This window comes from Streptomyces sp. CB01249 (assembly GCF_001905735.1).
Classification (GTDB): Bacteria; Actinomycetota; Actinomycetes; order Streptomycetales; family Streptomycetaceae; genus Streptomyces.
Genome location: NZ_LISW01000003.1, coordinates 120,012 through 175,842, shown reverse-complemented (window position 1 = coordinate 175,842; position 55,831 = coordinate 120,012). Strand labels below are relative to the sequence as shown.

The 55,831-nt window shown below is 72.0% G+C and carries 53 protein-coding genes (2 of these 53 only partly in view); 24 read left to right on the top strand and 29 right to left on the bottom strand.

Annotation, left to right across the window (positions count from 1 at the left end):
• Together AMK18_RS16490 and AMK18_RS16485 are read right to left on the bottom strand one after the other, a co-directional pair.
• Nucleotides 1-1,127: the 5' portion of an arginine deiminase gene (locus AMK18_RS16490; protein ID WP_073863368.1), read on the bottom strand. Its footprint begins 136 nt before the window's first position; only the first 1,127 of its 1,263 coding nucleotides appear in the window; it begins with the start codon at nt 1,125-1,127; its stop codon lies off the left edge, out of view.
• Nucleotides 1,128-1,165: 38 nt separating this feature from the next.
• A complete protein-coding gene (locus AMK18_RS16485; protein WP_073863367.1) occupies nt 1,166-2,602 on the bottom strand; it encodes a basic amino acid/polyamine antiporter in 1,437 nt (478 codons plus the stop codon).
• 197 nt (nt 2,603-2,799) lie between these two features.
• Here AMK18_RS16485 and AMK18_RS16480 point away from each other — a divergent pair, with 197 nt between their 5' ends.
• Both AMK18_RS16480 and AMK18_RS16475 read left to right on the top strand, forming a co-directional pair.
• Nucleotides 2,800-3,591 carry a MerR family transcriptional regulator gene (locus tag AMK18_RS16480; protein ID WP_073863366.1) on the top strand — a complete coding sequence of 264 codons (792 nt, stop codon included), beginning with the start codon at nt 2,800-2,802 and terminating at the stop codon, nt 3,589-3,591.
• 15 nt (nt 3,592-3,606) lie between these two features.
• The gene (locus AMK18_RS16475) at nt 3,607-4,833 is read left to right on the top strand and encodes a glycosyltransferase (RefSeq protein ID WP_073863365.1); all 1,227 of its coding nucleotides are present in this window, start codon (nt 3,607-3,609) and stop codon (nt 4,831-4,833) included.
• Here the strand turns inward: AMK18_RS16475 and AMK18_RS16470 are convergent.
• The gene (locus tag AMK18_RS16470; RefSeq protein WP_073863364.1) at nt 4,811-5,176 is read right to left on the bottom strand and encodes a VOC family protein; all 366 of its coding nucleotides are present in this window, start codon (nt 5,174-5,176) and stop codon (nt 4,811-4,813) included. The genes AMK18_RS16475 and AMK18_RS16470 overlap by 23 nt on opposite strands.
• A 231-nt stretch (nt 5,177-5,407) precedes the next feature.
• On the opposite strand from AMK18_RS16470, the gene AMK18_RS16465 reads away from it, so the two are divergent.
• Nucleotides 5,408-6,235: a ScbA/BarX family gamma-butyrolactone biosynthesis protein gene (locus AMK18_RS16465; RefSeq protein WP_073863363.1), complete on the top strand. Its 828-nt coding sequence runs from the start codon at nt 5,408-5,410 to the stop codon at nt 6,233-6,235.
• A gap of 7 nt (nt 6,236-6,242) precedes the next feature.
• Here the strand turns inward: AMK18_RS16465 and AMK18_RS16460 are convergent, their stop codons facing one another.
• The gene (locus AMK18_RS16460; RefSeq protein WP_073863362.1) at nt 6,243-7,115 is read right to left on the bottom strand and encodes a PhzF family phenazine biosynthesis protein; all 873 of its coding nucleotides are present in this window, start codon (nt 7,113-7,115) and stop codon (nt 6,243-6,245) included.
• A gap of 98 nt (nt 7,116-7,213) precedes the next feature.
• A complete protein-coding gene (locus AMK18_RS16455) occupies nt 7,214-7,996 on the bottom strand; it encodes an SDR family oxidoreductase (RefSeq protein WP_073863735.1) in 783 nt (260 codons plus the stop codon).
• Nucleotides 7,997-8,236: 240 nt separating this feature from the next.
• Here AMK18_RS16455 and AMK18_RS16450 point away from each other — a divergent pair, with 240 nt between their 5' ends.
• Nucleotides 8,237-9,865 (top strand): alkaline phosphatase D family protein, encoded by a 1,629-nt coding sequence (locus tag AMK18_RS16450; RefSeq protein ID WP_073863361.1) that lies wholly within the window; start codon nt 8,237-8,239, stop codon nt 9,863-9,865.
• Here AMK18_RS16450 and AMK18_RS16445 read toward each other — a convergent pair.
• Nucleotides 9,862-10,860: a Gfo/Idh/MocA family protein gene (locus tag AMK18_RS16445; protein ID WP_198957019.1), complete on the bottom strand. Its 999-nt coding sequence runs from the start codon at nt 10,858-10,860 to the stop codon at nt 9,862-9,864. The genes AMK18_RS16450 and AMK18_RS16445 overlap by 4 nt on opposite strands.
• A 78-nt stretch (nt 10,861-10,938) precedes the next feature.
• Between AMK18_RS16445 and AMK18_RS16440 the strand changes: the two genes are divergently transcribed.
• Both AMK18_RS16440 and AMK18_RS16435 read left to right on the top strand, forming a co-directional pair.
• Nucleotides 10,939-12,237, top strand: coding sequence for a multidrug effflux MFS transporter (locus AMK18_RS16440; protein WP_073863359.1), 1,299 nt, complete (start codon nt 10,939-10,941; stop codon nt 12,235-12,237).
• Nucleotides 12,238-12,267: 30 nt separating this feature from the next.
• A complete protein-coding gene (locus tag AMK18_RS16435; protein ID WP_073863358.1) occupies nt 12,268-13,266 on the top strand; it encodes a small ribosomal subunit Rsm22 family protein in 999 nt (332 codons plus the stop codon).
• Here AMK18_RS16435 and ddaH read toward each other — a convergent pair.
• On the bottom strand, nt 13,263-14,078 hold the full coding sequence (gene ddaH / locus AMK18_RS16430; protein ID WP_073863357.1) for a dimethylargininase: 816 nt from the start codon (nt 14,076-14,078) through the stop codon (nt 13,263-13,265). The two genes, AMK18_RS16435 and ddaH, sit on opposite strands and share 4 nt — an antisense overlap.
• Before the next feature lie 304 nt (nt 14,079-14,382).
• On the opposite strand from ddaH, the gene AMK18_RS16425 reads away from it, so the two are divergent.
• Nucleotides 14,383-15,129: a bifunctional DNA primase/polymerase gene (locus AMK18_RS16425; protein ID WP_018103458.1), complete on the top strand. Its 747-nt coding sequence runs from the start codon at nt 14,383-14,385 to the stop codon at nt 15,127-15,129.
• 28 nt (nt 15,130-15,157) lie between these two features.
• Here the strand turns inward: AMK18_RS16425 and AMK18_RS16420 are convergent, their stop codons facing one another.
• From AMK18_RS16420 to AMK18_RS16390, 7 genes are all read right to left on the bottom strand, one after another.
• Nucleotides 15,158-16,060 carry a hypothetical protein gene (locus AMK18_RS16420; protein ID WP_079199316.1) on the bottom strand — a complete coding sequence of 301 codons (903 nt, stop codon included), beginning with the start codon at nt 16,058-16,060 and terminating at the stop codon, nt 15,158-15,160.
• Nucleotides 16,011-16,979 (bottom strand): iron uptake transporter permease EfeU, encoded by a 969-nt coding sequence (gene efeU, locus AMK18_RS16415; protein ID WP_018103460.1) that lies wholly within the window; start codon nt 16,977-16,979, stop codon nt 16,011-16,013. The genes AMK18_RS16420 and efeU overlap by 50 nt, the downstream gene beginning before the upstream one ends.
• 30 nt (nt 16,980-17,009) lie before the next feature.
• Nucleotides 17,010-18,275, bottom strand: a complete 1,266-nt coding sequence (gene efeB / locus AMK18_RS16410) for an iron uptake transporter deferrochelatase/peroxidase subunit (RefSeq protein ID WP_073863356.1) — start codon at nt 18,273-18,275, stop codon at nt 17,010-17,012.
• A 23-nt stretch (nt 18,276-18,298) separates the two neighbouring features.
• Complete coding sequence (gene efeO, locus AMK18_RS16405; RefSeq protein WP_018103462.1) at nt 18,299-19,435, bottom strand: iron uptake system protein EfeO; 1,137 nt, start codon at nt 19,433-19,435, stop codon at nt 18,299-18,301.
• A 190-nt stretch (nt 19,436-19,625) separates the two neighbouring features.
• Nucleotides 19,626-20,465 carry a heme ABC transporter ATP-binding protein gene (locus AMK18_RS16400; protein ID WP_073863355.1) on the bottom strand — a complete coding sequence of 280 codons (840 nt, stop codon included), beginning with the start codon at nt 20,463-20,465 and terminating at the stop codon, nt 19,626-19,628.
• Nucleotides 20,462-21,559 (bottom strand): FecCD family ABC transporter permease, encoded by a 1,098-nt coding sequence (locus AMK18_RS16395; RefSeq protein ID WP_073863354.1) that lies wholly within the window; start codon nt 21,557-21,559, stop codon nt 20,462-20,464. The genes AMK18_RS16400 and AMK18_RS16395 overlap by 4 nt, the downstream gene beginning before the upstream one ends.
• Nucleotides 21,556-22,623, bottom strand: coding sequence for a heme/hemin ABC transporter substrate-binding protein (locus AMK18_RS16390; RefSeq protein WP_073863353.1), 1,068 nt, complete (start codon nt 22,621-22,623; stop codon nt 21,556-21,558). The genes AMK18_RS16395 and AMK18_RS16390 overlap by 4 nt, the downstream gene beginning before the upstream one ends.
• A gap of 146 nt (nt 22,624-22,769) precedes the next feature.
• On the opposite strand from AMK18_RS16390, the gene AMK18_RS16385 reads away from it, so the two are divergent.
• The 3 genes from AMK18_RS16385 to AMK18_RS16375 all read left to right on the top strand — a co-directional run bounded on the left by AMK18_RS16385 (nt 22,770) and on the right by AMK18_RS16375 (nt 26,543).
• Nucleotides 22,770-24,182 (top strand): HtaA domain-containing protein, encoded by a 1,413-nt coding sequence (locus AMK18_RS16385; RefSeq protein ID WP_073863352.1) that lies wholly within the window; start codon nt 22,770-22,772, stop codon nt 24,180-24,182.
• Nucleotides 24,183-24,249: 67 nt separating this feature from the next.
• Nucleotides 24,250-25,797 (top strand): HtaA domain-containing protein, encoded by a 1,548-nt coding sequence (locus AMK18_RS16380; RefSeq protein WP_073863351.1) that lies wholly within the window; start codon nt 24,250-24,252, stop codon nt 25,795-25,797.
• A 74-nt stretch (nt 25,798-25,871) separates the two neighbouring features.
• Nucleotides 25,872-26,543, top strand: coding sequence for a PhzF family phenazine biosynthesis protein (locus AMK18_RS16375; RefSeq protein WP_073863350.1), 672 nt, complete (start codon nt 25,872-25,874; stop codon nt 26,541-26,543).
• A gap of 7 nt (nt 26,544-26,550) precedes the next feature.
• Here AMK18_RS16375 and AMK18_RS16370 read toward each other — a convergent pair whose 3' ends face one another.
• Together AMK18_RS16370 and map are read right to left on the bottom strand one after the other, a co-directional pair.
• A complete protein-coding gene (locus AMK18_RS16370; RefSeq protein WP_073863349.1) occupies nt 26,551-27,213 on the bottom strand; it encodes a biliverdin-producing heme oxygenase in 663 nt (220 codons plus the stop codon).
• Nucleotides 27,214-27,429: 216 nt separating this feature from the next.
• Nucleotides 27,430-28,287, bottom strand: a complete 858-nt coding sequence (gene map, locus AMK18_RS16365; protein WP_026171571.1) for a type I methionyl aminopeptidase — start codon at nt 28,285-28,287, stop codon at nt 27,430-27,432.
• 58 nt (nt 28,288-28,345) lie between these two features.
• Between map and AMK18_RS16360 the strand changes: the two genes are divergently transcribed.
• Nucleotides 28,346-28,582, top strand: coding sequence for a hypothetical protein (locus AMK18_RS16360; protein WP_026171572.1), 237 nt, complete (start codon nt 28,346-28,348; stop codon nt 28,580-28,582).
• Nucleotides 28,583-28,627: 45 nt separating this feature from the next.
• On the opposite strand, the gene AMK18_RS16355 is transcribed toward AMK18_RS16360, so the two are convergent.
• Both AMK18_RS16355 and AMK18_RS16350 read right to left on the bottom strand, forming a co-directional pair.
• The gene (locus AMK18_RS16355) at nt 28,628-29,938 is read right to left on the bottom strand and encodes an MFS transporter (RefSeq protein ID WP_018103472.1); all 1,311 of its coding nucleotides are present in this window, start codon (nt 29,936-29,938) and stop codon (nt 28,628-28,630) included.
• Between the two features lie 88 nt (nt 29,939-30,026).
• Nucleotides 30,027-30,632, bottom strand: a complete 606-nt coding sequence (locus AMK18_RS16350; RefSeq protein WP_073863348.1) for a hypothetical protein — start codon at nt 30,630-30,632, stop codon at nt 30,027-30,029.
• A 120-nt stretch (nt 30,633-30,752) separates the two neighbouring features.
• Between AMK18_RS16350 and npdG the strand changes: the two genes are divergently transcribed.
• Together npdG and AMK18_RS16340 are read left to right on the top strand one after the other, a co-directional pair.
• Nucleotides 30,753-31,463, top strand: a complete 711-nt coding sequence (npdG, locus tag AMK18_RS16345) for an NADPH-dependent F420 reductase (RefSeq protein WP_018103474.1) — start codon at nt 30,753-30,755, stop codon at nt 31,461-31,463.
• Between the two features lie 73 nt (nt 31,464-31,536).
• Nucleotides 31,537-31,719 carry a hypothetical protein gene (locus AMK18_RS16340; protein ID WP_073863347.1) on the top strand — a complete coding sequence of 61 codons (183 nt, stop codon included), beginning with the start codon at nt 31,537-31,539 and terminating at the stop codon, nt 31,717-31,719.
• 15 nt (nt 31,720-31,734) lie between these two features.
• Here the strand turns inward: AMK18_RS16340 and AMK18_RS16335 are convergent, their stop codons facing one another.
• From AMK18_RS16335 to AMK18_RS16315, 5 genes are all read right to left on the bottom strand, one after another.
• Nucleotides 31,735-32,319, bottom strand: a complete 585-nt coding sequence (locus AMK18_RS16335; RefSeq protein WP_073863346.1) for a GNAT family N-acetyltransferase — start codon at nt 32,317-32,319, stop codon at nt 31,735-31,737.
• A gap of 58 nt (nt 32,320-32,377) precedes the next feature.
• Nucleotides 32,378-33,166, bottom strand: a complete 789-nt coding sequence (locus AMK18_RS16330; RefSeq protein ID WP_073863345.1) for a site-2 protease family protein — start codon at nt 33,164-33,166, stop codon at nt 32,378-32,380.
• Between the two features lie 63 nt (nt 33,167-33,229).
• On the bottom strand, nt 33,230-34,099 hold the full coding sequence (locus AMK18_RS16325) for a JmjC domain-containing protein (protein WP_338014065.1): 870 nt from the start codon (nt 34,097-34,099) through the stop codon (nt 33,230-33,232).
• Nucleotides 34,100-34,144: 45 nt separating this feature from the next.
• The gene (locus tag AMK18_RS16320; RefSeq protein WP_241836579.1) at nt 34,145-34,597 is read right to left on the bottom strand and encodes a hypothetical protein; all 453 of its coding nucleotides are present in this window, start codon (nt 34,595-34,597) and stop codon (nt 34,145-34,147) included.
• Between the two features lie 144 nt (nt 34,598-34,741).
• Nucleotides 34,742-34,984 (bottom strand): DUF397 domain-containing protein, encoded by a 243-nt coding sequence (locus AMK18_RS16315; RefSeq protein WP_073863343.1) that lies wholly within the window; start codon nt 34,982-34,984, stop codon nt 34,742-34,744.
• Nucleotides 34,985-35,331: 347 nt separating this feature from the next.
• On the opposite strand from AMK18_RS16315, the gene AMK18_RS16310 reads away from it, so the two are divergent.
• From AMK18_RS16310 to AMK18_RS16290, 5 genes are all read left to right on the top strand, one after another.
• Nucleotides 35,332-35,733, top strand: a complete 402-nt coding sequence (locus AMK18_RS16310; protein ID WP_073863342.1) for a hypothetical protein — start codon at nt 35,332-35,334, stop codon at nt 35,731-35,733.
• On the top strand, nt 35,711-36,235 hold the full coding sequence (locus AMK18_RS16305) for a DUF6879 family protein (RefSeq protein ID WP_073863341.1): 525 nt from the start codon (nt 35,711-35,713) through the stop codon (nt 36,233-36,235). The genes AMK18_RS16310 and AMK18_RS16305 overlap by 23 nt, the downstream gene beginning before the upstream one ends.
• A gap of 7 nt (nt 36,236-36,242) precedes the next feature.
• Complete coding sequence (locus AMK18_RS16300) at nt 36,243-37,115, top strand: helix-turn-helix domain-containing protein (protein WP_073863340.1); 873 nt, start codon at nt 36,243-36,245, stop codon at nt 37,113-37,115.
• 95 nt (nt 37,116-37,210) lie between these two features.
• A complete protein-coding gene (locus AMK18_RS16295; RefSeq protein ID WP_018103478.1) occupies nt 37,211-37,597 on the top strand; it encodes a hypothetical protein in 387 nt (128 codons plus the stop codon).
• A 116-nt stretch (nt 37,598-37,713) separates the two neighbouring features.
• Nucleotides 37,714-41,046, top strand: coding sequence for a BTAD domain-containing putative transcriptional regulator (locus AMK18_RS16290; RefSeq protein ID WP_073863339.1), 3,333 nt, complete (start codon nt 37,714-37,716; stop codon nt 41,044-41,046).
• A gap of 2 nt (nt 41,047-41,048) precedes the next feature.
• On the opposite strand, the gene AMK18_RS16285 is transcribed toward AMK18_RS16290, so the two are convergent.
• From AMK18_RS16285 to panB, 3 genes are all read right to left on the bottom strand, one after another.
• Entirely contained in the window at nt 41,049-41,906 is an 858-nt protein-coding gene (locus AMK18_RS16285) for an ABC transporter permease (protein ID WP_073863338.1), read from the bottom strand.
• Complete coding sequence (locus tag AMK18_RS16280; protein WP_073863337.1) at nt 41,903-42,913, bottom strand: ATP-binding cassette domain-containing protein; 1,011 nt, start codon at nt 42,911-42,913, stop codon at nt 41,903-41,905. The genes AMK18_RS16285 and AMK18_RS16280 overlap by 4 nt, the downstream gene beginning before the upstream one ends.
• A gap of 155 nt (nt 42,914-43,068) precedes the next feature.
• Nucleotides 43,069-43,953 carry a 3-methyl-2-oxobutanoate hydroxymethyltransferase gene (panB, locus tag AMK18_RS16275; RefSeq protein ID WP_018103482.1) on the bottom strand — a complete coding sequence of 295 codons (885 nt, stop codon included), beginning with the start codon at nt 43,951-43,953 and terminating at the stop codon, nt 43,069-43,071.
• Nucleotides 43,954-44,133: 180 nt separating this feature from the next.
• Here panB and AMK18_RS16270 point away from each other — a divergent pair, with 180 nt between their 5' ends.
• The 4 genes from AMK18_RS16270 to AMK18_RS16255 all read left to right on the top strand — a co-directional run bounded on the left by AMK18_RS16270 (nt 44,134) and on the right by AMK18_RS16255 (nt 49,368).
• Nucleotides 44,134-45,738 (top strand): MFS transporter, encoded by a 1,605-nt coding sequence (locus AMK18_RS16270; protein ID WP_073863336.1) that lies wholly within the window; start codon nt 44,134-44,136, stop codon nt 45,736-45,738.
• Nucleotides 45,739-46,037: 299 nt separating this feature from the next.
• Nucleotides 46,038-46,700 (top strand): TetR/AcrR family transcriptional regulator, encoded by a 663-nt coding sequence (locus AMK18_RS16265; RefSeq protein WP_073863335.1) that lies wholly within the window; start codon nt 46,038-46,040, stop codon nt 46,698-46,700.
• Nucleotides 46,701-46,866: 166 nt separating this feature from the next.
• Nucleotides 46,867-47,895: an endonuclease/exonuclease/phosphatase family protein gene (locus AMK18_RS16260; RefSeq protein WP_018103485.1), complete on the top strand. Its 1,029-nt coding sequence runs from the start codon at nt 46,867-46,869 to the stop codon at nt 47,893-47,895.
• A gap of 252 nt (nt 47,896-48,147) precedes the next feature.
• On the top strand, nt 48,148-49,368 hold the full coding sequence (locus AMK18_RS16255) for an MFS transporter (RefSeq protein ID WP_073863334.1): 1,221 nt from the start codon (nt 48,148-48,150) through the stop codon (nt 49,366-49,368).
• 92 nt (nt 49,369-49,460) lie between these two features.
• On the opposite strand, the gene AMK18_RS16250 is transcribed toward AMK18_RS16255, so the two are convergent.
• The 3 genes from AMK18_RS16250 to AMK18_RS16240 form a co-directional block, all read right to left on the bottom strand.
• Nucleotides 49,461-51,215, bottom strand: coding sequence for an NAD+ synthase (locus tag AMK18_RS16250; RefSeq protein ID WP_026171574.1), 1,755 nt, complete (start codon nt 51,213-51,215; stop codon nt 49,461-49,463).
• 72 nt (nt 51,216-51,287) lie between these two features.
• Nucleotides 51,288-51,722, bottom strand: a complete 435-nt coding sequence (locus AMK18_RS16245; protein ID WP_026171575.1) for a CBS domain-containing protein — start codon at nt 51,720-51,722, stop codon at nt 51,288-51,290.
• Between the two features lie 156 nt (nt 51,723-51,878).
• A complete protein-coding gene (locus AMK18_RS16240; protein WP_026171576.1) occupies nt 51,879-52,565 on the bottom strand; it encodes a DUF3105 domain-containing protein in 687 nt (228 codons plus the stop codon).
• 226 nt (nt 52,566-52,791) lie between these two features.
• On the opposite strand from AMK18_RS16240, the gene glnA reads away from it, so the two are divergent.
• On the top strand, nt 52,792-54,153 hold the full coding sequence (gene glnA / locus AMK18_RS16235; RefSeq protein WP_018103490.1) for a type I glutamate--ammonia ligase: 1,362 nt from the start codon (nt 52,792-52,794) through the stop codon (nt 54,151-54,153).
• Nucleotides 54,154-54,296: 143 nt separating this feature from the next.
• Nucleotides 54,297-55,831: the 5' portion of a hypothetical protein gene (locus AMK18_RS16230; protein ID WP_073863333.1), read on the top strand. Its footprint extends 322 nt past the window's final position; only the first 1,535 of its 1,857 coding nucleotides appear in the window; its start codon is at nt 54,297-54,299; its stop codon lies beyond the right edge, outside the window.

Below are 55,831 nucleotides of genomic sequence, written 5' to 3'. Positions count from 1 at the left end.
CGGTCGTAGGTGAAGACGACGCCCGGCTCGACCGCGACCGCGTTGTTCCCGCTGTCCCACTGCTGGCGCTCGGAGGCGTACACATCGCCGCCCGTCTCGATGACCCGCAGCCCCGGCAGCCCGAGCGCCCCGGCGACCACCTCGGTGAACGGCCGGGACCCCTCGTCCACGATGTCCACGGGCACCGGGCCGCCGCTGCCCGGGCGCAGCGAGAAGCTGTGGATGGCGTCCACGATGCGCGGGTAGAGCGTCACGACGTCCCGGTCCGCGAAGGTGAACACGGTGTCCAGATGCATCGCCGCCCGCAGCTTCGGCATGCCCGCGACCACGACGTGCTCGGCCGCGCCCTGCTCGAAGAGGGCGGCGGCGACCTGCGTGACGGCCTGGCGCGAGGTGCGCTCGCTCATGCCCATGAGGACGACGCCGTTGCCGACGGGCATGATGTCGCCGCCCTCGAATGTGGCCTGGCCCCAGTCCCGTTCCGGGTCGCCCCACCACACCGTGGCGTCCGTGAAGTCCGGGTGGAAGCGGTAGACGGCCTTCATCAGCAGGGTCTCGTCGTGCCGGGCGGGCCAGTACAGCGGGTTGAGCGTCACCCCGCCGTACAGCCAGCACGTCGTGTCCCGGGTGTACAGCGTGTTGGGCAGCGGCGGCATCACGTACTCGCGCACCCCGGCCGACTCGCGGGCCAGGGCGACGTACGGCGGGCGGTAGTCGTCGGGGAGGTCCGTGGTGGCGAGGCCGCCGATCAGGAACTCGGCGAGCGTGCGCGGGTCCAGGGTCTCCAGGAACGCCCGGGTGGAGTCGATCAGCCCCAGGCCCGCCTCGTTGGCGGTGATCTTGCGGTCGAGCAGCCAGTCCCGCGCGCCCGGCACGGCCATCGTCTGCGCCAGGAGGTCGTGGAGCTCCACCACCTCGACCCCGCGCGCGGTGAGCGCGGCCACGAAACCGGCGTGGTCCCGCTGGGCGTTCTCCACCCACATCACGTCGTCGAAGAGCAGATCGGCGGCGTTGGTCGGGGTGAGCCTGCGGTGCGCGAGGCCCGGCGCGCACACCAGGACCTTGCGGAGCCGGCCGACCTCGGAGTGGACTCCGAGCGGGATGCGGGAGGTGCTGTCACCGGTCATGTGCGGTCCTTCGCGTACGGGTCGGGGTGCGGTACGGCTCAGAGGCTGATCCAGCCGGCCGCCAGGGCGATCACGCCCATGACCGCACCGGCCACCGAGACGGCGCAGATCAGCAGCTCGCGGGGGGAGAAGGGGCGCCGGCCCTGCTCGCGGCGGGCCATGACGAACAGGATCGTGGCGGGGGCGTAGACGATGAAGGAGAGCAGGACGAACCGGAGCCCGGCCGCGTACAGCAGGAACGCCGTGTAGACGGTGGCGAGCACGGCGACGACGAGGTCGCGCCCGGTCGTCCGCCCCTGGGCCAGCGGGTCCGTGGTGAGCGCGATCTTCAGCGCGAACGCGGCGGCCAGCAGGAACGGGATGAGCGTCAGCGCACTCGTCATGTCCAGCGCGAAGTTGAACGCGTCGTCCGAGAGCAGCGTGACGACCAGCACCACCTGGACCAGCACGGTCGTCATGACCAGGGCCGGGACCGGCACGTCGTCGGCGGTGGCGCGGCGCAGGAAGCGCGGCATGTCGTGGTCCTGCGCGGCCACGTACAGCACCTCGGCGGCCATCAGCGTCCAGGCCAGATAGGCGCCGAGGACGGAGACGATCAGGCCGACGCTGACGAAGACCGTGCCCCAGGTGCCGACGGCGTGCTCCAGGACGCCGGCCATCGAGGGCTGGCGCAGCCCGGCGATCTCGCTCATCGGCATGATGCCGTACGAGACGATGGTGACCGAGGCGAAGACGGCGAAGACGCTGAGGAAGCCGAGGACCGTGGCCCGCCCGACGTCCTTGCGGCGCTTGGCGTGCCGGGAGTAGACGCTCGCGCCCTCGACGCCGAGGAAGACGAAGACGGTGGCGAGCATGGTGCCCCGCACCTGGTCGAACAGCGAGCCCGCGTAGTCGGCACCGCCCCAGTTGTCGGCGAACACACCGGTGTCCAGGTAGAACAGCGCCAGCACGACGAAGACCAGGATCGGGACGACCTTGGCGACCGTGACGATGCGGTTGATCGCCGCGGCCTCCTTGACGCCCCGGCGGATCAGCAGGAAGAAGCCCCACAGCCCGACCGAGGACAGCGCCGCGGCGAGCACGGTGTCCCCGTCGCCGAGCGCCGGCCAGAGCGTGCCGATGGTCGACATGATCAGCACCCAGTACGTCACATTGCCGACGCAGGCGCTCGCCCAGTAGCCGAACGCCGAGAAGAACCCGAGGTATTCGCCGAACCCGGCCTTCGCGTACGCGTACACCCCGGCGTCCAGGTCCGGGCGGCGCACCGCGAGGGACTGGAAGGCGAAGGCCAGCATCAGCATGCCCGTGCCCGCGATGGTCCAGGCGATCAGCGCCCCCGCGACCCCGGTCTCCTCCGCGAAGCGGCGGGGCAGCGAGAACACGCCCGCGCCGACCATGGAGCCGACGACCAGCGCGGACAGCGTCATCAGCGAGAGCTTGGCCGTGTGCGGCTGCTCCTCGGTGACTGCGGACATGGTCGGGCCCTTCCTGGTGCGGGGGCTGCGGTCGCAGAGGGCGGGCGGGGCCCGGCAAGGCGCCCCCATGAGGGTGAAATGTACCTTTCGTTACGGTGTTGGGTCCCGCTGCCGGGCCGGTGTCCCCGGATCGGGGCGCGGCTTGACCCTCCCCTTGCGTCAGGCTCGATGATCGGTCGCGAGGAAAGGGCGGGTGGATGAGCTATTCCGTGGGGCAGGTGGCGGCCTTCGCCGGAGTGACGGTGCGCACGCTGCACCACTACGACAAGGCGGGGCTGCTCTCGCCCGGCGGGCGCAGCCGGGCCGGCTACCGGCTCTACGGCGAGGCGGACCTGGTCCGGCTCCAGCAGATCCTCTTCTACCGCGAACTGGGCTTCCCGCTGGACGAGATCGCCGAGATCTTCAAGGACCCGCGGGCCAGCGCCCTGGACCACTTGCGGGCCCGGCAGGAGCAGCTGGAGGCGGAGATCGCCAGGCTGCGGCGGCTCTCCGAGGTGGCCCGCCGGGCGATCGAGGTGGAGCGGACCGGGGTCGAGCTGACCCCGCAGGAGCGCTTCGAGGTGTTCGGCGAGATCACCGCCGACCTGAGTTACGCCACCGAGGCGGCGCTCAAGTGGGCGGACTCACCGGGGCAGCGGGAGTCGATGGCCCGGGCCGCCGCGCACACCAAGGAGGACTGGCGGCGGCTCATGGGCGAGGCCACGGCCTGGCGCGCGGAGCTGCTGGCGGCCTTCGACCAGGGCGAGCCGAGCGACGGCGAACGGGCCATGGACCTCGCCGAGGAGCACCGGCTGCACATCGCCCGCTGGTTCACCGCCTGCCCGCCCGCCATGCACCGGCGCATCGCGGACGACTTCGCCGCCGATCCACGCGCCTTCGCCCTGGTCGTACCGCCGTCCCGGCAGCGCCCCGGCCTGGCCGCGTACCTGTGCAAGGCCGTCCACGCCAACGCGGCCCGGCGGACCGATGAGCCCGGGGAGCACCGATGAGCCCGAGGAGAACCGATGAGAATACTGATCGCCGCCGCCGGATCGCGCGGTGACGTCGCCCCCTACACGGGCCTGGGCGCCGCACTCCGCGCGGCCGGCCACGACGTCGCCCTCGCCACGACGGACACCTTCGCGCTCCTGGTCCGCGCCGCCGGGCTGGACTTCCGCGCCCTCCCGGGCAACCCGGCGCAGGGCGGCGGCGGGAGCGGCGGCACGCGGGAACTCATGCGGGCCGCCGCCGCGTTCATCGCCGACCTGGGCCAGGGGTTCGCCGACGCGATGACCGACGGCGCGGACCTGCTGCTGCTCTCGACCACGACCGCCCCGCTGGGCCGGCACCTCGCCGAGGCCACCGGCACCCCCAGCATCGGCGTCTACCTCCAGCCCACCGCGCCGACCGGCGACTTCCCGCCCGTCGTCACGGGCACCCGCTCGCTGGGCCGCCCCGGCAACCGCCTGGCCGGGCGCCTCGCGCTCCGGATGACCGACCGCCTGTACGCCCCGGCGGTGACCGCGCTCCGCGAACGGCTCGGGCTGCCCCCGGCCACGCCCTCCGCCACGCGCCGCCGCCAGGAGCGCGCCGACTGGCCGGTGCTGCACGGCTTCAGCACCGTCCTGGTGCCCCGGCCCGCCGACTGGCGCCCCGGTCTGCGCGTGGTCGGCAACTGGTGGCCGCACCACAACCCGGACGCGCAACTGCCGCCGGAGCTGGCGGACTTCCTCAGCGCGGGAGCGCCGCCCGTCCTCATCGGCTTCGGCAGCATGGCGGCCGGCGAGGGGGAACGGCTCAGTGAGCTCGCCGTACGGGCCCTGCGCCGCGCCGGGCTGCGCGGCGTCCTCCAGTCCGGCAGCGCCGGTCTGGCCGCCGAGGGCGACGACGTGCTCACCGTCGGGGACGTCCCGCACGCCCTGCTGTTCCCGCACCTGGCCGCCGTGGTCCACCACGCCGGGGCCGGGACGTCGGCCGCCGCGCTGCGGGCCGGGGTCCCCGCGGTGACCGTGCCCGTGACCGCCGACCAGCCGTTCTGGGCCGGCCGCCTCGCCGCCATCGGCGCCGCCGACGAGCCGATCCCCTTCCGCGCCCTCACCGCCGACCGCCTCGCCGACGCCCTCGACCGCGTCGTGCGGCAGCGGGTCCACCGGGAGGCGGCCGCGAAGGGGGCGCAGCGGATGGTCGCGGAGGACGGGGCGGAGGAGGTGGTGGAGGCCGTGCGGCGGCTCAGCGGTGCGTCAGTACGTTGACCACGCGGCCGTTCGGGTCGCGTACGAAGAAGCGGCGGACGCCCCACTCCTCGTCGTGGGGGCCGTACACGATCTCGGCCCCTTCGCGGACGAGCGCGGCGTGCACCGCGTCCACGTCGGCCACCTCCACGCTGAGGTCCGGGTTGACCGGGCCGGTCTCGTCCTTGGTCATGAAGCTGATCTGGGCGGCCGGCTGGGTGGGCGAGGCAAGGGTCATGATCCAGCCATGGTTCATGACCTCCTCGAAGCCGAGCAGGCCGTAGAAGGCGCTGCTGGCCCGCAGGGCGGACGCGTCCGGCCCGGCGTCCACCGGGATGTTGGGGACCACGCGGTGCACGGACATGAGGCACTCCTGTCACGTTGATGACGGTAGGTCACCGGCTCACCTTAGGGCCCGGCTCCAGGGGGACTCGAGAGGCGGCTGGGAGGGTGGCTGGAAACTGTGGGTCGGGCCGGGGCAAACTGGCCAGGTCACAGCCGGGCCGGGGGCAACCCGGCCCATCGAACCGCAGTCTCCCGGGGGCGCCCCATGGTCCATTTCTCCTCACGCGTCACCGGGGAGGAGCTCGGGCGGATGGCCCACCGCCCGGACTCCCGGGACCTCTTCCCGACCGGCGTGGCCCGGCTGGGCGACACCCGGTTCTGCGTGCCCGCCCACTGGCCGCGCGCCCACCGCTTCTTCGCCCCCGTCGCCGGCCACCAGGACCCGTTGCTGATTGCGGAAACGATGCGGCAGGCGGCCATGCTGGTCTGCCACGCCGAACTCGGGGTGCCGCTCGGCGACGCGTTCGTGATGTGGGAGCTGCGCTACACCACCGCCGCCGGTCAGCTCGTGCTCGGCGACGACCCGTGGGACGTCATGGTCGAGGTGAACTGCTCCGACGTCCGCCGCCGGGGGAGCGGTCTCGCCTCGATGCGCGTCGACTTCGTGCTGCGCCGGGGCGGGGCGGTGCTCGCCGTCTGCGGCTCGCGGATCAGCTGCACCTCGGCCGCCGCCTACCGCCGCCTGCGCGGCGACCGCTCCGCCGCCGTCCCGCCGCCCCCGCTCCCGGCGCTCGCGCCGCGCACCGCGGGCCGGGCCGCCGAGCGGGACGTCGTCCTCGCGCCCCCCGTCGCGCCCGGGCGCTGGCCGCTGCGGCTCGACACCGGGCACCCGACGCTCTTCGGCCGCCCCAACGACCATGTGCCCGGCATCCTGCTCCTGGAGGCGGCCCGGCAGGCGGCGAACGCCACCGTGCCCGGCTTCCTCCCGGTCACCCTGCGCTCCGACTTCCTCCGGTACGTGGAGCTGGACCGGCCCTGCTGGATCGAGGCGACGACCGCTGCGGCCGGGGTGCGGGTGCGGGCGGTGCAGGACGGGGAACCGGTCTTCACCTGCACGCTCGGCGGGCCGGACGCCTGAACGCGGATCAGGCCGGGTCCGGCAGCCGGGTGCCCGTCCCGCTCACCCGCACCCGCGCGTCGCCCGCCCCCAGCGTCACGGTGAGCGTGCCGGGGCGGCCCATGTCCTCACCCTGGTGCAGGGTCAGCACGGCGGCCTCCGGCACGAGGGCCAGCTCCCGCAGGTACGCCCCGAACGCGGCCGCCGCCGCACCCGTCGCCGGGTCCTCCACCACACCGCCGACCGGGAACGGATCGCGGACGTGGAACACCGCGTCGGAGGCCCGCCACACCAGCTGCACGGTCGTCAGGTCCAGCCGGTGCATCAGCGCTTCCAGGCGCGCGAAGTCGTAGTCCAGCGCGGCCAGCCGCTCCCGGGTGCCCGCCGCCAGCACGAGATGGCGCGCCCCGGCGTACGCGATCCGGGGCGGCAGGGCCGGGTCGAGGTCGGCGGCCGGCCAGTCCAGCGCGGCCAGCGCCTCCGCGAGGTCGCCCGGGGCCACGTCCTCGACGCGCGGTTCCACGCTGGTCAGCGTCGCCCGCAGCTCGTCGCCCTCGCGGACCACGGTGACCGGCACCGTACCGGCGGGGGTGGCGAACTCCACCTCGCCCGGCCCGTCCCGCTCGGCGAGCGCGAGGGCGGCGGCGACCGTCGCGTGCCCGCAGAACGGCACCTCGGCCTTCGGGCTGAAGTAGCGGACCGCGTAACCGCGCGCACCGGGCTCCGCCGCCTCGGTCCGCCCGGTCAGGAACGCGGTCTCGCTGTAGCCCAGGTCCGCCGCCACGGCCAGCATGGCCGCCTCGTCGAGACCGGAGGCGTCGAGCACCACCCCGGCGGGGTTGCCGCCCTCGGGGTCGGCGGAGAACGCGGTGTAGCGCAGGATCTCGGGAAGGTCGCTCATGAACCGCTCAACCGCCCGCCGGGCGACGGCATTCCCGCACCCGCGCGGCCGGGACGGCCCGCACCGTTCCGCCCGGATCGGCGCGCCCGCGCGCCCCCTCAGCCCCGCCCCACGTAGGGCATCGCCGTCGCCATCACTGTCGCGAACTGGACGTTCGCCTCCAGGGGAAGCTCCGCCATGTGCCGCACCGTGCGGGCCACGTCGTCGGCCGCCATCACCGGCTCCACGGCCAGTTCGCCGTTGGCCTGGAGGGTGCCCGTCCGCATCCGTTCCGTCATCTCCGTCGCCGCGTTCCCGATGTCGATCTGGCCGCAGGCGATGCGGTACGGACGCCCGTCCAGCGACAGCGACTTCGTCAGGCCGGTGATCGCGTGCTTCGTCGCGGTGTACGCCACCGAGTGCGGGCGCGGGGTGTGCGCGGAGATGGAACCGTTGTTGATGATCCGCCCGCCCCGCGGGTCCTGCTCCTTCATCTGCCGGTACGCCGCCTGCGCGCACAGGAACGCCCCCGTCAGGTTGACGTCGACCACCCCGCGCCAGTCCTCGTACGCCAGCTCCTCGACGGGTCCGCCGGGGCCGAACGTCCCCGCGTTGTTGAAGAGCAGGTCGAGGCGCCCGGTCCACTCCCGTACGGAGGAGAACAGCGCGTCCACGTCCTCGGGGCGGGTCACGTCGGCCGGGACGGTGATCACCCGGGCGTGCTCCCCGGCCAGGGCCGCCGTCTCGGCCAGGGGGTCCGGCCGGCGGCCCGCGAGCGCCACCGACCAGCCCGCCCCGGCGAGCGCGAGCGCCACCGCGCGGCCGATGCCGGAACCGGCGCCCGTGACCACCGCCACCTTCGACGGGGAGTTCTCCGCGGAATTCAACAGACTGTTGCTCATGCTGCCGCAGCGTACGCGCAGCCCCGGCGGGGTGATTCCGCGCGCCGGTCCGGCGATTCCCGCGCCGCCGCGACCGCCGTAGATGATCATGGATTTGGCCGCGAACGCGGAGTTTGCCCCTGGGGGCACCATCCTGCCGCACTCCTCATCCGGGCGACGCCCGCACGACGCGAACACGTCAGCCTCCGGATGCGCCGGGCCGCTGGACTTCCCCCACACCACCAGTCAGGGGAGGGACAGATGACGCACTCATCGCCACAGCAGGAGCTGCGCGACGCCGCCCGGCACACCGACCGCCGCCGCTTTCTCACCGTCACCGGAGCCGCCGCCGCGCTCGCCTTCTCGGTCGGCCTGCCCGCCGCCGGGACCGCCAGCGCCCGCGAGATGGAGGCCCGGAGGATCGGCGAGGACCCGTTCACGCTCGGCGTCGCGTCCGGCGACCCGCTGCCCGGCTCCGTGCTGCTCTGGACCCGGCTCGCGCCCCGCCCGTTCGAACCCGGCAGCGGCCTCCCCGACGCCCGCGTCGAGGTCCGCTGGGAGCTGGCGTACGACGAGCGCTTCCACCGTGTCGTCCGGCGCGGCACCACGTACGCCCACCCGGAGTTCCACCACAGCGTCCACGTCGAGGTGCAGGGCCTCGCCCCGGACCGTGTCCTCTACTACCGCTTCCGCGCCGGACAGTGGACGAGCCCCGTCGGCCGCACCCGTACGGCACCGGCGCCCGGCGCCCGGAAGCGGGAACTGGCCCTGGCCGCCGTCTCCTGCCAGGCGTACCACGACGGCTACTTCACCGCGTACAAGCACCTCGCCCAGGAGGACGTGGACGTCGTCTTCCACCTCGGCGACTACCTCTACGAGTACGCCGTCACCGCGACCGGCGGCGCCCGCAACTACACCGACCGCACGCTGCCCGCGCTGTTCAACCGGGAGACGGAGACGCTGGAGGACTACCGGCTGCGGTACGCCCTCTACAAGTCCGACCCGGACCTGCGCGCCGCCCACGCCGCGCACCCCTTCGTCGTCACCTGGGACGACCACGAGACCGAGAACAACTACGCGGGCGACATCCCCGAGAACGACGTGCCGCCGGAGGAGTTCCTGATCCGCCGGGCCGCCGCCTACCGCGCGTACTGGGAGAACCAGCCGCTGCGCACGCCCCAGCGGCCGACCGGCCCCGACATGCGGCTCTACCGCCGCCTGAGCTTCGGCCGGCTCGCCCAGTTCGACGTGCTCGACACCCGGCAGTACCGCAGCGACCAGGCGTACGGCGACGGCTGGCAGACGCCCGGACCGGAGTCCGAGGACCCGAGGCGCACGCTGACCGGGGCCACCCAGGAGCGCTGGCTCATCGACGGCTGGCGCCACTCGCACGCCACCTGGAACGTCGTGCCGCAGCAGGTCACCTTCGCCCAGCGGCGCGACGTGCCCACCGACGCGTTCAAGCTGTCCATGGACTCCTGGGACGGCTACCCGGCCTCCCGCGACCGCATCCTCCAGGGCGCCGAGCGCGTCGGCGTGGACAACCTCATGGTCCTCACCGGCGACGTCCACGTGAGCTACGGCTTCGACATCAAGCGGGACTTCGACGACCCGGCGTCGCGCACGATCGGCACCGAGATCGTCACCACGTCCATCACCAGCGGGAAGGACGGCTCCGAGAAGCCGTCCAACTACAACAACCTGATGGCGGCCAACCCGCACCTGAAGTTCTACAACGGGCGCCGCGGCTACGCCGTCGTCACCCTCCAGGAGCGGGCGGCCCGCGCCGACTTCCGTACGGTCTCCGCCGTCACCACGCCGGGCGCCCCCGTCACCACCGCCGGCTCCTACGTCACCGAGGCCGGCCGCCCCGGTCTGAAGCCCGCCTAGACGGCATCCACGGGATAGCGGACGCCGATGCGGTCACGGACCGCGTCGAGCGTCCGCATCACCGCGAGCGAACCCTCCAGCGGGACGAGCGGGGACTCCGTCTCGCCCGCCAGGACCGCCCGCATCACCTCGACCGCCTCGTACTGCATCCCCGAGAGCCCCTGCGGACCCGGGCCCGAGGTGATCTCCTCCGGCTCGGCGCCGTTCCGGTGCAGCACGAAGCCCTCCGGGTGGAAGAAGCTGTGCGGGATGTCGATCCGCCCGGCCGTCCCGATCACCGTCGCGGCCGTCGGGTGGTGCCCGACGATCGAGCAGGACAGCAGCGCGTTGGCCCCCGAGTCCCAGCCCAGCAGCATCCCGGTGTTCAGGTCCACGCCCTCCGGCGACAGCAGGGCGTCCGCCTGCACCCGGTCCGGCTCGCCCAGCAGCAGATGCGCGAACGACACCGGGTACACGCCCAGGTCCAGCAGCGCCCCGCCGCCCAGCCGGGGATCGCGCAGCCGGTGCTCCGGGCCCAGATCCGCCGCGAAGCCGAAGTCGGCCTGCACGGTCCGGATCTCGCCGATCGCCCCGTCCCGCACCAGCTCGGTGAGGCGCCGGATCACGGGGTTGCAGTAGGTCCACATCGCTTCCATCAGGAAGACCCCGCGGTCCCGGGCCAGCTTCACCAGCTCCCGCGCCTCGCGCTCGTTCAGCGTGAACGCCTTCTCGCACAGCACGTGCTTCCCGGCCTCCAGCGCGAGCGCGGCGGCCTCCCGGTGCGCGGAGTGCGGCGTGGCCACGTACACCACGTCGACCTCGTCGTCCGCGACCAGGCCCGCCCAGTCGCCGTACGCCCTCGGTATCCCGAACCGCTCCGCGAACGCCCGCGCCGAGGCGTCCGAGCGGGACGCCACGGCCACCACCTCCGCACCGGGCACGGCCTGCAGATCGGCGGTGAACGTCGCCGCGATCCCACCGGTCGCCAGCACGCCCCAACGGACAGTCCTGCTCATGCACACTCCCAAAAAGGTGTCGACCATCCCCGCCGAGCTGAGAGCATAGAGCCGGATTCAACAACTATGGAGACGAGAATGCCGGAGAGCGGCGTCAGCCGGGCCCAGCAGATACGCACCACCGACACCGCCCCGCAAGGGGCACCCCTTCCCGGCAGGGCCGCCACCGCCGCCCGGCGCACCGGCCTCCTCGTCACCCTCGTCCTCGGCGGCCTCACGGCGCTCCCGCCGCTGTCGATGGACATGTACCTCCCGGCGCTCCCCGCCGTCACGGACTCGCTGCACGCACCCGCCGCCACGGTCCAGCTCACGCTGACCGCCTGCCTCACCGGCATGGCGCTCGGACAGGTCGTCGTCGGACCGATGAGCGACCGCTGGGGCAGGCGCCGCCCGCTGCTCCTCGGCATGGCCGTCTACGTGCTGGCCACCGCGCTCTGCATCTTCGCCCCGTCCGCCGGACTCCTCATCGCCTTCCGCCTGATCCAGGGCCTCGCGGGCGCGGCGGGCATCGTCATCGCCCGCGCCGTGGTCCGCGACATGTACGACGGCGTCGCGATGGCCCGGTTCTTCTCGACGCTGATGCTGATCTCCGGCGTCGCCCCCGTCATCGCGCCGGTCATCGGCGGCCAGGTCCTGCGGCTCACCGACTGGCGCGGCATCTTCGCCGTGCTGACCGGCGTCGGCCTGCTGCTCACCTTCGTCGTCTGGAAGTGGCTCGGCGAGACCCTGCCGCCCGCCGAACGCCACACCGGCGGCATCGGCGACGCGCTGCGCACCATGCGCGGCCTGCTCGCCGACCGCGTCTTCACCGGCTACATGATCGCGGGCAGCCTCGCCTTCGCCGCCCTCTTCGCGTACGTCAGCGCCTCGCCGTTCGTCATCCAGGAGATCTACGGCGCCTCACCGCAGACCTTCAGCCTGCTCTTCGGCATCAACTCCGTCGGGCTGATCACGGTCGGCCAGATCAACGGCAAGCTGCTCGTCGGCCGGGTCAGCCTGGACAAGGCCCTCACCTTCGGACTCGTCGTCATCGTGGCCGCCGCGACCGCGCTGCTCCTGATGACCTCCGGGGTCTTCGGCGACGTCGGGCTCGTGCCGGTGGCGGCCGGGCTCTTCGTGCTGATGTCGGCGATGGGCCTCGCGATGCCCAACACCAACGCCCAGGCGCTGATGCGCACCAAGCACGCCGCCGGATCGGCCTCCGCGCTGCTCGGCACCTCGCAGTTCCTGATCGGCGCCATCGCCTCGCCGCTCGTCGGGATCGCGGGCGAGGAGACCGCGGTGCCCATGGCCGTCGTCCAGCTCGTCTGCGCGGTCGGTGCCCTGGCCTGCTTCCTCGGCCTCTGCCGCCCCTGGCAGCGTCCCTCGGCAATCTGAACGGGCCTCCACCCCGCCTACAATTCATCGGTGATCGCCACCCTCCCCACCGCGGACGCCCTGCGCGCGGCCCTCGCCGGAATCCTGGACGGGCTGCCGCCCAAGCAGGCCGGGCAGGCCGTCGACCGGCTCATCGCCCACTACCGGGGCACCATCCCCACCGACGCCCCGGTGCTCCGCGACCGCTCGGACGTGGCCGCGTACGCGGCGTACCGGATGCCCGCCACCTTCGAGGCGGTACGGTCCGCCCTCGGCGCGCTCCGCGAGGCCGCCCCCGACTGGGCGCCCGCCACGCACACCGACGTCGGCGGCGGCACCGGGGCGGCGAGCTGGGCCGTCGCGGGGGAGTGGGAGGGCCACCGCACCACCGTCCTGGACTGGGCCGAGCCCGCGCTCGCCCTCGGCCGCGAACTGGCCGCCGCCTCCGGAGCGCCCGCCCTGCGCACCGCCGACTGGCGGCGGGCCCGCATCGGCGAGGACCTCGACCTCGCCCCGGCGGACCTGGTCACGATCTCCTACGTGCTCAACGAGCTCACCGTCCCCGCCCGCACCGCCCTCATCGACGCCGCCGCCCGCGCCGGGCAGGCCGTCGTGGTCGTGGAGGCAGGCACCCCCGGCGGCTACGCCCGGATCATCGAGGCCCGCGACCGCCTGACCGCCGCCGGGCTCACCGTCGCCGCGCCCTGCCCGCACAGCGGCGCCTGCCCCATCGAGCCGGGCACCGACTGGTGCCACTTCTCGGCCCGGGTCAGCCGCTCCTCGCTGCACCGGCAGGTCAAGGGCGGCTCACTGGCGTACGAGGACGAGAAGTTCAGCTACGTCGTCGCCACCCGGTTCACGCCCCTGCCCGTGGCCGCCCGGGTCGTCCGCAGGCCCCAGATCCGCAAGGGGCAGGTGCTCCTCGACCTCTGCACCCGCGACGAGGGCCTGCGGCGCGACACGGTCACCAAGCGGCACGGCGCCCTGTACCGCGCCGCCCGGGACACCGACTGGGGCGACCCCTGGCCGCCCCCGGGGAGCGAGGCCTAGGGCCGCAGCTCCTGCGTACAGCACTTCACGCTGCCGCCGCCCTTCAGCAGCTCGCTCAGGTCCATCGGCACCGGATCGAAGCCGCGCGCCCGGAGCGGGTCGAAGAGCCCCGTCGCCGCCTGCGGCAGCAGGACGTGCAGCCCGTCGCTCACCGCGTTCAGACCGAGCGCTGCCGCGTCCGCGTCCCCGGCGATCAGCGCGTCCGGGAAGAGCCGCGCCAGGACCGCCCGGCTGCCCGGCGAGAACGCCTGCGGGTAGTACATGACCTCGTCGGCCGCGTCGTCCAGCACGCACAGGGCCGTGTCCAGGTGGTAGTAGCGCGGGTCCACCAGGTCGAGGCCGATCACGGGGCGCCCGAAGAACTCCTGCGCCTCCGCGTGCGAGAGCGGCGACGACCGGAAGCCCCGGCCCGCCAGCACGTAGGAGGCGGTCACCGCGAAGTCGCCCTCGCCCTCGTTGACGTGGTCCGGCTCGTGGAATTCGGTGAAGCCGTGGCCGAGGAACCAGTCCCGGTGGGCGGCCGCCTCCTCGAACCGTTCCTGGTAGGCGAAGCGGGCGCCCAGCACCCGGCCGTCGATCACCGTGGCCCCGTTCGCCGCGAAGACCATGTCCGGCAGGTCGGGGTGCGGCTCCAGCAGGTCGACGGTGTGGCCGAGGGCCCGGTAGCGGTCGCGCAGGTCCTCCCACTGGGTCTGCGCCAGCGGCAGATCGACCGGCTTGGTGGGATCCATCCACGGATTGATGGAATACGTCACCTTGAAGTGGGCAGGGGCACACATCAGAAACTGCCGGGGTGTGGCTTCACGAGGCATTCAGACTCCTCACGAATCGTCGCGGCGGCTGGTGGCCGCTGCGGCCGGTGCGTCGCACGGGTGTGTGCGTGCACTCATGGTGCGCCGTCCGGGCCCCCGGCGCTGTGGTCCGAACGGGTGGTTCGCGCGGACGCGGACCCCAGGGCCTGTCCTGACCGGTCACCACACGTGCTCTTTCATGACAAAGCGTGTGATAGTGCCCCCCGTGCGGCATCGGCCGTCCCACCCCGCTTCCGGACTCTGGCCACCCGAGGCGCAGGATGGTGGGACCATGGGCAGGGGCAACGCAAAGGCAAGGGGATAGATGGGCGCCGATTTCGGCCGTAATCGCGGCTCAGAGAGCAAGATTTCCCAGTGGCTGCGGCGACGACCCAAACCGCAGCAGCGCGAGGTCGACGACACCGCACGGGAGGCGCTGCTCCTGGCTGTCGCCGAGGCCGGAATGCCGATCGCACCCGCCGCCCACCCGGTCGGCTACCGATGTTCGTGCGAACGCATCGGCTGTCCCACCCCGGCCCGCCATCCGCTCTCGTTCGCCTGGCAGACGCAGTCCACCACCGACCGCGCCCAGATCGAGCGCTGGGCCCGCAGCCAGCCGCAGGCCAACTTCATCACCGCGACCGGCATGATCCACGACGTCCTGGACGTCCCGCTGGCGGCCGGTGAGCAGGCCCTGGAACGGCTCCTCGCCGCCGGGGTCGAGGTCGGGCCCGTGGCCCGCTCCGGCGACGACCGGATGCTGTTCTTCACCGCGACGCGCGGCACCCCGGAGGACGAGGACGAGTGGTGGCCGTGCGAGCTGGACTGCCACCCCGAGACGATGGACGAGCACCCGGGCCTGCGCTGGCACTGCCGGGGCAGCTACGTCCTGCTCCCCCCGGCCCAGCTCCCCGGTGAGCTGGACGTCGCCTGGCTGCGCGGCCCCGAGCACCCGCTGCCCGACCCGCTGACGCTCCTGGAGACCCTGACGGACGCCTGCGCACGGTTCGTCGGCTCCGAGGGCCAGAGCGAGGTCGACCACGAATCGGTGGCCTGGCCGCTGCGCCGGTAGCCGGGCCCGGGGTTTTCCGTAAAGGCCCCTACGAGCCCTTCGCCGAGGTCAGCCCGGGCAGCCGGCTGAGCACGGTCACCTTGCCCGTGCCGGCGCCCTTCTTCGGCACGTACACCAGCTGGCTGGAGACCCGCTCCTTGGTCAGCGTGCTCTTCACCTCTCCGGTGAGCAGCGCCTCCACATCGGGGTCGACCGCCGGGCGCAGCCCCTGCGCGGCGGTCTGCCGCTCGAAGTGCCTGCTGCTGAAGAAGACCAGCGCCCCGCCGTCCTCGGTGGCCACCCCCAGCGGGGCGTACGCGCCACCGTCCAGCGGCTGGTCGGCGTACTGGTACGAGAACCCGGCCCGCCGGGTGTTCAGCCGCGCGTCCCGCCACTGCGAGGTGGCCGCCCCCGGGGCGAAGACGTCCGGGGTGCCCTGCTGGAGGTACTGCGTGTACCGCGTGCCGAGATCGCGCGGGGCCACGGTCAGGCCCGGTCCGTCCGCCGCGACCGGGGCGGCGTCCTGCGCGACGGCGGGCAGCTGGTTCTTCGTGACGACCGACAGATAGGCGGCCTTCCAGCCCGCGTCGGGGCCGGTCTTCGTGAACGCCAGCAGCCAGCGGCTGTTCTTCCCGCCCTCGTCCGTGTCCCGGTTGGAGTCCGTGTCGGCGAGGAACCAGCGCGGCCAGCCCGCCTTCTCGGGGATGACGAAACGGGCGTCGGTCAGTTTCAGCGGCTGGTGCCGGGAGTTGCCGGTGGGCGCTATCCGGTGCCGGGCCTTCAGCCCCGCCTGGTTGATGGCGCCGAGCGAGCCCGTCACCACGTCCGCGTCCAGCGCCGGATCGTACGCCTTGTCGGCGGCGTTGTACGCGGCGGTGAACTCCTTCAGCGCCCGGGCGGCCTCAGCCCTCGTCGCCGCCGGTACGGCTGCCCGCTCCCCGTGCACCGTCACGCACCCGCTCGCCGTCAGGCTCAGCACCGTCGCCACCGCGAGCCCCGTCGCCCGCCGCACCGGCCCCAGACTTCTCATCCGCTGCTTTCCGCGCCTTCTGATCCGTCGCCACTGACCGTCCGAACCCTACCGGGGACAGGAACAGCGCGAGGGTCGGGACCAGATACAGCGCCCAGACGGTGAGTTGGAGGACGGTGGGGTCCGGCTGGAAGTTGAACGTGCCCTTCAGCAGCGTCCCGTACCAGCTGTCCGGCGGGATCGTGGCGCTGATGTCGAACGCCCGGTTCTGCAGACCGCCCAGGAACTCCGCCTCCTGGAGGTCGTGTACGCCGTACGCCAGCACACCCGCGGCGACGACCACCAGCATCCCGCCGGTCCAGGTGAAGAACTTCGCCAGGTTGATCTTCAGCGCGCCCCGGTAGAACAGCCACCCCAGCACCACCGCCGTGGCGATGCCGAGCACCGCGCCGATCATCGGATGCCAGCCGTCGTCCGCCGCGTGCACCGCACGCCACACGAACAGCGAGGTCTCCAGGCCCTCCCGGCCGACCGCCAGGAGCGCGGTCGCGACGAGCGCGCCGGTGCCCATGGCGAGCGCCGCGTCCAGCTTGCCGTGCAGCTCCGCCTTGAGATGGCGGGCGGTCCGCCGCATCCAGAAGACCATCCACGTCACCAGGCCCACCGAGACGATGGACAGCGAACCGCCCAGCGCCTCCTGCGCCTTGAACGTCATCTCCTGCGAGCCGAACTCCAGTCCGGCGCCGAAGCCCAGGCTGACGACGATCGCGATCGACACACCGATCCAGATCGGCAGCAGCTTGTCGCGGTTGCCGGTCTTCACCAGGTACGCGATGAGGATGCAGACGACCAGGCTGGCCTCAAGGCCCTCGCGCAGCCCGATCAGGAAGTTACTGAACACGTCTCGGTTCCCTTTCCGCTTCGAGTCCCGTTACGAGAACAGCGCCCGGCCCCACCAGTCGTCCTTGTCGCGGACGCCCGGCGGGACGGCGAAATGCGCCGAACCCACGTGCTGGATGTACTCGTTGAGTGCGTCGTGTGCCGCCAGGCGCCGTTGCAGAGGAACGAACGCCTTGCGGGTGTCGCGCTGATAGGCCAGGAAGAACAGCCCCGCGTCGAGCCGGCCGAGGCCGTCGGTGCCGTCCGTGAAGGAGTAGCCCCGGCGCAGGATCGTCGCCCCGCCGTTGCTGTCCGGGTGGGCGAGGCGCACGTGCGCGGTCGGCAGCATCGCCTTCAGGAACGGCTCGTCGCGCTCCTTGGACTTGCCGACCGGAGCGCCCTCGCCCTTGTCGCGGCCGAAGACGTCCTCCTGCTCCTGGAGCGAGGTGCGGTCCCAGGTCTCGATGTGCATCCGGATGCGCCGGGCCACCAGGTACGAGCCGCCCGTCATCCAGCCGGGCCCGTCCCCCTCCCCGGCCCACACGTGCTTGGACAGGGCGGCCGTGTCGGTGCCGGAGATGTTCCGGGTGCCGTCCTTGAAGCCGAGCATGTTGCGCGGGGTCTGGGCGTCCGGCGTGGTCGAAGACGTCTTGCCGAAGCCCAGTTGCGACCAGCGGATCGCGACGCGGCCCATGCCGATCCTGGCGAGATTGCGGATGGCGTGCACGGCCACCTGCGGGTCGTCCGCGCACGCCTGGACGCACAGGTCGCCGCCGCTGCGGGCCTTGTCGAGGTTGTCCCCGGGGAACTTCGGCAGGTCCACCAGCGCCTCGGGCCGCCGCCCTTCGAGACCGAACCGGTCCTTCGCGAACAGCGAGGGCCCGAAGCCGACCGTCAGCGTCAGCCTGGACGGCTTCAGCCCCAGCGCCTCGCCCGTGTCGTCCGGCGGCGCCTCGGGCAGACCCCCGTACGCCCCGTCGCCGACCGCGTGCCCGGCGGTCATCCGCTCGGCCGCCCGGGTCCACTCCTTGAGCAGCGCGACCAGTTCGGCCCGGTCCTTCGTCGTCACGTCGAACGCGGCGAAGTGCAGCCGGTCCTGGACGGCGGTGGCGATTCCGGCCTGGTGCGCCCCGTGGAACGGCACCGCGGCGCCGCTGTCCGCGGCGGTGGCCCGGCCGTCGTCACCGGAGCGGGCCGCTGCGACGCCCACCCCGGCCGCGGCGGCGCCGAGCGCGAGCCCGGCACCGCCCCAGCCCAGCAGCGCGCGGCGCGACGGGGCGCTGCCGTCGGCGGATGCCTCGCGGGTCTCCTCGGTCATGCCCGGAGCCTCTTTCCGTCCGGTTACTTCGTGACCGCGGCGGCCAGCTTGGACAGCGGCTCCGCCAGCGCGTTGACCGCGTCCGACAGCTCCTTGCGGTCCGCCTTGCCGACCTTCTCGTAGGAGGTGAAGTCGTACGAGGACGGGTTCGCGCGGTACTTCTCGAGCAGCTTGTTCAGCTCGGCGAACCGCTTGTCCAGGGTGGCGGTGAGCGCGGCGTCGTTCTTCGAGGCGATCGGCTTCAGCAGCTGGTAGGACTGCTCGGCGCCCTCGACGTTGGCCTTGAAGTCGACCAGGTCGGTGTGGCTGTAGCGCTCCTCCTCACCGGTGACCTTGCCGGTGGCGACCTCGTCCAGGAGTTCCTTGGCGCCGTTGGCCATCGAGGTCGGGGTGATGTCGGCGGTACCGACACGCTTCTGCCAGTCGGTGAGGTCCTTGTACAGGACCGGCGCGAGGGCCTTCTCCTCGGCGCCGAGCTTCTTGTCCTGCCACAGCGCCTTCTCCAGGCGGTGCCAGCCGGTCCACTTCTGGCCGTCCTCCAGGCCGTCCGCCCGCACGTCGACCTTCGGGTCGATGTCGCCGAAGGACTCGGCGACCGGCTCGGTGCGCTCCCAGCCGATGCGGGAGTTCGCGTACGCCTTCTTCGCGGCCTCGATGTCCCCGGCGGCGACGGCGTCCGTGAAGACCTTGACCTTCGGCAGGGTCTCGTCGGCCTGCGCCTGCACATAGGTGCGGTACGCGGCGACGGCCTTGTCCATCTCGGGGCTCCGCTTGGCCGCCTTGCCGCCGCTGACCTCGATCTTCTGCCGGATGCCGTGGCCCTTCATGCCGGGCTTGCAGGCGATCTCGTAAGAACCGGCCTTGATCTCGGCGGTGATGGTGGCCTTGGTGCCGGGGCCGATGTTCTCGCGCTCGGCGACGATGCGGTCGTCCGGGAAGAGGACGTAGACCTCGGTGACCTTGGAGCCCTTGTTCTGCACGGCCAGCTCGATGTGGCCGGCCGGGAGCTCCTTCTTCGAGACCTCGCAGGAGTCGTCCTTGGCGACGACCTGGACGGCTCCGTCGCCCTTGCCGTCGCTCTTCTCGGCGCAGCCCGTGACGGCGGTCAGAGCGGCCGCGGTGGCGGCGGCGGTGACGACGGAGAGACGAACGGCTCGCATACGGGCTCCACTTGAGGATGAAAAACAAGACGGGGAAGGTTGGACAAAGGTGGGTGAGGCGGACCTAACTTAGCCGAGGCTTACCTGTGCGATACCCACCTGCGCAGTGATTCAGGTCTCACTGCGCCGACCCGGAAACGGCCGGATCACGTCCGACCCATGGACGTACCTCGCACAGGTAATGCACAGGTCAAGCGGTGCGGTCGGGGACCACCAGCGGCACCCCGGTCCGCGGGTGCGGGAACACCTCGACCGGCTGCCGGTAGACCCGGCCCAGCAGCTCACCCGAGAACACCTCGCCCGGCGGGCCCGCCACCGCGATGCGCCCCTCGTGCAGCACGGCCGCCCGGTCCGCGTAGGCGGCGGCGAGCCCCAGGTCGTGCAGGACGACCACCACCGCGTCCCCGGCGGCGGCCCGCTCCCGGCAGATCCGCAGCACCAGCTCCTGGTGGCGCAGGTCCAGCGCGGCCGTCGGCTCGTCCAGCAGCAGCAACGGGGCCCGCTGCGCCAGGACCCGGGCCAGTGCCACCCGCGCCCGCTCGCCGCCCGACAGCGCGGAGAAGGGGCGCCCGGCGAAGCCGGTGACCTCGGTGGCCGCCATCGCCTCGGCGACCGCCGGATCGTCCTCGTCGGCCCGGTCCGTCCCGGCCCAGGGCGCCCGGCCCATCCGGACGACCTCCTCCACCGGGAACGGGAAGGCGAGGGCCGCGGTCTGCGGCAGGACCGCCCGGCGCAGGGCCAGTTCGGGTGCGGACCAGTCGGTGACCGGGCGCCCGTCGATGCGCACGGCACCGCTCTCGGCGGGCAGGTCGGCGGCGAGCGCGGCGAGCAGCGTGGACTTCCCGGCCCCGTTCGGGCCGACGAGGGCCAGCACCTCGCCCGCGTACGCCGTCAGGTCGATCGAGTCCAGCACCTGCCGGCCGCCGAGCCGGACCCGCAGGCCCGTCACCTCGGCGGACGGTTTCCCGGTGGGCACGGGCACCGGCAGCCGTCGGGTGTGCGGGGCGAACAGGTTCCGGACGGACTTCATGCCCAACCACCTTGCTTGCGACGGGTCCTGCGCAGCAGCCAGAAGAAGAACGGGCTGCCGAAGAGCGCGGTCAGCACCCCGAGCGGCAGCTCCGCCGGGTCCGCGACGGTCCGGGCCGCGAGGTCGCCCGCGACCAGCACCAGCGCGCCGCCGAGGGCGCTGCCCGGCACCAGGAAGCGGTGCCCGGGCCCGTTCGCCATGCGCAGCAGGTGCGGGACGAGCAGCCCGACGAACGAGATGATCCCCGCGACCGCCACGGCCGCCGCCGTCAGCAGCGCCACGACCAGCACCAGCACCAGCCGCAGCCGCTCCACGTCCACGCCCAGATGCCGGGCGGGCCGTTCGCCGAGCGCGAGAAGGTCCAGCTTGCGCGCGTAGAACGGGGCGATCAGCAGCCCCAGCGCGGCGCACGGCAGGACGGCCAGCACCTTGGGCCAGGTGGCCTGGGCCAGTGAGCCGAGCTGCCAGAAGGTGATCTGGGTGATCTGCGCGTTGTCCGCGAAGAAGATGAACAGGCCGATCAGCGCGCCCGCGAAGGCGTTGACCGCGATGCCGGTGAGGATCAGCGTCACCACCTCGGTCCGCCCGCCCGACCGCGACAGCGCGTAGACGAGGAGCACGGTCAGCAGGCCGGCGGCGAACGCGCAGACGGTGATCGTCCAGTTGCCGAAGAAGCTCAGTCCGAGCGCGATCGAGGCGACCGCGCCGACCGCCGCACCGGCCGAGATCCCGATGACGCCGGGCTCGGCGAGCGGATTGCCGAACACGCCCTGCATCAGGGCGCCCGCGCAGCCGAGCGAGGCGCCGACGAGCAGGGCGAGGACGACCCTCGGCAGCCGTACGTTCCACAGGACGCTCTCGCCGACCCGGTCCAGGGCGTGCCCGCCCAGCCCGATCCGGTGCTGCACGGAGGCCAGGACGTCACCGAGCGGAATGCTGTACGCGCCGAGTCCGGCGGACAGCAGGCAGCCCACGACCAGGGCGGCGAGAAGTCCGGCGGTGAGCGTGAAAGCGGTGGAGCGCCGGGCCCGGGGCAGGGCCGCTGGAGCCTCGGGCCCGGCAGTCTTGGTGGGGATCTCGCAGGAGGCGGTCACTGGTCCGCACCGCTCTCCGGGTAGAGCTGCTCGACCAGTTCGCTCAGGACGCGGTCGGTGCGCGGGCCGTAGTTCAGCAGCACGCCGTCGTCGACCGAGACGATCCGCCGGTCCATTCCGGCCGGGGTCTCCGCGACGCCCGGGATCTTCACCAGGCCGTCGACCCCGCCGACCGATTCGAGCCCCTTCGTCATGACGAGGATCGCGTCGGGGGCGGCCTTGGCCAGGGCCTCGCTGGTGATGGCGGTGAAGTCCTTCTTCAGCCCGGACGCCTTGCCCGCGTCCACCGCGCCCGCCGCCTCCAGCAGCGAACTCGCCCCGGAGTCCCGGCCGCCCAGCAGATAGACGGACGCGGAGCCGCGCAGATAGAGGAAGGCGACGCGCGGCTTCCCGCTCCCTTCGGCGGGTGCGGGCACCGACTCGCGTACGGCGTCGATCCGGTCCTGCGTCCGCTTCTTCAGCGTCTCCCCGGCCTTCGGCACGCCGAGCGCGGCGGCCACGGTCCCGATCCGGCGGCCCACATCGGACAGGTCCTTCGCGGGTTCGACCACGACGAGCGGGATCCCGGCGTCGCGGATCTGGCCGATCGCCTCCGCCGGGCCGGTCGTGGTGTCCGCGAGGACCACGGTCGGCTTCAGCGACAGCACGCTCTCCGCCGACACGTCGTGGGCCCGGGTCACCACGGGCAGCTTCTCTGCCTGTTCGAAGGTGGCGGTGATGTCACGGGCCACGACCCGCTTGCCGAGCCCGAGCGTGAACACGATCTCGTTCAGGCTGCCGGTGAGCGGCACGATCCGGTCCGCCGAGGTGATGGTGGTCCGCTTGCCGTCCGCGGAGTCCACGGTGACCGGGAGCTTCGGCGCGGCGGTGCCGGTGAGCGGTTCGATCCGGTCCGCGTCCGCCGCCGAGGAGGCCCCGGTGGCGGCGGACTTCGCCGCGGGCGCGTCCGTACCGCCGCAGCCGGCCAGGAGGACGGCCGAGGCGAGCGCCAGGGCGGTCGCCAGGGTGCGGGTGCGCCGCCGTGCGCCACGGCCCGGTGGGGCGAAGTCCTGCGTGAAGCGCACGGGGCACCGTCCTGTCGTTCTACGGCTCGTACTACGGCGAGCAGTTGGTGGTGTTCTGCGAAGAATGTGACGGAAGGGGGTACCGGCACGGGATGTTCATGCCTTAGGTTAGCCTTACCTGTGTTGCTAGCCCTCGGAGGGGTTCCATGCCACCGTTCAGACCTGCCCGCGCTCTCGCCGTCGCGCTGCTCGCGGTCCTGCTGGGTGCTCTGCTCCCGGCCACCGCCGCGCAAGCGGCGAGCCGCACGGTGCAGGGCGGACGGCTGGACTGGGGCATCAAGTCCTCGTTCCAGAGCTACGTCACCGGGCCGATCGCCCAGGGGAGTTGGGGGCTGACCGGCGGCGCCGCCACGGTCGGCGGCAGCCAGTTCCGCTTCCACTCCGCGACCGGTTCCTACGACCCGGCGACCGGCGCCTTCCGGGCCGGCTTCTCGGGCGGCGTCCGCTTCACCGGCCACAAGAAGTCCGACGGCTCCTACGAGCTGGACCTCACCATCAGCCGCCCCACCGTCCGCATCCAGGGCGGCAGCGGCACCCTGTACGCGGACATGACCAGCAAGGAGCGGGGCAGCGGACGCGTCACCACCGCCGCCCAGGTCCCGCTGGCCACGCTCGGCCTGTCCGGGATCGACATGCGGGGCGGTACCACCCCCGTCGCCCTCACCAACATCCCGGCCACGCTGACCGCGCAGGGCGCCAAGTCCTTCGCCGGCTACTACACGGCCGGCACGCCCCTGGACCCGGTCAGCCTCTCCGTGGACACCAAGGGCCCGGCCGCGCAGCCCTCCAAGTCCCCGGCGAAGCCGGACAGGAGCACCGAGCCGAAGAAGAAGTCCACGGCCGGCCGCTTCGAGGACGCCGCCGTCGACTGGGGCGTGCGCCGCACCTTCCGCGAGTACGTCACCGGCTCGATCGGCCAGGGCAAGTGGACCCTCGCCGACGGCGCCCAGGACGGCGGCGCGCTCTTCCGCTTCCCGAAGGGCAAGGGCACGTACGACCCCGAGGGGCAGACCCTCGCGGCCACCTTCGCGGGCAGCGTCCGCTTCACCGCGCACGACGGCCTCGACCTCAAGCTGTCCCGGTTCGCGGTCGCCGTGAAGTCCGGCAAGGGCACGCTGAGCGCCGACGTCCTGAGCGACGGCAAGGCCACCGGGTCCGTCCCGCTCGTCACCTTCGCGGCCAAGGACTTCGCCCCGAAGAAGGGCCTCGCGGTCCTCACCGAGGCACCCGCCACCCTGACCGCCGACGGCGCGAAGGTCTTCGGTTCGCTCTACAAGGCGGGCACCGCGATGGACCCGGTCTCGCTCGCCGTGGCCACCGACGCGAAGGCGGCCCTGCCCGCCCTGCCCGACCTGGGCAGCGACGCGTCCGCCTCGCCCGAGCCGACCGGCAGCCCGGCGGCGAAGGCGGCCACCGTCCCCACGGCCGCCGCGCAGGACGACGACTCCCGCACCGGGCTCTACCTGACCCTCGGCGGCGCCGGACTGCTCGCCGCGGCGGCGGTCACCGTGCCGGTGCTCGTACGCCGCAACCGGGCGACGCCGGACGCCTCCTCCTGACCCCCCGCACCACCCGTCCCCCCCCATCACCCCGTACACCCTGTTCATCTCTGAGGAGACCCCGACCATGGCAGCCACCCGCCGCCCCATAACCCTCGCCGCAGCCGTCGCCACCGCTGCCACCCTCGGCGCCGCACTCGCCCTCCCGGCCCTCGCCGCCGACCGCACCACGCCGAACGCCGCGGGCGCCGCGCCGACCATCGAGCTGAAGGACGGCACGCTGGACTGGGGCTTCAAGGAGTCCTTCCGCCGGTACATCGGCGGCGCCGGCAAGATCACCGTCAAGGACGGGGCGAAGCAGGCCGAGAACAACGGCGTCTTCACGTTCGTCAACGGCAAGGGCACCTACAACACCGGCACCCACGCCACCGACACCGCGTTCGAGGGCGGCGTCAACTTCTCCGCGCACGGCGGCGTCCTGGACATCACGCTCTCCGACGTCAAGGTCTCCACCGCCGGCACGGGCGGCGCGATCACCGCCGACGTGGCCACCCCGCAGGGCACCCAGAACGACGTCGCCGTCGCGGCCCTCGACCTCTCGGCGGTGAAGCCGGGCCAGGGCGCGGGCGGCGCGATGGTCTTCAAGGACATCCCGGCCACGCTGACCAAGGCCGGCTCCGAGGCGTTCAACGGGCAGTACAAGGAGGGCGAGGTGCTGGACCCGGCCACGCTCACCGTCACGGCGGCCGCGGCCCCGACCGAGAAGCCCACCGAGAAGCCGACGGAGAAGCCGACCGAGAAGCCCACCGAGAAGCCGACCGAGAAGCCGACAACCGAGCCCACCGGGCCGACCGGCAAGCCCAGCCCCACGGCCACCGCCACCGACAAGCCGGCCGCCGAGTCGGGCGACATCGTGGACGGCACCCTGGACTGGGGTGTGCGCGCCTCCTTCCGCTCCTACGTCACCGGCCCCATCGCCAAGGGCAAGGTCGAGACGACGTCCGGCGCCAAGGCCACCGCGGGCGGCTACCGCTTCCCCGACGCCACCGGCACCTTCGACGCCGCCGGGCAGAAGCTCAAGGCCACGTTCGGCGGGAAGGTCCGCTTCCTCGGCCACGAGGAGGACGGCGCCTACACCCTCGACCTGTCGCTGTCCCACCTGCAGGTCCAGGTCTCCGGCTCCAAGGGCACGCTCCTCGCCGACGTCTCCTCCAAGGACCGCGCGACCAAGAAGGTGTCCACGTACACCGGTCTGGCCGTCGCCGACCTGAAGCTGCCCGCGGGCAAGCTCGCCGCCAAGGACGGCGTCGTGACCCTCTCCGGCGTCCCGGCGACCCTGACCTCCGACGGCGCCACCAAGGCGTTCGGCGGGATGTACCAGGCGGGCGAGGCGCTCGACGCGCTGACCGTCGCGGTCTCCCTCGACAAGGACGCCACCCTCCCGACCGGCTCCACCACCGGCGGCTCCTCCACGACCGGCGGCTCCACCACTGGCGGCGGCAGCACCGGCGGTTCGGGTTCCGTCGGCGGCGCCGGTACGGTCGGCGGCTCGGGCGCCCTCGCCTCCACCGGCTCCGACGTGCCCACGGGCTCGCTGCTCGCCGCCTCGGGCCTGATCGTGGCGGCCGGTGCCGGAGCGGTCGTCGTGGCCCGCCGTCGCCGCACCACCGCCTGACCCACCGCACGACACCGCCCGGGTACCGGCCCTTTCGTTGGGGCCGGTACCCGGGCGGGTGCTTGAATGCGGGCGTGAACGGCTACGACGTACCCGCCGGCACCGACGTCCTCCGCGTGTTCTGCGGCCCGGACGGCCGGCACGGCAACGCCCTCGGTGTCGTACGCGACGGGCGCCGCATCCCCGACCGCGCGGACCGCCAGGAGCTCGCCGGGAAGCTCGGCTTCAGCGAGACCGTGTTCGTGGACGACCCCGAGCGCGGGCGGCTCGACATCTACACCCCGGGGCTGCGGCTGCCGTTCGCCGGGCACCCCGTCGTCGGCGCCGCCTGGCTGCTCGACCTGGAGGTCCTGGAGCTGGAGGTGGGCGACGTGTTCGCCCGCCACGACGGGGAGTTCTGCTGGATCACCGCCCGCCCGGAGTGGGCGCCGCCGCGCACCCTGAAGCAGTACGCCTCGGCTGCCGAGGTCGACGCGCTCCCGGCGCCGCCGCCCGGCGAGGGCTGGCTCTACGCCTGGGCGTGGGAGGAGGAGGCGGCGGGGCGCGTACGGGCCAGGGCCTTTCCGCGTAGGGACGACGGCATCGCGGAGGACGAAGCGACGGGAGCCGCGGCCCTGTTGCTGAGCGCGCACCTCGGGCGCGCGCTCAACATCACACAGGGCCGCGGCTCCCAGATCCTCACGGCTCCCGCGCCGGACGGCGCGGTGGAGATCGGCGGCAGGGTGGTCCTGGCCCACCAGGGGTGAAGCGGGGTCAGGCGGCGCGGAACTCCTCGCCCAGCTCCCGGAACACGGCGGTGTTCAGCGCGAACGCGCGCTTGCACTCGTCCACGATCCGCCGCTTCTCCAGGTCGTCCGCGTTCACCGCGTCCAGCAGCTCGCGGTAACCCCGCTTGAAGGCGGCCGGGTTGGGGATCTCCTCGAAGACGTAGAACCGCACCCCGTCGCCCTTGCGTGCGAAGCCCCAGGTCTTCTCCGCCTTGTCCCGGATGATCTGACCGCCCGACAGGTCGCCCAGGTAGCGCGTGTAGTGGTGCGCGATGTACCCGGCGGGCCAGGTCCGGGCGCACTCGGCGACCCGCTCGGCGTACGCGGCGGTGGCCGGCAGCGGCGCCAGGCCCTCGCGCCAGCCGTCGCCCCGCAGATGGGCCAGGTCGCGCTCCAGCTCGGCGGTGCGCATCAGCTCGGGCTGTATGAACGGCCCCGCCACGGGGTCCGAGGCCAGGGCCCCGGCGCCCTCCTCCAGGGCGCGGTACACGAACCACAGCTGCTCGGTGTAGCGCGTGTACGCGTCGACGCCGAGGCGCCCGCCGAGCAGGTCGCCCATGAACGTCGAGGTCTCCGCCTCGGTGTGCTGCTCGTGGGACGCGATGCGGATCAGCGTCGAGAAGGGCGGGGCGGTGACGGTTGCGTCCAAGGCGGGCCTCCGGGGCCGAGGGGGACGGGAAGTCCAGATAGAGACGGAAATATCGGCCCGCCCCGGCTGGCTGCCGGTGACGGGGCCCGATACGCTGATCCTCCTACTTAGGCAAACCTAAGTCAACTGTTTGCCGACGTCTTGTCGGCAACTGCGCCGAAACGAAAACGGCCGCCCGGAAGGGGCGGCCGTTTCGGAAGCGGGCAGGTCGGGGCGTTACGGGAGGGTCAGGATGTCCGCGCCGGTCTCCGTCACCACGAGCGTGTGCTCGAACTGCGCGGTGCGCTTGCGGTCCTTCGTCACCACGGTCCAGCCGTCGTCCCACATGTCGTAGTCGTGGCTGCCGAGGGTCAGCATCGGCTCGATGGTGAACGTCATGCCGGGCTGCATCACCGTCGTCGCGTGCGGGCTGTCGTAGTGCGGCACGATGAGCCCGGAGTGGAACGAGGTGTTGATTCCGTGTCCGGTGAAGTCCCGGACCACGCCGTACCCGAAGCGCTTCGCGTACGACTCGATGACCCGCCCGATGACGTTGATCTGGCGCCCCGGCCGCACGGCCTTGATCGCCCGCCGCAGCGACTCCTCGGTGCGCTCGACCAGCAGCCGCGACTCCTCGTCCACGTCGCCGCAGAGGTACGTCGCGTTGTTGTCGCCGTGCACCCCGTTGATGTACGCGGTCACGTCGAGGTTCACGATGTCGCCGTCGCGCAGCACGGTGGAGTCCGGGATGCCGTGGCAGATCACCTCGTTGAGCGAGGTGCACAGCGACTTGGGGAAGCCGCGGTAGCCCAGCGTCGACGGGTACGCCCCGTGGTCGCACATGAACTCATGGGCGACACGGTCGAGTTCGTCGGTCGTGACACCCGGGGCGATGTGCTTGGCGGCCTCGGCCATCGCCTGGGCGGCGATGCGTCCCGCGATGCGCATGCGCTCGATGGTGTCGGTGTCCTGCACCTCCGGCCCTGTGTACGGCGTCGGAGCCGGCTTGCCCACATACTCGGGGCGCCGGATGTTTCCGGGCACGGAACGGACGGGAGTGATCTCCCCTGGTACGAGCAGCGACTGGCCAGACATGCCAGCGAGTCTAACCAGCGTGTCCGGGGCACCATGGCACAGAGGAAAGGAACCGATGATGGCCCTGTTCAAGAAGCGCACGGTCGGCAAGCCGGGCGAGTGGTTCTACTGCCTGGAGCACAAGAAGGTCGAGGAGGGCCCCGAGTGCCCGGCCAAGGACCGCTTCGGCCCGTACGCCTCCCGGCAGGAGGCGCAGCACGCGATGGAGACCGCCCAGGAACGGAACCTGGAGTGGGACACGGACCCGAAGTGGCACGACCGCAAGGGCCCGGACGAGGACGGTCAGGCGGGCTGACGGGGCGCGGGGCCTCGGAAGCTGTCCGGCGGCCGGCCCCCGGGTTCAGGCCGCCGGTTCCACGTCCAGTCCCTCCGCACGCTGCGCGCGCCTGCGCAGCGCGTCCTCGTCCGTCTCCGAGTCGTACGTGAGGAGCTTCGGGAGCGCCGCCGCGAGCAGCGCCACCGAGGCGACGCAGGCCACGCCGCCGGTCCAGATCGCGGGCCGGGTCCCGGTCCACCCCGCCATCCCACCGGCCCGGACCTGGCCGAGCTGCGGCCCGACGCTGTACGAGAGCACCTCGATGCCCGCGAGCCGGCCGCGCAGCTCCTCCGGGATGGTCTGGTTCCAGATGGTCGACCGGCCGAGCCCGCTGAGCATGTCGCCCGCCCCGGCGAACCCGAGGCAGACCAGCACCAGCCACACGTTGCCGGACCACCCGGCCGCCGCGATCGAGAGCCCCCAGACGGCGGCACCGCACACGACGAACAGCCCGTGCCGACGCACCCGTGAGGTCCAGCCGCTGGTCAGGCCGAGCAGCAGAGAGCCGACCGAGCCCGCCGCGTACATCAGGCCGAGCGACCAGTCGGCGTCCAGCTCGTCCGCGAGGAACGGGAAGATCGTGTTGGGGAACGCGAAGAACATCGCGGCCATGTCGATCGCGTAGGTCCCCAGCAGCACGGGGCGGCTCCAGGCGTACCTGGCCCCCTCCACGATGCCGCGCAGCGACGGCTTCCGCCCCTTGTCGGCGGGCGGCGCGGGGGAGAGCCTGCGGCACATCAGCACCGAGGCGGCGAAGGTGACCACGGTGATGGAGTACGCGGTGGCGTGTCCGGCGTAGGCCACCACCAGACCGGCCAGCGACGGGCCCATGATCGCCCCGGCCTGCCAGCGCAGCGAGTTCAGCGCGGCGGCCGCGGGAAGCTGGTCGTGCGGCACGATCCGGGCCATCAGCGAGTCGAGCGCGGGCCGCTGGAGCCCGGCGAGCGCGGAGACCCCGCCCGCCACCACGTAGAGCGGCCACAGCATCGGGTCGGGCAGGGCCGCGTTGACCAGCAGGACCACGGCGAGCAGCCCGAGCCCGGCCTCGGTGGCCAGGATGATCTTCCGCCGGTCGGCGGCGTCGGCGAGGGCACCCCCGTACAGCCCGCATATGACGAGCGGCACCAGCTCCACCGCGCCCATCGCGCCGACGGCGAGCGGGGAGCCGGTCAGGTCCTTGATCTGGAGCGGCAGCGCGATGAGCGCCATGGAGCTGCCGAAGAAGGTGACGATGCCCTGCACCCACAGCAACCGGAAGTCGGCCGATGACCGCCAGGGCGAGAGGTCGGGAAGCAGAGCGGCCAGCCTGGCGGCGAGGGAGGTGCGAGAGGTCACGAGGAGACATGGTCTGTCGTGATACGTGGGGGATGCAAATGGATTACGCGGGGGCGCCGCGTCCGGCCGCGGGCGGCGCCCCCTGCCGCTACCAGCGCGGCGGCGGGGGAGCCGTCAGCTGGTCGGCCAGCCGGGACAGGCGGTCGCGGAACGTCCGCCGCCCGCCGCGCGGCACCGGCGCCCCGTTCTCCCCGGCGGCGGCGCTGACCAGGTGCTGGACGGTGTCCAGGTCCACGTCGTCGCCGTCCGTCACGGACAGCGCCTCATGGGCGAGCCCGCGCACCTGCGGATCGCCGTTGTCCAGCGAGAGCACCGTCGCCCCGGCCCGCCGGGCGTCGTGAACCCGCTCCAGCAGCCCCTCGTCGGGCCGGTCCGGCGTCACCACGAGCAGTGTCTCGCCGCGCCCGGCCGCCTCGATCCGGCCGAGGCCGACCGCGAGGTGCGCCGGGTCGCCGGGCTCGACGCGGTGGCGCACCAGGGTGGGGCGGAGCTCGGGCAGCCCGGACCAGGTGGACTCGTCCACCAGATGGGCGGCGAGGTGCCAGGGCTCGTACCCCTCGGTCCCCACCAGCAGCAGCCCGCCGCCGTGCGGGACCACGGAGGAGCGGAGCGCCCCGGCGAACCGCCGGGCGGCGGCGGGCCACTGGGTCCTGGCGAGCACTTCACGCAGCAGCGCCACACGTACGGCATCCATGGCCCGGCATCCTGCACCATGCGGGGGCCCCGGCACCGGCGAAAGGCCCAAGCACCATCCGTACGGGTGGTGGCCCGGGCGCACGGGCTCCGCCCGGTACCTGGCAGTAGTGTCGGGGCCATGACTACGAATGACAGCGGCAGCGCGCCCAAGCCCCCCGCCAAGGACCCCTGGGACCTGCCGGACGTGTCCGGCCTGACCGTCGGCGTGCTCGGCGGCACCGGACCGCAGGGCCGCGGCCTCGCGTACCGCTTCGCGCGCGCCGGACAGCAGGTGATCATCGGCTCCCGCGCCGCGGACCGCGCGGAGGCGGCGGCCGCGGAGCTGGGGAACGGTGTGCGCGGCGCGGACAACGCGACCTGCGCGCGGGAGAGCGACGTGGTGATCGTGGCGGTGCCGTGGGACGGGCACGCCAAGACGCTGGAGTCGCTGCGCGAGGAGCTGGCCGGGAAGATCGTGGTCGACTGCGTCAACCCGCTCGGCTTCGACAAGAAGGGCGCCTACGCGCTGAAGCCGGAGGAGGGCAGCGCCGCCGAGCAGGCCGCCGCCCTGCTGCCGGACTCCCGCGTCACGGCCGCCTTCCACCACCTCTCGGCGGTCCTCCTCCAGGACGAGTCCATCGACGAGATCGACACCGACGTCCTGGTGCTGGGCGAGGCCCGCGCCGACACGGACATCGTCCAGGCCCTGGCCGGCCGCATCGCGGGCATGCGCGGCATCTTCGCGGGCCGCCTGCGCAACGCCCACCAGGTCGAGTCGCTGGTCGCCAACCTCATCTCGGTCAACCGCCGCTACAAGGCGCACGCCGGACTCCGCACGACGGACGTCTGAGCCGGGCCCGGAACGGCCGGGGGCATGGGGGACACTGGACGGGACCGCGCATCACCCCCGACAGGAGCCACCCATGCCCCGCCTCGCCCTCTACGCCCTCGTCGTCTGCGTCCTGGCCCTCGCCGCGGCCGTGACGGCCTTCGTCCAGGGCAGCGTGCTCATCGGCATCGTCTGGGTCCTGCTGGTCGGCCTCTCCTCGAACATGGCCTGGTACTACCTGCGCCGCCGCCGCGCGGAGGCCGCGTCCGCGGAGTAGCCCGGCCCGCCGGGCTCAGCGGCCCCGGACCAGGGCGTGCAGATGCATGTCGTGGCGTCCGTCGTCGTGCAGTCCCGCGCTGCGCTTGACGCCCTCCGGGGCGTAACCGCATTTCGTGGCGACCGCGCAGGAGGCGGCGTTCCGCGTCGAGTGCTCCAGCTCCAGGCGCCAGAACCCGGCCTCCTCCAGCGCCCAGGCACTGAGCCCCGCGAGCGCACCGGAGGCCACCCCGGCCCCGCGTGCGGCGGGCAGCACCCAGTAGGCGGCCTCGGCGGTCCCGTCGTCCAGGTCCATATCACGCAGGGCGATCCGCCCGAGCACCCTGCCGCTGTCGTCGGCGACGGCCCAGTGACCGCCCCGCTCCCGCCGCCAGTCCTCCCCGTAGCCGTCGAACCACGCGCGGACCTGCTCCTCGGACGCAGGCCGGCGCGGGTGCCAGCGTTGGATCTCCCGGTCCCCGTAGGCGGCGAGGAACACCGGCGCGTCGGCGCGCTCCCAGGGCCGCAGCGACAGTCCGCCCGGCGTACGGAGTACCGGTTGCGGCGACCCGGCGAGCGAGCCGGGGACGAGGGCGGGCGGTGTCGACAGGGCACGGTCCATGGCCCATGGTCGCCCGCCGACGGGCACCCGCGTCAAGGCCGCCGGAAGCCTCGCCGTCTCACCCGCTCACCGCGCACCGCGGGTCCGCCTCCTGCCAGAAGCGGTAGGCGTCCAGGCCGCAGTCGCTCCACCAGCCGTGCACGCCCAGGCCCCGCAGCAGCGCGTACACCGCGTCGAAGAAGGCCCGGTTCAGCTCGGGGACCCACAGCAGGGCGAAGACCGCGATCAGACCGAAGGGGGCGAACGGCTCGACCGCGCGACGGGCCGAGCGCGAGAGCCACGGCTCGATGACCCCGTAGCCGTCCAGCCCCGGCACCGGCAGGAAGTTCAGGATGGCGGCCGTCACCTGGAGCAGCGCCAGGAACGCCAGCGCGTTCCGGAAGGCCGGAGGCACCCCGTCCAGGCCGTCCAGCCAGAACGGCGCGGTGCACACCACCGCGAACAGGACGTTGGTCAGCGGCCCGGCCGCCGAGATCAGGCTGTGCCGCCACCGGCCCCGGATCCGGCCCCGCTCGATGAACACCGCCCCGCCGGGCAGCCCGATCCCGCCCATGATCACGAACAGCACCGGCAGCACGATGCTCAGCAGCGCGTGCGTGTACTTCAGCGGGTTCAGCGTCAGATAGCCCTTGGCCCCGATCGAGATGTCCCCGCTGTGCAGCGCGGTCCTCGCGTGCGCGTACTCGTGCAGACAGAGCGACACGACCCACGCCCCGGTCACGAACAGAAACGTCGCGAACCCCGGCTGCGCCGCGAAGTCCGTCCACACCCCCCACCCGGCCACGGCCGTCACGGCGGCGATCCCGAGAAAGACCGGACTGATCCCTTGGTGCTCTTTGGTCGGCATGCCCCGAGCCTAGGGCGCACCCGCGGCCGTTCTGCCTACTTCCGAAACGGCCGAGGAGCCCGATCAGGTCGTGTACTCGAGCTCCGTGATGGCGGCCTTTCGTACGGCCGGCGCGAGCAGGTCCACGTCAATGCCTTCGAGGTAGGAGAGGAGCGACTGCCGGGTCTCCCGCATACGCCCTGCGAGGTTCGTCGTACTCAGGAGATCACCAGGCCGAATCACCTTGCGGAACGCTGGGTCCTCGATCGCTGCGGCGACGAGCTTCTCCACGATCCACAGAGGGGTGCGCTCGCGGATCGCGAACGTGAGGTGGACGCTCCGCTCGTCGGAGTCGAGGGCGTGCGGGTTGTGGACCCATCCACGCGGCAGAACAAGCGACTGCCCCGGCTTCAGATCCACCTCCGCGTCCGGCCCGGCCGCTTCCCACTTCGGGATGAGGCCGGGGTTCCAGACCCGGAACGACTCCTGGTACTCGCGCATGGGTGAGGCGTACTCCGGACGCCATAACTGCCACCGCTTTTCGCCTTCGAGCTGCGCGATCACGGCCATCTGCTGATCCCAATGGTGCAGGAGACCTTGGCTCCGCGGCGGGGTCAGGAAGGCGTGAAGGTAGTTGCTGTAACCGGTCTCCTGCTGGATGGCTCGGGCCACGTCGGTGAGGAACGGCACCACGCGCTGAAGGTTGCCGAGCCGGATGGTGTACCCGTCGCCGTAGAGCTTGCGGAGCTTGGCCGGATCGGTTCGACCGTTCGTCCGATGGCAGTCGGGGTGGAGAGAGGGGCCCGACTTCACGAGGGCGATTTCGTCTGCGGGTACGCACCCCGTGTCGATGTAGTGGTCGATCACGTCCGGTGTGACGCAGCGGTCCAGGGCTGTCGAACCGCGCTCGAAGACCGCGGGCTCGTTCGGCCAGGAAGTCAGGAGGGCGGACACGCCCTCCTCGGGGAGTAAGAGGCTGAGCGACATCGCGTCGGTTCCTTACGACGGTGGAAGCGGACAAGAGAGAGCCGGATGGAAGCGGTTGGGGCAACACACGACCGAGAACGACATCAGGCTCTTTGCTGCTGTGTAGTACACCCAGGTCACATCGACGCCACGAGGGAGCACGTCGAGGGCGTACTCCAGTTTGTTTTCGAGACTGCTGTACGCCCGAAGTCCGTCCGCGCGCACGTTGGGCGGGCTCTCCTCGTATGTCTTCGTCAGCCACGCCAGCGCGATACCCAGGTCGCTCCAGGTCCGGTCGGCGGAAACCTGGCTCTTCTTCATCAGCCAGTGGCCGGTCATCGTCGGAGGCACGTTGCCCGTCTGGAACTCGGCAGCGGCTTCCCGGTACCGGTCCAGGACTTCCTGCTGCTTCTTGTCCTCGGGGTTGAGCACTGAGGGTGGGCCGTTCGGGTGGGGTGGCCGGCGACCGCCCTCCTTCCCGTACACAGCAGATGGCCCACTCCATGGACCGTATCCGTGCCAGTGCCCTGACCAGGTCATATGCGCCCTTCGGGGGAGGCGGCGAGCAGCCCGAGGAGAGACCTCGGGCGGCCCGCCTGTGTGATGCTCTGTGCTCTGGGAGGGGTCAGATTAGACCGCCAGACCCCGCTGCCTTGCCCAGCCCGTCGCAAACACGTCGAGTTCGGCCTCGGTGAAGCGAAGCTCCTGGCCGGCCCCCTCCGGCTTGCTGTCACGGATGGCGAACGAGGACTCCGTGCCGGGGATGGCAGCGAAGGACACGCACGTCTCGTTGGAGCCGCCGAGGTTGCCTCCGCAGTACTGCTTGAATGCGGAGCCCTCGGGTACGGGCAGGGAGTAGAGGTTTCCGTTCATCGGAAGCATCCTCCTGGTATCGCACTGAGCGGAGATTCGGTCTCCGCGCCGTCGTGCACTCGTAACCCGGCCCCGCAAGAGATGACGGCCGGCGTCTCGCAGGCGTTACCCGCGAGGAGCCGTGTCGTGTCTTCCTGGGAGCCTGATATCGACGGTCGCAGCCGTAGTTGTTGCTTCATCACATCGCACTGTCCGCTGCGCCGTTCGCAACGAAGCTAGATGGATGGGAAGTGCATTCCCAAGCGGATTGCGCCAGTTTGCAGCAAGTCGGTTGACGGGCTCGAATACCTTGGCGAGCCTCGTCCTGTCGCGCAAACCAGAGCAAGACGGCGGACGGGAGAACGGCCATGAAGTTACGGTTCCTTGGTAAGAACTCCAATGTGGGCGACTGTCCGACCTTGTACTCCACGGACCGGGGTACATACCTCGTTCAGGGGTGGAAGATCTTCGCGAACGACCTGCTGATGCAACTCGAAATCCCTGAGGGCCAGACGGTCGTCGAGGTTCCGACGGAACTGTTCGAGCACCTGACGAAGGACGGGCTGCCGACCGGGGAGATCAGGCGATTGGAAGACCCCATCATGGTTCTGACGCCGAACGGTACGTTCGTCGTCCAGGGCCTGGAGGTAACTGATCGTGAGGCCCTGGCGCAGATGGAGATTCCGGACTACGAGACCGTGGTCGAGGTTCCCAAGGCCGCGATCACCGCCCTACTGGAGGAACCGCGTGGAGCTGATCTCCGGCGCTGAGCGCAACCGGCTCATCGAGCGCGTCTCGCGCGATGCCTTCCACCTGGAGCTGAGGGATGACTACTCGGTCCCGGTCGAGGACGGGCCGTACGAGCGCTGGCTGCGGGGCGAACCGGATGACCTCGAGTGGTTCGCGCCTTGGGCCGAGCTGGTGGGGCGGGTCACGGGGGCCGGCCGGACTGTGCGACGGGTTCGGGTTGTGACCGAGCCCCACAGCCCGTACATCCGGTGGGAGCGGGCTACCGCGGCTGCCAACGAAAGGGCAGGCGAGGCAATCCGATGGCTGCCGCGACACAGGCTCCCCGGTGGCCTGCGCTTCCCTGTGGACGGCAACGACTGGTGGCTTTTCGACGACAAGCTCTTGGCCGTGGGGCACTTCAACGAGGCCGGGCGAGTCCTGGGATCCGAGGTCATCGAGACCCCCGCTGTCGTCAACGAGTGCGTCCGCGTCCGGGACCTACTCTGGTCGCTCGCCATTCCCACTCTCGAGTGCAAGCCCTGATCGACTCGTGAGCAAGCAAGCACAGGAAGCCCGTGAGGCGTTGGGTGCCCGGCTGCGTGGATTCCGGAAGGACGCCGGATTCGGCAGTGGTCGGGCGCTGGCGCGTGCCCTGGACTGGCAGGAATCAAAGGTATCGCGGCTTGAGAACGGCAAGCAGAACGCGAGTGAAGACGACATCCGGGCCTGGTGTGGGGTTACGGGCCGGGAAGCGTGTGTCCCAGACCTCATCGCCACCGTTCGGCACATTGACGAGCTGTGGTTGGAGTGGCGTCGGCAGCTCCATGCCGGGGCGGAGACCCGACAGAAGAAGTCGATCCCCATCTATGCCAAGACCAAGGTCTTCAGGATTTGGAACCCCTCCATGGTTTGGGGCACTTTTCAGACGGCGGAGTACGCGGCCGAGGTGTTCCAGCAGGCTGTCGGATTCTATGAGTTCCCCGATGACGTCGAAGCTGCGGTAGGGAAGCGCCTGGAGCGGCAGCGGTACCTGTACGAGGGGGAGCGGGTGTACAACGTGCTCCTCGGGGAGCAGGCGCTGTACTCGAATGTCGGCGGTGCTGACGTAATGAAGGCCCAACTCGACCGCCTCATGGCAGTGATGGGCTTGCCGCGAGTGAGTCTCGGAGTAGTCCCAGCCGGTGCTCAGACGGCCATCTGGCTTGGCCACTCGTTCTCGATGTTCGATGACAGGCTCGTCCTCGTAGAAACGTTCTCTGCCGAGCTGTCGGTCACTCAGCCCCGCGAGATCGAGCTGTACCACAAGGCGTTTGGGCTCCTACGGCAGTCAGCGGTGTACGGGGAGGCTGCCCGGGGACTGATTCTGGCTGCGAGTCGACGATTTGACCGGCCGCGTGTGCGACCGGCCAGCAGGAGTGATTAGGGGCTGTCCAGGCGTTCCTGCGGTGGCTCGCCGCCGACTCGAGGCCGATCAGCCGCCCCGCCGGACGGGAAAGCCCCCTGCTAGCGTCCCCCCACGTGAACGACAACGTATACGTGGGCAACGCCGGCAAGGATGCCGCGCTCGACCGGGGATGGATCCTCGGGCACTTCAAGGACGCGGGCGATCCCCGGCACAGCGAGGACGTCGAGATCAAGTGGGGCGTCCACCCGGTGGGGGACGAGCGGGCGCAGTGGGTGCGTGGGGAGAGCCGGACCGCGCTGCTCGTGCTCATCAGCGGGCGGTTCCGGGTGGAGCTGCCCGGGCGCAGCGTGCTCCTGGAGGAGCAGGGCGACTACGTGGTGTGGGGCGTCGGCGTCGACCACTCCTGGATCGCCGAGGAGGAGTCCGTGGTGCTCACCGTCCGCTGGCCGTCCGTACCCGGTTACGCGGTCGAGCCGAAGGAGCAGGCGCCCGAGGGCTGACGGCGACACGGCGGAAACGGTTCGCTTCCCGCCCCCGGACCGGAAAGGGTGGGGCCATGACGAGCAGGGGCGGGGCGGCTGTGCGGGCACCGGGGCCGGTCGCGGAGAATGGGCGCGTGCGCTACGGCATCCTCGGTACGACCCAGGCCCTCCGCGACGACGGCACGGCCCTCTCCGTCGGCGGGGCGCGGCTGCGCGCGCTGCTCACCGTGCTGGCGCTGCGGCCCGGCCGGACGGTCCCGGTCGCCGTGCTCGTGGACGAGGTGTGGGACGGCGAACCGCCCGCCGACGCGGCCGGTGCCCTCCAGGCGCTGGTGGGGCGGCTGCGGCGGGCCATCGGGCACGACGCCGTCGCCTCGGCGGAGAGCGGCTACCGGCTGGCCGCCGAACCGGAGGCCGTCGACCTCTTCCGCTTCGAACGGCTCGCCGGTGAAGGCGCGCGGGCCCTCGCGGAGGGCGACCCGGCCCGGGCGGCGGCCCTCCTGAGCGACGCCCTCGCCCTCTGGCGGGGCCCCGCCCTCGCCGACCTCCCCGACCGGCACGCCGCCGCCGCGCGCTGGACCGCCCGCCGGCTCGACGCCCGCCGGGACCGGCTCGCCGCGGAGCTGGCGCTCGGCCGGGCCACCGAGGTGCTGCCGGAGCTGACCGCGCTCTGCGGCGAACACCCCATGGACGAACCGCTCCAGGCGCTCCGCCTGCGCGCCCTGCGCGACGCCGGGCGCACCGCCCAGGCCCTCGCCGCCTACGACGAGGTCCGCACCCTCCTCGCCGACCGCCTCGGCACCGACCCGGGCCCCGAGCTGACCGGCCTGTACGCCGAGCTGCTGCGGCAGGAGCCCCCGGCCCCCGCGAAGGCCCCCGCCGCCCCCGCCGCCCCCCTCGGCAACCTCCGCGCCCGGCTCACCAGCTTCGTCGGCCGGGAGCGGGAGATGGAGGCCCTGCGCGGCGACCTCTCCCGGGGCCGCCTGGTCACCCTGCTCGGCCCCGGCGGCGCCGGGAAGACCCGGCTCTCGCAGGAGGTCGCGGACACCGTCGACGCCGGTACCTGGCCGGACGGCATCTGGCTCGCCGAGCTGGCCCCCGTGGACGACCCGGAGGCCGTGCCGGAGGCGGTGCTCGCCGCGCTCGGGGCCCGGGAGACCGTGCTGAGCGGCGCCGGCTCCGGGGAGCTGCGGGCGGCCGAACGGGCCTCCGGCGAGGAGCGCGCGGCCGGTGAGTCGCTGGCCCGGCTCACCGAGTACTGCTCCCGGCGCCGCATGCTGCTCCTCCTCGACAACTGCGAGCACGTCATCGAGGCCGCCGCCGCGCTCGCCGATCATCTGTTGGCCCGCTGCCCCCGGCTCACCGTCCTCGCGACCAGCCGGGAACCCCTCGGCGTGCCGGGCGAGGCGGTCCGGCCGGTCGACCCGCTGCCGGACCCGACCGCGCTGCGGCTGCTCGCGGAGCGCGGCGCCGCCGCCCGCCCCGGCTTCCGGGTGGACGCGGACGAGGCGACGGCGGCGGCCGCCGCCGAGATCTGCCGCCGCCTGGACGGCCTGCCGCTCGCCATCGAGCTCGCCGCGGCCCGGCTGCGGATGCTCACGCCGCAGCAGATCGCGGACCGGCTGGACGACCGCTTCCGCCTGCTGACCAGCGGCAGCCGTACCGTGCTGCCCCGCCAGCAGACGCTGCGCGCGGTCGTGGACTGGTCCTGGGAGCTGCTGGACGACGACGAGCGCGTCGTCCTGCGCCGCCTCTCCGTCTTCGCGGGCGGCTGCACCCTGGAGGCCGCCGAGGCCGTCTGCGCCGACACGGCCGAGCGCTCCGGCGAGGTGGCCCTCCTCCTCGGCTCGCTCGTGGACAAGTCGCTCGTGGTCGCCGCCCCGGCGGACGACGGCCGGATGCGCTACCGGCTCCTGGAGACCGTCGGCGAGTACGCGGCGGAGCGCCTGGAGGAGTCGGGGGAGCGGGACGCCGTCGAGCACCGGCACCTCGTGTTCTACCGCGAGCTGGCCCGTACGACCGACCCCCTGCTGCGCGGCTCCGGACAGCTCGCCGCCATCGGCCTCCTGCAACGCGAGTACGAGAACCTGCGCATCGCCCTGCGCCACGCCGTCGCCGCCCGCGACGAGCAGGAGGCGCTGTGCATGGTGCTGTCCCTGTCCTGGTACTGGCAGATCCGCAACCTGCGCGGCGACGCCCTGCACTGGGCCGACGCGGCCGCCGCCCTCGGCCCCGACCCGTTCGCGGAGCCCGTACGGCTCGCGCCCTCCATCCACGAGCGCTGCACGGACGCGCCCCCGCCCATGCGCCAGGAACTGCTGGAGGAGGCGCGGCGGCAGGTGACCCTGGTCCAGCTGGTCAGCATGGACCACGCGATGGACGAGTGGACGAACGAGGCCAGCATGGCCCGGCTGCGGGCCATCGTCGCGACCTACCGCGCGGGTCAGCCGCAGACCTGCCGCAGCCCCGCCTCGCTCTGGTTCTACGCCGTGATGCTCACCGGCGGCGTCTCCGACCTGCGCCACCTGCTGGACGAAACGGTGCGCGGCGCGCGGGAGTTCGGTTACGAGTGGGAGCTGGCCGCCGCCCTCCAGATGCGGGCCAACGTGCTGGCCAACCGCCCCGACTGGGCCGGTGAGGCCCACCGGGACGCCGACGAGAGCCTGGCGATCTTCAGCCGCATCGGCGACGACTGGGGGATGGCCGAGGCACTCTCCTCACGCGGCGAGGCCAGTGAGAAGCGGGGCGACTACGCGCGGGCCGCCGAGGACTTCCAGGCCGCCATCCGCTCGGCCGAGCGACTGGGCGCCCTGTCCCAGGTCTCCGTACTCCGCATCCGCCACGCCGCCGTGCTCACCGAGCTCGGCCGGGGCGAGGAGGGCGAGGCGCGCATGCGCGAGGTGCTGGCCGACGAACGCCAGACCGGGCACGAAGCCCGCCCGGCGGCCCGGCTGTTCCTGGCGATGTGGCTGGGCCGGTGCGGCCGGACCGCCGAGGCGCGCGAGCAGTTCACCTTGCTCCAGGAGGAGTTCGCGTCCGAGACCATGGCGGTGTTCGAGGGCTTCGTCCTCGGCGGCCTGGCCTGGCTGGACAACCAGGACGGCGAGTACGCCCGCGCCCTGGAGCAGAGCCGGCGGTCCCTCAAGGGCGTACGGGACCCGCTGACGCAGATGGTCGCGCCGCAGATGGCGGTGATCAATCTGGTCATCGTGGCCTGGGCGCTCGGCGGGCTCGGCGGCGAGGAGCGGGCGCTCGTCGCGGCGCGGCTGCTGGGCGCCGGCCGGGCGCATCTGCCCAAGGGGCACTTCATGAACGCGATGGAACGCGAGAACCTGGCCCGCGCCGAGGACCTGGTCCGCAGCCGCCTCGCGGACGCCGCCTACGAAGCCGCGTACGCCGAGGGGGGCGGCCTCTCCCTGGAGGAGGCCGCCGCCCTCGTGGACGCGGATCCCGAACCGAACCCGTGACGTCAGGACTTCTTGCGGAACTTGGAGACGGCGAGCGGAGCCACGGCCGCCGTGATGACCACGGCCCAGCCGAGCGTCAGCCAGACCGAGTGGCCGAGCGAGGTGCCCATCATGAGGCCGCGCGCCGCGTCCGCCAGATTCGACAGCGGGTTGTAGTCGGTGAAGGTCTGGAGCCAGCCCGGCATCGTCGTGGGCGGGGCGAAGATCGAGGAACCGAACTGGAGCGGCATCATGACCAGCATCCCCATTCCCTGAACCGCCTGGGACGTCTTCATGGCCAGGCCGAGCAGGATGAAGATCCACATGATGGCGGCGCCGAACGCGGCCGACAGGCCGATCGCCGCGATCAGTCCGAGCACGGACCCGTGGAGCTCCATGCCGAGGGCGAAGCCCATGCCCAACAGGATGAGCGTGGCGACCATCATCCGGCCCAGCTCGACCACGATCTTGGCGACGAGCACCGAGGAGCGCGCGATCGGCATCGTACGGAAGCGGTCCATGACCCCCTTGCGGAAGTCGTCGTTGACACCGCTGCCGACGGCCATGGCGATGTTCATGCCCATCATCGCCATCAGGCCGGGGATCAGGTAGTTCAGGTACTCCTGCCGGCCGCCGCCCATGCTGCCGCCGACCGAGCCGCCGAAGACGTACACGAACAGCAGCACGAAGATGACGGGCATCAGCAGCGCGTCGAACATCGACTCCGGATCCTTCTTGATCTGGAGCAGATTGCGCCGGACCAGGGCCCCGATGTGGCGCAGGTTGTTCCGCAGTCCGATGCCGCCCTCGTCGTGGAGCTTGGCGGCCGGCGCGGAGACGGGTGTGTCGGTGGGGGTGGGCGTCAGAGTCGTCGTGCTCATGCCGCGACCTCCTCGGGAATCGTGTCGGTGACGGTGGCCTTGTCGCCGGTGATGGCGAGGAACACCTCGTCCAGGCTGGGCAGCGCGGTGGCGACGTGGGCCAGCGAGAAGCCCCGGGTGCCGAGCAGCCCGATGACGGCGGTCAGCTGCTCGTCGCTGAGGATCGGTACGTAGAGCAGGCCCTCGTCCGGGACGGCCTGCGCGCCCGCGACACCGTCGAGACCGGTCTCCCGCAGCGCCTGGGCCATCGGGGCCAGCTCGGCCGGGTCCGAGGGGCGGATCTGCAGGGTGCGGCCGCCGACCTTGGCCTTGAGCTCGTTCACACCGCCGCGGGCGATGATCCGGCCCTTGTCGATGACCGTCAGCTCGTTGGCCAGCTGCTCGGCCTCTTCCATGTACTGGGTGGTGAGGAGCACGGTCGCCCCCTCCGCGACCATGCGCTGCACCTCGTCCCAGACCTCGTTGCGGGTCCGGGGGTCGAGCCCCGTCGTGGGCTCGTCCAGGTAGAGGACGGCCGGGCTGCCGATCATGGAGGCGGCCAGGTCGAGCCGGCGGCGCATCCCGCCGGAGTACTCCATCGCGGCCTTCTTCGCCGCGTCGGTGAGCGAGAAGCGCTCCAGCAGCTCGTCGGCCCGGGCCCGCGCCTTCTTGCGGGGCAGGTCGAGCAGCCGCCCGATCATGTAGAGGTTCTCCCAGCCGGAGAGCTTCTCGTCGACCGAGGCGTACTGGCCGGTGAGGCCGATGGTGCGGCGCAGTGCGCGGGGCTGCTTCACCACGTCGAAGCCGGCGACGACCGCGGTTCCGGCGTCGGGCGTGATGAGCGTGGAGAGGCAGCGTACGAGGGTGGTCTTGCCGGCGCCGTTGGGGCCGAGCACACCGAGGACGGTGCCCTCGCGCACATCGAGGTCCACGCCGTCCAGGGCCTTGGTCTCGCCGTAGTGCTTGACCAGCCCCCGCACCTCTACGGCGTTCCCGCCGCGCTTGGGGTTCTTGTCGATTCGCGTCATGCCGACTATCAGACCAGCCGCCACCGACAGGCCGCCGACAGCCGGCCGACAGCCCGCTCGCACCCACCGACAACGGCCGACAGCCCGCCGATGGGGGAAGTCGGCGGGCTGTCGTCGTTACCGGTGGTGGTCGTGGAGGGCGCACCCCCGCGGGCTCAGTGGAAGGTGTGCTCCGGGGCCGGGAACGTGCCGCCGACGACCTCCTCCGCGTACGCCTTCGCGGCGTCGCCGAGGATCTGCCGCAGGTCGGCGTACTGCTTGGTGAAGCGCGGCACCTTGCCGCCGGTCAGCCCGACCATGTCGGTGTAGACCAGCACCTGCGCGTCGGTCTCCGGACCGGCGCCGATCCCGATGGTCGGGATGTGCAGGGTGCGGGTGACCTCGGCGGCCAGCTCGGCCGGTACGAGCTCCAGGACGACGGCGAACGCGCCCGCGTCCTGCACGGCCTTGGCGTCGCGCAGCATCTGCTGGGCGGCCTCCTCGCCCCGGCCCTGCACCCGGTAGCCCATCGCGTTGACGGACTGCGGGGTCAGGCCGATGTGGGCCATGACCGGGATTCCGGCGTCGACCAGCAGCTTGATCTGCTCGTGGCTGCGCTCGCCGCCCTCCAGCTTGACCGCGCCGACACCGGACTCCTTGATGAGCCTCGTGGCGTTGCGCAGGGCCTGGACCGGGCTCTCCTGGTACGCCCCGAAGGGGAGGTCCGCGACGATCAGGGCGCGCTTGGTGCCCCGGACGACGGCGGCGGACAGGATGGCGATCTCGTCCATCGTGACGGGCACGGTGGTCTCGTAGCCGAGGTGACAGTTGCCCATGGAGTCGCCGACGAGCATGACCGGGATGCCGGCCTCGTCGAAGACGGACGCGGTCATCGCGTCGTAGGCGGTGAGCATGGGCCACTTCTCGCCGCGCGCGGTGGCGGCGGCGATGTCGTGGACGGTGACCCGGCGGTTGCTCTTGCCCCCGTACAGCGCCTTGCTGCTGTCGGAGGGGGTACCCGCGGGGTTGGCGGACTGGTTCTGCGCAGCCTGAAGCGACATGGCAGGTGGCTCCTTCGTCATCTCGAGGCGCCCTGACGGCGTCCCCGGACCGCTTCCATGGTGGCATCCCGGAGCCGGTCGCGGGAAGTGGGCCGCGTGGCCGGGCCCTCGGGCCTGCCCTCGGTAAAGGTTTTACAATACGAGACGGTCTCGTATCGCAATGCGTTTAGGCTGCTCCTCATGTCCACACCCTCCGGCGCTCCCGCCGTGTCCTCGATACCGGAGGCGGTCCACCGCCGCCGCTGGGCGATTCTCGTGGTCCTGATGTTCAGCCTGCTCATCGTGGTGCTGGACAACTCGATCCTGAACGTCGCCGTCAAGACGATCGCCTCCCCTTCGCCCACGGGCATCGGCGCCACCCAGAGCGAGCTGGAGTGGGCGATCAACTCCTACACGCTCGTCTTCGCCGGCCTGCTCTTCACGGCCGGTCTGCTGGGCGACCGCCTCGGCCGCAAGAAGGTCCTGCTCTTCGGCATCACCCTCTTCGGCATCGGCTCCGCCCTCGCCGCCATGTCCGGCTCGCCCGGCCAGCTCATCACCTGGCGCGCCCTGATGGGCTTCGGCGCCGCCTTCGTCATGCCGGCCACGCTCGCCGTGCTGATGAACGTCTTCGAGCGCGACGAGCAGCCCAAGGCGATCGGCATCTGGGCCGGCAGCGTCGGCCTCGGCATCGCGATCGGCCCGATCACCGGCGGCCTGCTCCTCGAACACTTCTGGTGGGGCTCGATCTTCCTGGTCAACGTCCCCGTGGTGATCATCGCCCTGGTGGCTATGGTCCTGCTGGTGCCGGACTCGAAGGACCCGAAGCCGGGCCGGCTCGACCCGATCGGCGTCGTGCTCTCCATCATCGGCCTGGTGCTGCTCGTGTACGGCATCATCCGGGGCGGCGAGCTCGCCGACTTCACCGACGTCACCGTCCTCCTCCCGGTCATCGGCGGGCTCGCCGTCCTGGTGGTCTTCGTCCTCCACGAGAAGCGCAGCGCCAGCCCGGCGATCGACGTCTCGTATTTCAAGAAGCCCGCGTTCTCCGCCGCCGTCGCCGCGATCGCGCTGATCTTCTTCGCGCTGATGGGCGTCACCTTCTTCTCCGCCTTCTACATGCAGAGCGTGCGGGGCTACAGCGCCCTCCAGTCCGGGCTGCTGATCCTGCCGCTGGCCGTGGCCCAGATGCTCTTCGCGCCCCGCGCCCGGATCGTCGTCGCCCGCTTCGGCGCGCGCGCCGTCTGTACGGCGGGCATGCTCGCCGTCGCCGTCGGCCTGGCCGCCTTCGCGCTCTTCGACGCCGATACGCCCGTCTGGCTGATGTGCGTCGTCTTCTTCGTCCAGGGCACCGGCATGGCCCACGTCATGCCGCCGGTCACCGTCGCCGTGATGCAGGCCCTGCCGCGCGAGAAGGCCGGCTCGGGGTCGGCCGTCAACAACACGTTCCGCCAGGTCGGCGGCGCGCTCGGGATCGCCGTGCTCGGCTCGGTGCTGTCCACCGTCTACCGGGGCGACATCGAGAACCACCTCGGCGCGCTGCCCTCCGGGGCCCGGGACGCGGCGGGGGAGTCCATCGAGGCCACCCTCGCCATCGCGGAGAAGCTGGGCCCCAAGGGCGCCCCGCTGGTCACCGCCGCGCACGACGCCTTCATGAGCGCCATGCACGTCACGGCCCTCGGCTCGGCCGCCGTCGCCCTCGTCGGCACGGTCGTCGTGGCGCTGTGGCTGCCGGGCCGCGAGCCGGTCGCGCCCAAGGCCGTACGCGAGGAGGAGCGCCCCGCTCCGGCGGGCGCCGAGCGATGACGTTCCCGGCGGCGTCCGGCTGAACCTTCCGGGTGAACCGGGCCGTGTCCCGCGGCCCGGTTCACCCCAGGGCCTGTCTTCACACTCCCCTCTGCCGCGCGACGCCTGGCACGCACTCTCGCTGCACCGGCCGAGATCCCTCGTACGTCCAGTACGAGGGATCGCGGCCGGCACACCGAGAGCACGCACCATGCGCCGCGCGGCCGCCCTCCGGGCGACGAGGGGAGTGTGAAGACAGGCCCTAGCGCCGGCCCTCTTCCGCGTCGGCGAGAATCGGGGGCGGCGAAAGGTGGTTTCACGTGCAGGCTCAGGCACCGGACGAGCGGTCCGGCGAGGTTCCCGGACCCCCGGGACCCGGGGACGACTCCGAGCCGCGCCGGGGCCGGCCGCGCAGTGCCGCGGCCGAGGCGGCCATCCTGGACGCCGTCGTGGAGCTGCTGGAGGCCGGTGAACCCCTCGCCGCGCTCTCCATCGAGCGCATCGCCCGCACCGCCGGGGTGGGCAAGGCCACCATCTACCGGCGCTGGGCGGGCAAGGAGGAGCTCTTCGTCGACGTGCTCCGCGCCATCGAGCCCCCGGAGCCCGAGGTCTCCGGCACCGGCGGCCTCGGGGATCTCCGCGTCCTGCTGGAGTCCATGCGCAAACGCGGCCTCGCGCAGCGCTCCTCCGTACTCCTGCACAACGTGTTCGCGCAGATGAAGAGCCACCCCAAGCTCTGGCACGAGTACCAGTGCACCGTGATCGCCCCCCGCCGCCTCGCCATGGTCGCCGCCGTGCGGCGCGCCGTCGAGGCGGGCGAGCTGCGGGACGACACGGACGTGGAGCTGATGGACGACCTCTTCCTGGGCCCCATGCTCGTACGCACCATCCACCGGCCCGACGCGCCGCTGCCGGAGGATCTCGCCGACCACATCATCGCCCTGGTGATGGAGGGCCTGGCGCCCCGGCGCGGACGGATGTGATCGTTACGTCACAGAGCACCGCGATTCCCCGCTCCCGAGGAACTGCCGGAGCCGCCTTCCACGTCCTCGTGGCAGTACGACCGCCACGGGCGGCATGAAAGGCATCGCGCATCCCCTAGGGTCGGGGGCGCGGCGATGTGTACGGCAAGGCAGTGAGGACAGCGCGATGGTGCAGGCGTACAGGGCGGACACCGGGAACGGCGTGGGACCGCAGCGCTCCGGCTCCCGCTTCCGGGACCTGCGCGACAGATTCGTCAGGCGTCTGCGGGACCGGGGCACCTGGCGGCGCGGGATCGTGCTGGCCTGCTGCTCGCTCCTGCTGACCTTCGTGATGGCCTTCCACGCCCAGATCCCGAACACCATCGGCAACCTGGGCAGCCTCTCCGAGACGTTCCTGCCCTGGATCGGCGTCTTCTTCCCGGTGCTGCTCGTGCTCGGCCTGGTGCGCCGCTCGGGCACCGCGCTGGTGGCGCTGGTGCTGCCGGTCGTGGTCTGGCTCAATGTGTTCGGCGGCCTGTTCACGGACAAGTCCGGCGCCGGCGGCGACCTGACCGTCGCCACGCACAACGTCAACGCGGACAACCCCGACCCGGCCGCCACAGCCGACCAGGTCGCGGGCTCCGGCGCGGACGTCGTCGCCCTCCAGGAGCTGCCCGCGGGCAAGGTGGCGGCGTACGAGAAGGCGCTCGCCGGGCGCTTCCGGTACCACTCGGTGCAGGGCACCGTGGGCCTCTGGAGCAAGTACCCGCTGAGCGACACCCGCCCGGTGGACCTCAAGATGGGCTGGGTCCGCGCGATGCGGACCACCGTCGCGACGCCCGAGGGCCCCCTCGCGGTCTACGTGGCGCACCTGCCGTCCGTACGCGTCAAGCTCCACGCCGGCTTCACCGCCAACCAGCGCGACCAGAGCGCCGACGCCCTCGGCAAGGCCATCTCCCGCGAACCGCTCGCCCGCGTCGCCCTGCTCGGCGACCTCAACGGCACGATGAACGACCGCGCGCTCAAGGCGGTCACCTCGCAGATGCGCTCCACGCAGGGCGCGGCGGGGGACGGCTTCGGCTTCAGCTGGCCCGCGAAGTTCCCGATGGCCCGGATCGACCAGATCATGGTCAAGGGCGTCGAGCCCATGTCCTCCTGGACGCTTCCCGCCACCGGCAGCGACCACCTCCCGATCGCCGCCCGCGTCAAACTCTGACGCGCGCCGGCCGTTCATCCGGCGCAACGGGCCGTTTACCGGATCGCCCCACTTCTCTGAGAGACTTTGTTCCGTACGGGAACAAGGTCGCCGGCGACGAGGCCGGTCCGCCGCCGTGCGCCCCGCCGACCGGCGGACCGCGCGGGCGTGCGTACGACCACGTCCCCTCCCGCTCCCTCCGCGTGTCCGCAGGCCCCGACCGGGTCGCGCCGGGCTGCGGCGGGGGCCCCTGAAGCGGAAAGGTCTCTCCTCATGCCCCTGGCCCTGCTCGCGCTGGCCGTGAGCGCCTTCGGCATCGGCACCACCGAGTTCGTGATGATGGGCCTGCTGCCCGACGTCGCGGACGACCTCGGCACCTCCGTCCCCACCGCCGGCTACCTCGTGTCGGCGTACGCGATCGGCGTGGTGATCGGCGCCCCGCTGCTCACCGCCGTCGGCTCCCGCGTCCCGCGCAAGCGGATGCTGCTGCTCCTGATGGCCCTCTTCACCGTCGGCAACCTCGCCTCCGCGCTCGCCCCCGGCTTCGGCTGGCTGATCGCGGGCCGCCTCCTGGCCGGTCTGCCGCACGGCGCGTTCTTCGGCGTCGGGGCCGTCGTCGCCTCCCGCCTCGTGCCCGAGGGGCGCCGGGCGCGGGCCGTCGCGACGATGTTCCTCGGCCTGACGGTCGCCAACATCGTCGGCGTACCGGCCGCCACCCTGCTCGGCCAGCACCTCGGCTGGCGGGCCACCTTCCTGGTCGTCGCGGCGATCGGCGTCTGCGCGATGGCGGCCCTCGCCCGGCTGGTCCCGCAGATCCCCGTGGAGGCCCGGCAGAACGTGCGCCACGAGCTGCGGGCACTCGGCAACCGGCAGGTCCTGCTCGGCCTCCTCACCGCCGTCTTCGGCTTCGCCGGGGTGTTCGCCGTCTACTCCTACCTCTCGGCGATGACCACGAAGGCCATGGGCTTCGGCGAGTCCGCCGTGACGCCGGTGCTCGCGCTCTTCGGCATCGGCATGACCCTGGGCGCGCTGGCCGCCGGCCCGCTCACGGACCGGGCCCTGCGCCCGACGCTGTACGGGTCGCTGGGCGCCCTCGCCGTCGTCCTGGCGGTCTTCCCGCTGGCGGCCCAGGTGAAGTGGGCGGCCCTGCTGATGGTGGTGCTGCTGGGCGCGGTGGGCTTCATGACGACCACGCCGCTCCAGATGCTGGTCATGAACAAGGCCAAGGACGCCCCCACCCTCGCCTCCGCCTCCAACCACTCCGCCTTCAACCTGGCCAACGCGGGCGGTGCGTGGCTGGGCGGCGCGGCGATCGCGGCAGGCTGGGGCTGGACGTCCCCGGCCCTCGTGGGCGCGGCCCTGGCCCTGGCGGGTCTGGCGATAGCGGTGACGGCGGGAGCGCTGGACCGCGAACGCGGCACATCGAAGGTGGTGGCGAAATCAGCCCGTCCGGCGCTTGAGGACAAGACGCCGACCACAACGGACCGAACCTGACCAGCGGAGCCCGGCCACAAACAAGCCCGTCCGGCGCTTGAGGACAAACCCCCAGCCCCGGACGGGCTCACGTATCCGTCAACCGACGGCCGTCACACCACTTCCCGCCACCGATTCGTGATCGGCAGCCGGCGGTCCTTCCCGAACCCCTTCGGCGAGATCTTCGTGCCCGGCGGATACTGCCGCCGCTTGTACTCCGCCGTATCCACCATCCGCAGCGTCTTCGCCACCAGCGCCCGGTCGAACCCGGCCGCGACGATCGCTTCGAGCCCCTGGTCCCGGTCCACGTACAGCTCGAGGATGCGGTCGAGCACGTCGTAGTCCGGCAGCGAGTCCGTGTCCACCTGCCCCGGCCGCAGCTCGGCGCTCGGCGGCTTCGTGATGGACGCCTCCGGGATCGGCGGGGTCTGCCCGCGCTCCTCGGCGGCCCGGTTGCGCCACTTCGCCAGCCGGAACACCGAGGTCTTGTACACGTCCTTGATCGGCCCGTACGCCCCGACGGAGTCCCCGTACAGCGTCGAGTACCCGACGGCCAGCTCCGACTTGTTGCCGGGGGCCAGCACGATCTGGCCCTCCTGGTTGGAGATGGCCATCAGCATCGTGCCGCGCAGCCGCGACTGGAGGTTCTCCTCCGCGAGCCCGGTGAGCCCCAGCGAACCCATGTACGCGTCGAACATCGGCTCGATCGGCACGGTCCGGAAGTTGAGCCCGGTGCGCCGCGCCAGCTCGGCCGCGTCGCCCTTCGAGTGGTCCGAGGAGTACTTGGACGGCATCGACACCCCGTACACCTGCTGCGCACCGAGCGCGTCGCAGGCGATCGCGGCGACGAGCGCCGAGTCGATCCCGCCGGAGAGCCCGATGAGCACGCTGTTGAAGCCGTTCTTCGCGGCGTAGGCCCGCAGGCCCACCACGAGGGCCGTGTACAGCTCCTCGTCGTCGTCCAGCCGGTCCGCGTACCCCCCGGCCAGCTCCGCCTCGTACGGCGGCAGCGGCTCCTCGGAGAGGACCACGTGGTCGATCCGCAGCCCGTCGGCGACCACGCCGGACGGCGCCTCGGCCGGGGCGGCGGGCAGGTCCAGGTCCAGGATCACGCTGCCCTCGGCGAACTGCGGGGCGCGGGCGATGACCTCGCCCTCCCGGTCGACCACGATCGAGTCGCCGTCGAAGACCAGCTCGTCCTGGCCGCCGATCATCGCGAGGTACGCGGTCGTGCAGCCGGCCTCACGGGCCCGCTTGCGGACCAGTTCCAGCCGGGTGTCGTCCTTGTCCCGCTCGTACGGCGAGGCGTTGACCGACAGCAGCAGCCCGGCCCCGGCGGCGCGCGCGGCCGGGACGCGGCCGCCGTCCTGCCACAGGTCCTCGCAGATCGCGAGGGCGACGTCGACGCCGTGCACCCGTACGACCGGCATCGAGTCGCCCGGCACGAAGTACCGGAACTCGTCGAAGACGCCGTAGTTCGGCAGGTGGTGCTTGGCGAAGTTCAGCGCGATCCCGCCGCGGTGCAGCACGGCTGCGGCGTTGCGCGGGGACCCGGCCGGCTGGCCGTAGCGCTCCGCCGCGAACTCCGAGCGGTCGAGATAGCCGACGAGGACCGGGATCTCCCCGAAGCCCTCCGCGTCGAGGCGGGCGGCGAGCGCGCGCAGCGCCGCACGCGACGCCTCGACGAAGGACGACCGCAGGGCCAGGTCCTCGACGGGGTAGCCGGTCAGCACCATCTCGGGGAACGCCACGAAGTGGGCGCCCTGTTCGGCGGAGTGCCGGGTCCAGTGGACGATCGCCTCGGCGTTGCCGGCGAGGTCGCCGACGGTCGAGTCGATCTGATTCAGTGCGAGGCGTAGTTGAGGCACGCGCCCCACTCTAATCGTCTGACTGACGCGATGTCCCGGCGGGCCGTGCGAAAGGACGATGCGCCCGCCCGGTCACCCGGCGGCGGTCCGCGAGTAGACCTGCTCCGCCCAGTCGGCGATCTGGTCGTCGGAGAGGTGCCGGGCGAGATCCGCCTCGCTGATCATGCCGACCAGCTTCTTGTTCTCGATGACCGGGAGCCGGCGGATCTGGTGGCTCTGCATCTCCTCCAGCACCGCTTCCACGTCCGCGTCCGCGTCGATCCAGCGCGGCGTGCCCTGGGCGAGGTCGCCCGCGGTGACCTTGGCCGGATCCCGCCCCTCCGCCACGCAGCCGACCACGATGTCGCGGTCCGTGAGGATGCCGATCATCCGGTCCTCCTCGCCGCTGGCCGAGATGGGCAGCGCGCCCACGTGGTGCTCGCGCATCAGCTGGGCGGCACGGTCGAGGGTCTCGTGCGCCGGAATCCAGGTGGCGCCGGTGTGCATGATGTCCTTGGCGGTGGTCATGGGGGATTCCTCCTGCGTACCGAGGGGCAGCCGTACGTACATCCCCGAGCGAACCCATCGTCATGGGCCCGTTCGGGGGACGCGACCGCTATAGCCCATTCGGGTGCATTTACGGCACGAGGGAACTTTCCGGACATGCCGCCTGGGCGGCCCGGCTCACTCCCCGTCGAGGCCGCCCGTGCAGGCGGCGCCCGGCTCGGGGGTCTGCGGGCCCTGCACGTAATGCGCGAAGAACTGCGCCACGCGCGGGTCGTCCGCCCCGTCGACGGTGACCTGCTTGCCCCAGGCGCTCAGCATGATGGCCCCGGCCTGGTCCTTGTAGGGGCTCATGAGCGAGTACGGCGTCTTCGAGACCCGGTCGGCGAGCTTCGCCACGTCGGCGGCGGGGGCGTCGTCGGTGTACGTCACCCAGACCGAACCGTGCTCCAGGGCGTGCACGGCGTTCACATCCGGGACGGCCTTCTTGTAGACCTCGCCGTCGCAGTTCATCCAGACCGGGTTGTGGTCCCCGCCGACCGGGGGCTTCATGGGGTAGTCGACGGCGTCGGTCACATGGTTGCGGCTGAGCTTCTTCGCGTCCCAGGACTTCTCGCCCTTGATCGGCCCGGTGGCCAGGTTCTCGTCCGTCTCCCCGGCGGAGGGCGTACCGCCCTTCCCGTCGGCGGTCAGTGAACTGTCCGAACCGTCGGAGTCCGACTTGTCGAGGATCGTGTACGAACCGAAGGCGACGAGCCCCGCGACGACGACGGCGCCGAGGCTCACGGCGAGGATCCGGTTGCGCCGGTCCCGCGCGCGGTCGGCGTTGCGCATCTGCTCTATTCGGGCCCTGCGGTCGTAGCTCATGTGGTGTGTGGTCCTTCTGCGAAGGGGACGGGGACCGGGCGGCTCCGGGTGGGTGACGGGGCGCTTCCCGCCCGCGCACACCACGGCCGCTGATCGTAGTGGGTGGCCGCGTGCTCCATGTCACGTCGGGTGCGTAATCTGGGGGAAATCCGGGGTCGTGATACTGGAGTCTCTCCCCAGCCCCGGGAGGTGGAGCACGGACCGTCTGAACTGCAAGGATGTGGCTATGGACAAGCAGCAGGAATTCGTCCTCAGGACCCTTGAGGAGCGCGACATCCGGTTCGTACGGCTGTGGTTCACCGATGTGCTCGGTTACCTCAAGTCCGTGGCCGTCGCTCCGGCGGAGCTTGAGCAGGCGTTTGACGAGGGCATCGGCTTCGACGGCTCCGCGATCGAGGGCTTCGCGCGCGTCTACGAGTCGGACATGATCGCCAAGCCGGATCCGGGGACGTTCCAGATCCTGCCGTGGCGCGCGGAGGCGCCGGGCACGGCCCGGATGTTCTGCGACATCCTCATGCCGGACGGCTCACCGTCCTTCGCGGACCCGCGCTTCGTGCTCAAGCGCATCCTGGCCAAGACCTCGGACCTGGGCTTCACCTTCTACACCCACCCGGAGATCGAGTTCTTCCTGCTGAAGGACAAGCCGGTCGACGGCACCCGGCCCACCCCGGCCGACAGCTCCGGCTACTTCGACCACACCCCGCAGAACGTCGGCATGGACTTCCGCCGCCAGGCGATCACGATGCTCGAATCCATGGGCATCTCGGTCGAGTTCAGCCACCACGAGGGCGCGCCGGGCCAGCAGGAGATCGACCTCCGGTACGCGGACGCGCTCTCCACCGCCGACAACATCATGACCTTCCGCCTGGTCATGAAGCAGGTGGCGCTGGAGCAGGGCGTGCAGGCCACGTTCATGCCGAAGCCGTTCTCGGAGTACCCCGGCTCGGGCATGCACACCCACCTCTCCCTCTTCGAGGGCGACCGCAACGCGTTCTACGAGTCCGGCGCGGAGTACCAGCTGTCCAAGGTCGGCCGCTCCTTCATCGCGGGCCTGCTGCGCCACGCCGCGGAGATCTCCGCCGTCACCAACCAGTGGGTCAACTCCTACAAGCGCATCTGGGGCGGCTCCTCCCGCGCCGCGGGCGCCGGCGGCGAGGCCCCCTCGTACATCTGCTGGGGCCACAACAACCGCTCCGCGCTCATCCGCGTCCCGATGTACAAGCCCGGCAAGACCGGCTCGGCCCGCGTCGAGGTCCGCTCCATCGACTCCGGCGCCAACCCGTACCTGACGTACGCGGTCCTCCTCGCCGCCGGCCTCAAGGGCATCGAGGAAGGCTACGAACTCCCGGCCGGCGCCGACGACGACGTCTGGGCCCTCTCCGACGCGGAACGCCGCGCGATGGGCATCGAACCGCTCCCGCAGAACCTGGGCGAGGCGATCTCCCTGATGGAGAAGAGCGAACTGGTCGCGGAGACCCTGGGCGAGCACGTCTTCGACTTCTTCCTCCGCAACAAGAAGCGGGAGTGGGAGGAGTACCGCAGCGAGGTCACGGCGTTCGAACTGAAGGCGCTGCTGCCGGTGTTGTAGGCCGCTATACGTTGTTGCGGGCCGACGGTGGCGCACCGTCGGCCCGTACGCGGTTGACGGCGGCCCGGGGACGGGTCCCTTCTTCACCCTGACGGTCGCCTTGGGCTACGGTCATGCCCCACGTCTGCGAGGAAGTGGTGCTGATGAGCCGTCATGTACTGGCCGCGACGGACCCGGCCGGCAGGGAGATCGCCCGCGAGGAGCGCCCCGCCGCGCCCTCGCTCGCCATGGTCGCCGCGTACGGGGATCTCCACGCCTGCGACTACGTGACCGTCTCCCAGGGGGAGTCCGTCGGGCTCTACGCCCGCGATCCCGAAGGCACCTGGGACGCCGTGAGCCCCGGGACCGACGCGGTGACCGCCGACGAGATGCGCCTGTGGTTCGAGCTCACCCACCACTACCCGGGCCCGGGCGGGGCGGACCCGGGCCATCCGCTGGGCAGGGCCCCGCAGCCGGGTGCGGTCGGACGCATCGACGAACGGCGCGCCATCTCCCTGGTTCAGGAGCACATCGCCACCGGCGGCCTGGACTACCCGACCCGGGGCCTGGTGGCGGATCGGTTCGCCGCGGGCTGGAGCGTGTACGCGCCCGTCGACGTCGATGACAGCGATCCGCTGGCCTTCCTCGACATGCCCGTCGGCCGTTCGGTGTTCCTGGTCGGTGACACGGGGCGCGTCAAGGAGGTCACCTCCGCGATCCCGCCCGGACAGGCCGAGGCCCTGTTCACCGGGGAGGAGGCCTTCGTACGGCGCCCGCCCGCCGAGGAGGCGTTCATGAACGACCTCAAGGCGGAGTTCGAGCGCCTCGACGCCCGCCCGGGGCAGCCGGGCGCGGTCGCCGGCTTCACCGTCGTCGGTACCCCGCCCGAGGACGTGACGGCGGCCCGCGTGACCGCGCTGACCGACGAGATCGCCCGCCAACTGGCGCTGTGCGGGCCACCGCGGTGGGAGCGCATGGTGGCGGCGTTCTCCTGCGCGGTCTCCGCCGAGACGGCCGATCTGTGCTTCTGGGAGAACGAACGGCCCGTGGAGGCGCGGGTGCCGGAGCAGATAGCCCTCCTCGTACGCCGCCAGCGCCACCTCGCGGCCGCCATGCCGGCCGGACCGTGGCTGCGTCTGATCGTCGCCGTCATCAAGGGGCCCGACGGCCGGGCGGAGGTCTCCACCCAGTACGACTACGGCGACGAGCGGCTCCCCGACGGGCAGTTGCTCGCACCCTCGCACTACCGCAACGACCTCGCCGCGTATCCGCGGGCCGGGGTGCCGGCATGGCTGCGGGCCCATGCCGGGGCGAACGGCCGGCGCACGGCCACCCCGAGCACGGCCACCCCGAGCACGGCCACCCCGAGCACGGCCACCCCGAGCACGGCCACCCCGAGCACGGCCACCCCGCGCACGGCGCCTCCGCCATCCGCGCCCCTACGTCAGGAGGTCCCCGAGCGCCCCTTCGTGGACAGTCGGGTCGGCTGGACGACACACGTGGTCGCCGACCGGCAGCGGATCACGTACGGCAGTGACTCGCTGGCCTGGGAGGAGATCGAGTGGGTCCGCTATCCCGTCTCGCGGACCAGACACCAGGGCTTCCTGGTCCCCTCCACGTACACCCATACGTACACGTTCGGCGTGGGCAGATACGGGGACTCACTCAGGGGCCTGCGAAATCTGATGTGGAGCAAGAA

What these genes read in the sequence shown, in the direction of transcription:
- AMK18_RS16240 (WP_026171576.1), bottom strand. Translation starts at nt 52,565, where the DNA reads ATGAGCTACGACCGCAGGGCCCGAATAGAGCAGATGCGCAACGCCGAC.
- AMK18_RS16440 (WP_073863359.1), top strand. Translation starts at nt 10,939, where the DNA reads ATGCCGGAGAGCGGCGTCAGCCGGGCCCAGCAGATACGCACCACCGAC.
- npdG (WP_018103474.1), top strand. Translation starts at nt 30,753, where the DNA reads ATGACTACGAATGACAGCGGCAGCGCGCCCAAGCCCCCCGCCAAGGAC.
- AMK18_RS16270 (WP_073863336.1), top strand. Translation starts at nt 44,134, where the DNA reads ATGTCCACACCCTCCGGCGCTCCCGCCGTGTCCTCGATACCGGAGGCG.
- AMK18_RS16245 (WP_026171575.1), bottom strand. Translation starts at nt 51,722, where the DNA reads ATGACCACCGCCAAGGACATCATGCACACCGGCGCCACCTGGATTCCG.
- AMK18_RS16310 (WP_073863342.1), top strand. Translation starts at nt 35,332, where the DNA reads ATGAAGTTACGGTTCCTTGGTAAGAACTCCAATGTGGGCGACTGTCCG.
- AMK18_RS16425 (WP_018103458.1), top strand. Translation starts at nt 14,383, where the DNA reads ATGGGCGCCGATTTCGGCCGTAATCGCGGCTCAGAGAGCAAGATTTCC.
- AMK18_RS16285 (WP_073863338.1), bottom strand. Translation starts at nt 41,906, where the DNA reads ATGAGCACGACGACTCTGACGCCCACCCCCACCGACACACCCGTCTCC.
- AMK18_RS16340 (WP_073863347.1), top strand. Translation starts at nt 31,537, where the DNA reads ATGCCCCGCCTCGCCCTCTACGCCCTCGTCGTCTGCGTCCTGGCCCTC.
- AMK18_RS16335 (WP_073863346.1), bottom strand. Translation starts at nt 32,319, where the DNA reads ATGGACCGTGCCCTGTCGACACCGCCCGCCCTCGTCCCCGGCTCGCTC.
- AMK18_RS16280 (WP_073863337.1), bottom strand. Translation starts at nt 42,913, where the DNA reads ATGACGCGAATCGACAAGAACCCCAAGCGCGGCGGGAACGCCGTAGAG.
- AMK18_RS16380 (WP_073863351.1), top strand. Translation starts at nt 24,250, where the DNA reads ATGGCAGCCACCCGCCGCCCCATAACCCTCGCCGCAGCCGTCGCCACC.
- AMK18_RS16475 (WP_073863365.1), top strand. Translation starts at nt 3,607, where the DNA reads ATGAGAATACTGATCGCCGCCGCCGGATCGCGCGGTGACGTCGCCCCC.
- panB (WP_018103482.1), bottom strand. Translation starts at nt 43,953, where the DNA reads ATGTCGCTTCAGGCTGCGCAGAACCAGTCCGCCAACCCCGCGGGTACC.
- AMK18_RS16455 (WP_073863735.1), bottom strand. Translation starts at nt 7,996, where the DNA reads ATGAGCAACAGTCTGTTGAATTCCGCGGAGAACTCCCCGTCGAAGGTG.
- AMK18_RS16330 (WP_073863345.1), bottom strand. Translation starts at nt 33,166, where the DNA reads ATGCCGACCAAAGAGCACCAAGGGATCAGTCCGGTCTTTCTCGGGATC.
- efeB (WP_073863356.1), bottom strand. Translation starts at nt 18,275, where the DNA reads ATGACCGAGGAGACCCGCGAGGCATCCGCCGACGGCAGCGCCCCGTCG.
- ddaH (WP_073863357.1), bottom strand. Translation starts at nt 14,078, where the DNA reads ATGCCTCGTGAAGCCACACCCCGGCAGTTTCTGATGTGTGCCCCTGCC.
- AMK18_RS16485 (WP_073863367.1), bottom strand. Translation starts at nt 2,602, where the DNA reads ATGTCCGCAGTCACCGAGGAGCAGCCGCACACGGCCAAGCTCTCGCTG.
- AMK18_RS16400 (WP_073863355.1), bottom strand. Translation starts at nt 20,465, where the DNA reads ATGAAGTCCGTCCGGAACCTGTTCGCCCCGCACACCCGACGGCTGCCG.
- AMK18_RS16360 (WP_026171572.1), top strand. Translation starts at nt 28,346, where the DNA reads ATGGCCCTGTTCAAGAAGCGCACGGTCGGCAAGCCGGGCGAGTGGTTC.
- AMK18_RS16465 (WP_073863363.1), top strand. Translation starts at nt 5,408, where the DNA reads ATGGCCCACCGCCCGGACTCCCGGGACCTCTTCCCGACCGGCGTGGCC.
- AMK18_RS16385 (WP_073863352.1), top strand. Translation starts at nt 22,770, where the DNA reads ATGCCACCGTTCAGACCTGCCCGCGCTCTCGCCGTCGCGCTGCTCGCG.
- glnA (WP_018103490.1), top strand. Translation starts at nt 52,792, where the DNA reads ATGGACAAGCAGCAGGAATTCGTCCTCAGGACCCTTGAGGAGCGCGAC.
- AMK18_RS16350 (WP_073863348.1), bottom strand. Translation starts at nt 30,632, where the DNA reads ATGGATGCCGTACGTGTGGCGCTGCTGCGTGAAGTGCTCGCCAGGACC.
- AMK18_RS16260 (WP_018103485.1), top strand. Translation starts at nt 46,867, where the DNA reads ATGGTGCAGGCGTACAGGGCGGACACCGGGAACGGCGTGGGACCGCAG.
- AMK18_RS16470 (WP_073863364.1), bottom strand. Translation starts at nt 5,176, where the DNA reads ATGTCCGTGCACCGCGTGGTCCCCAACATCCCGGTGGACGCCGGGCCG.
- AMK18_RS16255 (WP_073863334.1), top strand. Translation starts at nt 48,148, where the DNA reads ATGCCCCTGGCCCTGCTCGCGCTGGCCGTGAGCGCCTTCGGCATCGGC.
- map (WP_026171571.1), bottom strand. Translation starts at nt 28,287, where the DNA reads ATGTCTGGCCAGTCGCTGCTCGTACCAGGGGAGATCACTCCCGTCCGT.
- AMK18_RS16315 (WP_073863343.1), bottom strand. Translation starts at nt 34,984, where the DNA reads ATGAACGGAAACCTCTACTCCCTGCCCGTACCCGAGGGCTCCGCATTC.
- AMK18_RS16450 (WP_073863361.1), top strand. Translation starts at nt 8,237, where the DNA reads ATGACGCACTCATCGCCACAGCAGGAGCTGCGCGACGCCGCCCGGCAC.
- efeO (WP_018103462.1), bottom strand. Translation starts at nt 19,435, where the DNA reads ATGCGAGCCGTTCGTCTCTCCGTCGTCACCGCCGCCGCCACCGCGGCC.
- AMK18_RS16445 (WP_198957019.1), bottom strand. Translation starts at nt 10,860, where the DNA reads ATGAGCAGGACTGTCCGTTGGGGCGTGCTGGCGACCGGTGGGATCGCG.
- AMK18_RS16480 (WP_073863366.1), top strand. Translation starts at nt 2,800, where the DNA reads ATGAGCTATTCCGTGGGGCAGGTGGCGGCCTTCGCCGGAGTGACGGTG.
- AMK18_RS16460 (WP_073863362.1), bottom strand. Translation starts at nt 7,115, where the DNA reads ATGAGCGACCTTCCCGAGATCCTGCGCTACACCGCGTTCTCCGCCGAC.